This is a genomic window from Enterococcus sp. 10F3_DIV0382 (assembly GCF_002140245.1).
Classification (GTDB): domain Bacteria; phylum Bacillota; class Bacilli; order Lactobacillales; family Enterococcaceae; genus Enterococcus_B; species Enterococcus_B lactis.
This window is the reverse complement of the sequence record NZ_NGMF01000001.1, coordinates 284,223-341,677: the sequence shown is the minus strand read 5'-3', so window position 1 is coordinate 341,677 and position 57,455 is coordinate 284,223. Positions and strand designations below refer to the sequence as shown.

At 38.8% G+C, this 57,455-nt stretch carries 70 protein-coding genes (1 of these 70 only partly in view); 12 read left to right on the top strand and 58 right to left on the bottom strand.

What is annotated here, in order from left to right; translation table 11 throughout:
* Positions 1-42: 42 nt before the first annotated feature.
* From rplQ to rpsL, 33 genes are all read right to left on the bottom strand, one after another.
* Complete coding sequence (gene rplQ / locus A5849_RS01730) at positions 43-423, bottom strand: 50S ribosomal protein L17 (RefSeq protein WP_002288716.1); 381 nt, start codon at positions 421-423, stop codon at positions 43-45.
* 27 nt (positions 424-450) lie between these two features.
* A complete protein-coding gene (locus tag A5849_RS01725; RefSeq protein WP_002288715.1) occupies positions 451-1,389 on the bottom strand; it encodes a DNA-directed RNA polymerase subunit alpha in 939 nt (312 codons plus the stop codon).
* 79 nt (positions 1,390-1,468) lie between these two features.
* The gene (gene rpsK / locus A5849_RS01720) at positions 1,469-1,858 is read right to left on the bottom strand and encodes a 30S ribosomal protein S11 (RefSeq protein WP_002288714.1); all 390 of its coding nucleotides are present in this window, start codon (positions 1,856-1,858) and stop codon (positions 1,469-1,471) included.
* Positions 1,859-1,885: 27 nt separating this feature from the next.
* On the bottom strand, positions 1,886-2,251 hold the full coding sequence (gene rpsM / locus A5849_RS01715; RefSeq protein ID WP_002288713.1) for a 30S ribosomal protein S13: 366 nt from the start codon (positions 2,249-2,251) through the stop codon (positions 1,886-1,888).
* A 17-nt stretch (positions 2,252-2,268) separates the two neighbouring features.
* A complete protein-coding gene (rpmJ, locus tag A5849_RS01710; protein ID WP_002288710.1) occupies positions 2,269-2,385 on the bottom strand; it encodes a 50S ribosomal protein L36 in 117 nt (38 codons plus the stop codon).
* Between the two features lie 32 nt (positions 2,386-2,417).
* Positions 2,418-2,636: a translation initiation factor IF-1 gene (infA, locus tag A5849_RS01705; RefSeq protein ID WP_002288695.1), complete on the bottom strand. Its 219-nt coding sequence runs from the start codon at positions 2,634-2,636 to the stop codon at positions 2,418-2,420.
* A 190-nt stretch (positions 2,637-2,826) separates the two neighbouring features.
* Positions 2,827-3,474, bottom strand: coding sequence for an adenylate kinase (locus A5849_RS01700; RefSeq protein WP_002288690.1), 648 nt, complete (start codon positions 3,472-3,474; stop codon positions 2,827-2,829).
* Positions 3,475-3,535: 61 nt separating this feature from the next.
* The gene (secY, locus tag A5849_RS01695) at positions 3,536-4,831 is read right to left on the bottom strand and encodes a preprotein translocase subunit SecY (RefSeq protein ID WP_002288688.1); all 1,296 of its coding nucleotides are present in this window, start codon (positions 4,829-4,831) and stop codon (positions 3,536-3,538) included.
* Positions 4,831-5,271 carry a 50S ribosomal protein L15 gene (gene rplO, locus A5849_RS01690; RefSeq protein ID WP_002288687.1) on the bottom strand — a complete coding sequence of 147 codons (441 nt, stop codon included), beginning with the start codon at positions 5,269-5,271 and terminating at the stop codon, positions 4,831-4,833. The genes secY and rplO overlap by 1 nt, the downstream gene beginning before the upstream one ends.
* Positions 5,272-5,313: 42 nt before the next feature.
* On the bottom strand, positions 5,314-5,493 hold the full coding sequence (gene rpmD / locus A5849_RS01685; RefSeq protein ID WP_002290455.1) for a 50S ribosomal protein L30: 180 nt from the start codon (positions 5,491-5,493) through the stop codon (positions 5,314-5,316).
* 14 nt (positions 5,494-5,507) lie between these two features.
* Entirely contained in the window at positions 5,508-6,008 is a 501-nt protein-coding gene (gene rpsE / locus A5849_RS01680; protein ID WP_002288681.1) for a 30S ribosomal protein S5, read from the bottom strand.
* 20 nt (positions 6,009-6,028) lie between these two features.
* A complete protein-coding gene (gene rplR, locus A5849_RS01675) occupies positions 6,029-6,385 on the bottom strand; it encodes a 50S ribosomal protein L18 (protein WP_002288679.1) in 357 nt (118 codons plus the stop codon).
* 160 nt (positions 6,386-6,545) lie between these two features.
* The gene (rplF, locus tag A5849_RS01670; RefSeq protein WP_086309918.1) at positions 6,546-7,082 is read right to left on the bottom strand and encodes a 50S ribosomal protein L6; all 537 of its coding nucleotides are present in this window, start codon (positions 7,080-7,082) and stop codon (positions 6,546-6,548) included.
* Between the two features lie 31 nt (positions 7,083-7,113).
* Complete coding sequence (gene rpsH / locus A5849_RS01665; RefSeq protein ID WP_002288675.1) at positions 7,114-7,512, bottom strand: 30S ribosomal protein S8; 399 nt, start codon at positions 7,510-7,512, stop codon at positions 7,114-7,116.
* A 35-nt stretch (positions 7,513-7,547) separates the two neighbouring features.
* Complete coding sequence (locus A5849_RS01660; protein ID WP_002288673.1) at positions 7,548-7,733, bottom strand: type Z 30S ribosomal protein S14; 186 nt, start codon at positions 7,731-7,733, stop codon at positions 7,548-7,550.
* A gap of 18 nt (positions 7,734-7,751) precedes the next feature.
* On the bottom strand, positions 7,752-8,291 hold the full coding sequence (rplE, locus tag A5849_RS01655; RefSeq protein WP_002288671.1) for a 50S ribosomal protein L5: 540 nt from the start codon (positions 8,289-8,291) through the stop codon (positions 7,752-7,754).
* A 27-nt stretch (positions 8,292-8,318) separates the two neighbouring features.
* Complete coding sequence (rplX, locus tag A5849_RS01650; RefSeq protein ID WP_002288670.1) at positions 8,319-8,627, bottom strand: 50S ribosomal protein L24; 309 nt, start codon at positions 8,625-8,627, stop codon at positions 8,319-8,321.
* 36 nt (positions 8,628-8,663) lie between these two features.
* Positions 8,664-9,032, bottom strand: a complete 369-nt coding sequence (gene rplN / locus A5849_RS01645) for a 50S ribosomal protein L14 (RefSeq protein ID WP_002288669.1) — start codon at positions 9,030-9,032, stop codon at positions 8,664-8,666.
* A 57-nt stretch (positions 9,033-9,089) separates the two neighbouring features.
* A complete protein-coding gene (gene rpsQ, locus A5849_RS01640) occupies positions 9,090-9,356 on the bottom strand; it encodes a 30S ribosomal protein S17 (RefSeq protein WP_002288668.1) in 267 nt (88 codons plus the stop codon).
* A 24-nt stretch (positions 9,357-9,380) separates the two neighbouring features.
* Entirely contained in the window at positions 9,381-9,569 is a 189-nt protein-coding gene (rpmC, locus tag A5849_RS01635; RefSeq protein ID WP_002288664.1) for a 50S ribosomal protein L29, read from the bottom strand.
* The gene (gene rplP / locus A5849_RS01630; protein WP_002288661.1) at positions 9,559-9,993 is read right to left on the bottom strand and encodes a 50S ribosomal protein L16; all 435 of its coding nucleotides are present in this window, start codon (positions 9,991-9,993) and stop codon (positions 9,559-9,561) included. Before rplP ends, rpmC begins: the two co-directional genes overlap by 11 nt.
* A gap of 2 nt (positions 9,994-9,995) precedes the next feature.
* A complete protein-coding gene (gene rpsC, locus A5849_RS01625) occupies positions 9,996-10,652 on the bottom strand; it encodes a 30S ribosomal protein S3 (RefSeq protein ID WP_002288659.1) in 657 nt (218 codons plus the stop codon).
* A gap of 13 nt (positions 10,653-10,665) precedes the next feature.
* Positions 10,666-11,013, bottom strand: coding sequence for a 50S ribosomal protein L22 (rplV, locus tag A5849_RS01620; protein WP_002290452.1), 348 nt, complete (start codon positions 11,011-11,013; stop codon positions 10,666-10,668).
* A gap of 22 nt (positions 11,014-11,035) precedes the next feature.
* Positions 11,036-11,314 (bottom strand): 30S ribosomal protein S19, encoded by a 279-nt coding sequence (rpsS, locus tag A5849_RS01615; RefSeq protein ID WP_086309917.1) that lies wholly within the window; start codon positions 11,312-11,314, stop codon positions 11,036-11,038.
* Between the two features lie 42 nt (positions 11,315-11,356).
* Positions 11,357-12,190 (bottom strand): 50S ribosomal protein L2, encoded by an 834-nt coding sequence (rplB, locus tag A5849_RS01610; RefSeq protein ID WP_002290451.1) that lies wholly within the window; start codon positions 12,188-12,190, stop codon positions 11,357-11,359.
* 38 nt (positions 12,191-12,228) lie between these two features.
* On the bottom strand, positions 12,229-12,519 hold the full coding sequence (gene rplW, locus A5849_RS01605) for a 50S ribosomal protein L23 (protein WP_002290449.1): 291 nt from the start codon (positions 12,517-12,519) through the stop codon (positions 12,229-12,231).
* On the bottom strand, positions 12,519-13,142 hold the full coding sequence (gene rplD, locus A5849_RS01600; protein WP_002290446.1) for a 50S ribosomal protein L4: 624 nt from the start codon (positions 13,140-13,142) through the stop codon (positions 12,519-12,521). The genes rplW and rplD overlap by 1 nt, the downstream gene beginning before the upstream one ends.
* Before the next feature lie 27 nt (positions 13,143-13,169).
* On the bottom strand, positions 13,170-13,799 hold the full coding sequence (gene rplC, locus A5849_RS01595) for a 50S ribosomal protein L3 (protein ID WP_002290445.1): 630 nt from the start codon (positions 13,797-13,799) through the stop codon (positions 13,170-13,172).
* Between the two features lie 30 nt (positions 13,800-13,829).
* Positions 13,830-14,138, bottom strand: a complete 309-nt coding sequence (gene rpsJ / locus A5849_RS01590) for a 30S ribosomal protein S10 (protein ID WP_002290443.1) — start codon at positions 14,136-14,138, stop codon at positions 13,830-13,832.
* A 402-nt stretch (positions 14,139-14,540) separates the two neighbouring features.
* Positions 14,541-15,728 (bottom strand): elongation factor Tu, encoded by a 1,188-nt coding sequence (gene tuf / locus A5849_RS01585; RefSeq protein ID WP_002290442.1) that lies wholly within the window; start codon positions 15,726-15,728, stop codon positions 14,541-14,543.
* Between the two features lie 171 nt (positions 15,729-15,899).
* Positions 15,900-17,987: an elongation factor G gene (gene fusA, locus A5849_RS01580; RefSeq protein WP_002309841.1), complete on the bottom strand. Its 2,088-nt coding sequence runs from the start codon at positions 17,985-17,987 to the stop codon at positions 15,900-15,902.
* A gap of 93 nt (positions 17,988-18,080) precedes the next feature.
* Positions 18,081-18,551: a 30S ribosomal protein S7 gene (gene rpsG / locus A5849_RS01575; RefSeq protein ID WP_002290440.1), complete on the bottom strand. Its 471-nt coding sequence runs from the start codon at positions 18,549-18,551 to the stop codon at positions 18,081-18,083.
* 83 nt (positions 18,552-18,634) lie between these two features.
* Positions 18,635-19,048: a 30S ribosomal protein S12 gene (gene rpsL / locus A5849_RS01570; protein ID WP_002294318.1), complete on the bottom strand. Its 414-nt coding sequence runs from the start codon at positions 19,046-19,048 to the stop codon at positions 18,635-18,637.
* A gap of 318 nt (positions 19,049-19,366) precedes the next feature.
* Between rpsL and rpiA the strand changes: the two genes are divergently transcribed.
* The 4 genes from rpiA (at position 19,367) to A5849_RS01550 (ending at position 23,038) form a co-directional block, all read left to right on the top strand.
* Entirely contained in the window at positions 19,367-20,050 is a 684-nt protein-coding gene (gene rpiA, locus A5849_RS01565; protein WP_002309842.1) for a ribose-5-phosphate isomerase RpiA, read from the top strand.
* Positions 20,051-20,182: 132 nt separating this feature from the next.
* The gene (locus A5849_RS01560; protein WP_002290435.1) at positions 20,183-20,764 is read left to right on the top strand and encodes a recombinase family protein; all 582 of its coding nucleotides are present in this window, start codon (positions 20,183-20,185) and stop codon (positions 20,762-20,764) included.
* Between the two features lie 170 nt (positions 20,765-20,934).
* Positions 20,935-21,621, top strand: a complete 687-nt coding sequence (gene gpmA / locus A5849_RS01555; RefSeq protein WP_002294321.1) for a 2,3-diphosphoglycerate-dependent phosphoglycerate mutase — start codon at positions 20,935-20,937, stop codon at positions 21,619-21,621.
* 553 nt (positions 21,622-22,174) lie between these two features.
* Positions 22,175-23,038 carry a carbohydrate binding domain-containing protein gene (locus A5849_RS01550; RefSeq protein ID WP_002313938.1) on the top strand — a complete coding sequence of 288 codons (864 nt, stop codon included), beginning with the start codon at positions 22,175-22,177 and terminating at the stop codon, positions 23,036-23,038.
* Between the two features lie 382 nt (positions 23,039-23,420).
* Here A5849_RS01550 and deoD read toward each other — a convergent pair whose 3' ends face one another.
* From deoD to A5849_RS01490, 12 genes are all read right to left on the bottom strand, one after another.
* Positions 23,421-24,128 carry a purine-nucleoside phosphorylase gene (gene deoD / locus A5849_RS01545; RefSeq protein ID WP_002309845.1) on the bottom strand — a complete coding sequence of 236 codons (708 nt, stop codon included), beginning with the start codon at positions 24,126-24,128 and terminating at the stop codon, positions 23,421-23,423.
* A gap of 16 nt (positions 24,129-24,144) precedes the next feature.
* Positions 24,145-24,963, bottom strand: coding sequence for a purine-nucleoside phosphorylase (locus A5849_RS01540; protein ID WP_002291120.1), 819 nt, complete (start codon positions 24,961-24,963; stop codon positions 24,145-24,147).
* 24 nt (positions 24,964-24,987) lie between these two features.
* Positions 24,988-26,154, bottom strand: a complete 1,167-nt coding sequence (gene deoB / locus A5849_RS01535; protein WP_025478061.1) for a phosphopentomutase — start codon at positions 26,152-26,154, stop codon at positions 24,988-24,990.
* A gap of 98 nt (positions 26,155-26,252) precedes the next feature.
* Complete coding sequence (locus A5849_RS01530) at positions 26,253-27,209, bottom strand: ABC transporter permease (protein ID WP_002309847.1); 957 nt, start codon at positions 27,207-27,209, stop codon at positions 26,253-26,255.
* On the bottom strand, positions 27,209-28,342 hold the full coding sequence (locus A5849_RS01525; RefSeq protein WP_002291115.1) for an ABC transporter permease: 1,134 nt from the start codon (positions 28,340-28,342) through the stop codon (positions 27,209-27,211). Before A5849_RS01525 ends, A5849_RS01530 begins: the two co-directional genes overlap by 1 nt.
* Entirely contained in the window at positions 28,335-29,897 is a 1,563-nt protein-coding gene (locus tag A5849_RS01520) for an ABC transporter ATP-binding protein (RefSeq protein WP_086309916.1), read from the bottom strand. Before A5849_RS01520 ends, A5849_RS01525 begins: the two co-directional genes overlap by 8 nt.
* Before the next feature lie 211 nt (positions 29,898-30,108).
* Positions 30,109-31,191, bottom strand: coding sequence for a BMP family protein (locus tag A5849_RS01515; protein WP_086309915.1), 1,083 nt, complete (start codon positions 31,189-31,191; stop codon positions 30,109-30,111).
* A 65-nt stretch (positions 31,192-31,256) separates the two neighbouring features.
* On the bottom strand, positions 31,257-31,655 hold the full coding sequence (locus A5849_RS01510; RefSeq protein ID WP_002309848.1) for a cytidine deaminase: 399 nt from the start codon (positions 31,653-31,655) through the stop codon (positions 31,257-31,259).
* An 18-nt stretch (positions 31,656-31,673) separates the two neighbouring features.
* A complete protein-coding gene (gene deoC / locus A5849_RS01505) occupies positions 31,674-32,336 on the bottom strand; it encodes a deoxyribose-phosphate aldolase (protein WP_002291107.1) in 663 nt (220 codons plus the stop codon).
* A gap of 45 nt (positions 32,337-32,381) precedes the next feature.
* Positions 32,382-33,683, bottom strand: a complete 1,302-nt coding sequence (locus A5849_RS01500; protein ID WP_002309849.1) for a pyrimidine-nucleoside phosphorylase — start codon at positions 33,681-33,683, stop codon at positions 32,382-32,384.
* A gap of 140 nt (positions 33,684-33,823) precedes the next feature.
* On the bottom strand, positions 33,824-34,840 hold the full coding sequence (locus A5849_RS01495; RefSeq protein ID WP_002291103.1) for a LacI family DNA-binding transcriptional regulator: 1,017 nt from the start codon (positions 34,838-34,840) through the stop codon (positions 33,824-33,826).
* A 308-nt stretch (positions 34,841-35,148) separates the two neighbouring features.
* Positions 35,149-35,754 (bottom strand): class I SAM-dependent methyltransferase, encoded by a 606-nt coding sequence (locus A5849_RS01490; RefSeq protein ID WP_002309852.1) that lies wholly within the window; start codon positions 35,752-35,754, stop codon positions 35,149-35,151.
* Positions 35,755-35,949: 195 nt separating this feature from the next.
* Here A5849_RS01490 and coaA point away from each other — a divergent pair, with 195 nt between their 5' ends.
* The 5 genes from coaA to A5849_RS01465 all read left to right on the top strand — a co-directional run bounded on the left by coaA (position 35,950) and on the right by A5849_RS01465 (position 42,245).
* On the top strand, positions 35,950-36,873 hold the full coding sequence (gene coaA / locus A5849_RS01485) for a type I pantothenate kinase (protein WP_002288627.1): 924 nt from the start codon (positions 35,950-35,952) through the stop codon (positions 36,871-36,873).
* A gap of 58 nt (positions 36,874-36,931) precedes the next feature.
* Positions 36,932-38,497 (top strand): glutamine-hydrolyzing GMP synthase, encoded by a 1,566-nt coding sequence (guaA, locus tag A5849_RS01480; RefSeq protein ID WP_002298578.1) that lies wholly within the window; start codon positions 36,932-36,934, stop codon positions 38,495-38,497.
* A gap of 514 nt (positions 38,498-39,011) precedes the next feature.
* Positions 39,012-39,404 carry a bacteriocin gene (locus A5849_RS01475; protein ID WP_002309853.1) on the top strand — a complete coding sequence of 131 codons (393 nt, stop codon included), beginning with the start codon at positions 39,012-39,014 and terminating at the stop codon, positions 39,402-39,404.
* 61 nt (positions 39,405-39,465) lie between these two features.
* A complete protein-coding gene (locus tag A5849_RS01470) occupies positions 39,466-41,580 on the top strand; it encodes an ABC transporter permease (protein ID WP_086309914.1) in 2,115 nt (704 codons plus the stop codon).
* 2 nt (positions 41,581-41,582) lie between these two features.
* The gene (locus A5849_RS01465) at positions 41,583-42,245 is read left to right on the top strand and encodes an ATP-binding cassette domain-containing protein (protein WP_002309855.1); all 663 of its coding nucleotides are present in this window, start codon (positions 41,583-41,585) and stop codon (positions 42,243-42,245) included.
* Between the two features lie 338 nt (positions 42,246-42,583).
* On the opposite strand, the gene A5849_RS01455 is transcribed toward A5849_RS01465, so the two are convergent.
* The 3 genes from A5849_RS01455 to A5849_RS01445 form a co-directional block, all read right to left on the bottom strand.
* Positions 42,584-42,700, bottom strand: coding sequence for a putative metal homeostasis protein (locus A5849_RS01455; protein WP_086309913.1), 117 nt, complete (start codon positions 42,698-42,700; stop codon positions 42,584-42,586).
* A gap of 236 nt (positions 42,701-42,936) precedes the next feature.
* A complete protein-coding gene (locus A5849_RS01450; RefSeq protein WP_002335117.1) occupies positions 42,937-43,158 on the bottom strand; it encodes a helix-turn-helix domain-containing protein in 222 nt (73 codons plus the stop codon).
* 119 nt (positions 43,159-43,277) lie between these two features.
* Positions 43,278-43,499 (bottom strand): helix-turn-helix domain-containing protein, encoded by a 222-nt coding sequence (locus tag A5849_RS01445; RefSeq protein WP_002309857.1) that lies wholly within the window; start codon positions 43,497-43,499, stop codon positions 43,278-43,280.
* 230 nt (positions 43,500-43,729) lie between these two features.
* Here A5849_RS01445 and A5849_RS01440 point away from each other — a divergent pair, with 230 nt between their 5' ends.
* A complete protein-coding gene (locus tag A5849_RS01440) occupies positions 43,730-44,806 on the top strand; it encodes a hypothetical protein (protein WP_002348077.1) in 1,077 nt (358 codons plus the stop codon).
* A 73-nt stretch (positions 44,807-44,879) separates the two neighbouring features.
* On the top strand, positions 44,880-45,356 hold the full coding sequence (locus A5849_RS01435; protein WP_086309912.1) for an NUDIX domain-containing protein: 477 nt from the start codon (positions 44,880-44,882) through the stop codon (positions 45,354-45,356).
* Positions 45,357-45,458: 102 nt separating this feature from the next.
* Here the strand turns inward: A5849_RS01435 and A5849_RS01430 are convergent, their stop codons facing one another.
* The 7 genes from A5849_RS01430 to A5849_RS01400 all read right to left on the bottom strand — a co-directional run bounded on the left by A5849_RS01430 (position 45,459) and on the right by A5849_RS01400 (position 53,818).
* Positions 45,459-46,484 (bottom strand): FUSC family protein, encoded by a 1,026-nt coding sequence (locus A5849_RS01430; protein WP_002313933.1) that lies wholly within the window; start codon positions 46,482-46,484, stop codon positions 45,459-45,461.
* Between the two features lie 272 nt (positions 46,485-46,756).
* Positions 46,757-47,188, bottom strand: coding sequence for an HIT domain-containing protein (locus A5849_RS01425; protein ID WP_002335115.1), 432 nt, complete (start codon positions 47,186-47,188; stop codon positions 46,757-46,759).
* Between the two features lie 126 nt (positions 47,189-47,314).
* On the bottom strand, positions 47,315-48,244 hold the full coding sequence (locus A5849_RS01420; protein ID WP_002316542.1) for an ATP-binding cassette domain-containing protein: 930 nt from the start codon (positions 48,242-48,244) through the stop codon (positions 47,315-47,317).
* Positions 48,234-49,322, bottom strand: coding sequence for an ABC transporter ATP-binding protein (locus A5849_RS01415; RefSeq protein ID WP_002292656.1), 1,089 nt, complete (start codon positions 49,320-49,322; stop codon positions 48,234-48,236). The genes A5849_RS01420 and A5849_RS01415 overlap by 11 nt, the downstream gene beginning before the upstream one ends.
* A 10-nt stretch (positions 49,323-49,332) precedes the next feature.
* On the bottom strand, positions 49,333-50,244 hold the full coding sequence (oppC, locus tag A5849_RS01410; protein WP_050396368.1) for an oligopeptide ABC transporter permease OppC: 912 nt from the start codon (positions 50,242-50,244) through the stop codon (positions 49,333-49,335).
* Between the two features lie 25 nt (positions 50,245-50,269).
* Positions 50,270-51,751, bottom strand: a complete 1,482-nt coding sequence (locus tag A5849_RS01405; protein WP_002335113.1) for an ABC transporter permease — start codon at positions 51,749-51,751, stop codon at positions 50,270-50,272.
* 81 nt (positions 51,752-51,832) lie between these two features.
* Positions 51,833-53,818 carry a peptide ABC transporter substrate-binding protein gene (locus tag A5849_RS01400; RefSeq protein ID WP_002312321.1) on the bottom strand — a complete coding sequence of 662 codons (1,986 nt, stop codon included), beginning with the start codon at positions 53,816-53,818 and terminating at the stop codon, positions 51,833-51,835.
* Between the two features lie 623 nt (positions 53,819-54,441).
* Here A5849_RS01400 and A5849_RS01395 point away from each other — a divergent pair.
* Entirely contained in the window at positions 54,442-54,945 is a 504-nt protein-coding gene (locus A5849_RS01395; protein WP_002312319.1) for a VanZ family protein, read from the top strand.
* Between the two features lie 70 nt (positions 54,946-55,015).
* Here A5849_RS01395 and A5849_RS01390 read toward each other — a convergent pair whose 3' ends face one another.
* The 3 genes in view from A5849_RS01390 to citF are tightly spaced (each overlapping or abutting the next) and all read right to left on the bottom strand, a layout consistent with a single transcriptional unit that may run on beyond the window.
* Positions 55,016-56,419, bottom strand: coding sequence for an oxaloacetate decarboxylase subunit alpha (locus tag A5849_RS01390; RefSeq protein WP_086309911.1), 1,404 nt, complete (start codon positions 56,417-56,419; stop codon positions 55,016-55,018).
* Complete coding sequence (gene citX / locus A5849_RS01385) at positions 56,379-56,960, bottom strand: citrate lyase holo-[acyl-carrier protein] synthase (RefSeq protein WP_086309910.1); 582 nt, start codon at positions 56,958-56,960, stop codon at positions 56,379-56,381. The genes A5849_RS01390 and citX overlap by 41 nt, the downstream gene beginning before the upstream one ends.
* Positions 56,953-57,455 carry the 3' end of a citrate lyase subunit alpha gene (gene citF / locus A5849_RS01380; RefSeq protein ID WP_002346206.1) on the bottom strand. Its footprint extends 1,030 nt past the window's final position, so 503 of the gene's 1,533 nt are visible here — the last part of the coding sequence; its start codon lies beyond the right edge, outside the window; its stop codon occupies positions 56,953-56,955. The genes citX and citF overlap by 8 nt, the downstream gene beginning before the upstream one ends.

The window sequence follows — 57,455 nt, the reverse complement described above, 5'->3', positions numbered from 1 at the left end:
CTCTAAAAGAATCATCTATAAAGTGATGTTATTAGTGTGATTTTAGACAAGTTCTAAGACAACCATTGGTGCACCATCACCGCGTCTTGGTTCTGTCTTCAAAATGCGTGTGTATCCGCCTTGACGTTCTGCGTAACGAGGTGCAATATCGTTGAATAGTTTTTGTAAAGCTGATTCAATGACGATGTCCTCATTTTCTTCACGCACGCTGGCAACTTCATTACGTACGAAAGCCGCAGCTTGACGACGTGCATGCAAATCTCCGCGTTTACCTAAAGTGATCATTTTTTCTGCAGTTGAGCGAACTTCTTTCGCACGAGCTTCAGTAGTCACAATACGTTCGTTGATTAATAAATCAGTTGTTAAATCACGCAACATCGCTTTACGTTGGCTAGATGTGCGTCCTAGTTTACGATAACTCACGTTGGTTTCCCTCCTTCGTAAAAGGTTTTAATCTTCTTTACGTAAACCTAAACCTAAGTCGTGCAATTTTGCTTTAACTTCTTCTAATGACTTACGTCCTAAATTACGGACTTTGATCATTTCAGGCTCAGATTTATTTGTAAGTTCTTGTACAGTATTGATTCCTGCACGTTTCAAACAATTGTAAGAGCGAACAGACAAGTCTAACTCTTCGATCGTCATTTCCAACATTTTTTCTTTTTGTGTTTCTTCTTTTTCGACCATGATTTCAGCATTTTTTGCTTCATCAGTTAAGTTCACAAAAATATCCAAATGTTCAGTCATGATTTTCGCAGATAAACTCATTGCTTCCAACGGTTCGATTGAACCATCTGTCCAAATCTCCATCGTCAATTTATCAAAATCTTCACGGTGTCCAACACGTGTGTTCTCAACTTGATAGTTCACACGACGAACAGGTGTGTAGATTGAATCGACTGGAAGAACGCCAATTGGCATATCTTCTTTTTTATTTTCATCTGCTTGAACATAACCACGTCCAGGTTTCACTGTTAAGCGAGCATGGAACGTAGCTCCTTCAGAGACACTACAGATGTACATATCTTTGTTAAGAATTTCTACATCACTATCAACGATAATATCGCCAGCAGTTACTGTAGCAGGTCCGGTAATATCGATTTCAAGGGTTTTTTCTTCTTGGCCATACATTTTCAGCGCTAAGCCTTTAATGTTCAAGATGATTTGAGTGACGTCTTCTCTAACACCTTTGATGGTAGAGAATTCATGCAGTACACCATCGATTTGAATATTAGTGATGGCAGCACCTGGCAAAGAAGATAATAAAATACGACGTAGGGAATTCCCTAAAGTAGTCCCATACCCTCTTTCAAGAGGTTCAACGATGAACTTGCCATAATCTTTTTCTTCATCAATTTTTGCGATTCTTGGTTTTTCGAACTCAATCATTCTTATCTTTACCCCTTTCAAAACGAAAAGTGTCTTGTTCAATGACGTTACTGATAAAACTCAAAATGAGCGGCACTCATTAAACACGACGGCGTTTTGGAGGGCGGGCACCATTATGAGGAACTGGAGTCACGTCACGAATTGCAGTCACTTCTAAACCTGTAGCTTGTAATGAACGAATTGCTGCTTCACGTCCAGAACCAGGTCCTTTAACTGTTACTTCAACAGTCTTTAATCCGTGTTCCATTGCTGCTTTTGTAGCAGTTTCTGCTGCCATTTGAGCGGCAAAAGGAGTTGATTTTTTGCTTCCTTTGAAACCTAATGAACCAGCTGATGACCACGCTAATGCATTTCCGTGAGTATCAGTGATCATGATGATAGTGTTATTGAATGTAGAATGGATATGTGCAATACCTGCTTCTATATTCTTCTTCACACGGCGTTTACGATTCACTTTTTTTGCTGCCATGAAGTTTTAACCTCCTTCACTTAAGAATTATTTTTTCTTGCCAGCGATAGCGCGAGCTGGGCCTTTACGAGTACGTGCATTGTTTTTCGTGTTTTGTCCACGAACAGGCAATCCACGGCGATGACGGATTCCACGGTAAGAACCGATTTCCATCAAACGTTTGATGTTCAAGTTCACTTCACGACGAAGATCCCCTTCAACTTTTAATTTATCTACTTCCGCACGGATAGCATCTGTTTGTTCATTCGTTAATTCACGAACGCGAACATCTTCAGATACACCAGCATCAGCTAAGATCTTTTTAGCAGTAGTGTTACCAATACCATAGATATAAGTAAGTGAAACTACCACACGTTTATCACGAGGAATATCTACTCCTGCAATACGAGCCATATTTATAGCACCTCCAATTATCCTTGACGTTGTTTATGTTTTGGATTTGCTGGGCAAATCACCATAACGCGTCCTTTACGACGAATTACTTTACAATGTTCGCACATTGGTTTTACTGATGGTCTTACTTTCATGATAATACCTCCTGTAGTTTTACGGAGTACAATTATTTAAAGCGATAAGTAATACGGCCACGGTTAAGATCGTATGGAGACAATTCAACCGTTACTTTGTCACCAGGTAAGATACGGATGTAATGCATACGAATTTTACCTGAAACAGTAGCAAGAACTTGGTGTCCGTTTTCTAGTTCAACTTTAAACATTGCATTCGGCAAAGTTTCGACGACTGTACCTTCGACTTCAATCATATCTTCTTTTGCCACGCACAGTACCTCCTTGTACTTGTTTCGCATTTTCACACGATAAAATGGCGGAAACTGCAGTTCCCACCTCAAAATTCTCAAAATGGATCATCTAGAGGATTCTCTAGAAGTCGGACTGACATATTCTATCATAATTTATTGAACTTGACAAGAGTAACTGCATAATGCAAGTCGGCTACGGGCAATCGTGCTATTTTTCAATGATTTTTTGTACATCTGCAAATACAGCATCGATTTCACGAGCACCATCAATAGTGTTTAGCAAACCTTGTTCTTTATAATAAGCCAAGATTGGTTCACTATTTTTGATGTTGATAGCCAGACGATTTTTAACCGTCTCAGGTTTATCATCTTCTCTTTGATAGAATTCATGCCCACCGCAACGATCACATGTGTCTTCAACTTTTGTAGGGTTGAAAATTTTATGGTAAGTTGCTCCACAATTGCTGCAGATAAATCGGCCGGCTAGACGTTCGACCAAGATTTCTTCACCAACATGGATATCGATGACAGCATCAATTTTTTTATTCAAATCTTTTAGCATTGCGTCCAGAGCTTTTGCTTGATCTAGTGTACGTGGAAAGCCGTCTAATAAGAAGCCTTTCTCTGTATCTGGTTCAGCTAGTCGCTCTTTCACGATTCCATTTGTTACTTCATCAGGAACTAATGCACCTTTATCCATATAAGACTTTGCTTCCAGGCCAAGAGCTGTTTCGTTTTGCATCGCTGCGCGGAACATATCTCCTGTTGAGATGTGCGGAATACCATAAGCGTCAATGATTTTTTCAGCTTGTGTTCCTTTACCTGCGCCTGGCAGCCCCATTAAAATGAGGTTCATTGTTTTCCCTCCTAATAAATGTGTGAGAACGTGTGTTGAGGAAGAACCTCAACACGCTTTCTTACTCAATGAATCCAACATATTTACGTTTCAGCATTAAGCCTTCTAACTGTTTCGCAGTTTCTAAAGCTACACCGATAACGATCAGTAAGCTTGTACCGCCTAATCCGATTGATTGTGGAAGATCCCAAACCATTTGAGCAATGATTGGAAGCAATGCCACTAAACCAAGGAAGACTGCACCAACTGTACTTAAGCGCATCAGTAATCTTGAGACATACTCTTCAGTCCCCTTACCAGGGCGTACGCTTGGTATATAACTTCCTTGCTTTTGCAAGTTTTCCGCTAATTTCTCAGGGTTTACTTGTACAAAGGCGTAGAAGAAAGTGAAGGCAACGATCAGAATCGTATAAATCGTAGCACCAGGTGCTGTATTATAGTTAAAGATCTCCATCATCACTTTATACCAGTTTTCAGAACCGAATCTACCACTCAATGCTTGTAAAACAGCATTTGGCGTAGCAATAAACGAACTAGCAAAGATAACTGGAATAACTCCAGCTGCATTTACTTTCAACGGCAGATAGCTGCTTGTAGGCGCGCCAGCGACGCGTTTCGTATATTGAATCGGGATCTTGCGTTCAGCTTGTTGGAAAAATGTTACGAATGTCACGATCAATAAGACCGCTACTAATAAAATGGCCACAAAAATAGCAGATTTCCATATGTCTGAAGGATCGATATTTATAAAGTAATCTTCATAAATTTCTCTGATACTTTCAGGCAATCTAGAAATGATACCTGCAAAAATGATCATTGATACGCCATTTCCGATACCTTTTTCTGTGATCTGTTCTCCTAGCCAAGTAACAAACATCGTACCGGCTGTTAGAATCAAACCGATCGTTACGTAAGTTGCTACATTAGGATTATTCACGAAACCTAATTGAGCGTATTGATTGAATCCAGCAGTGATACCGACAGATTGGATAAATGCCAATACTAATGTCAGATATCGAGTGGCTTGATTCAATTTTTTACGACCAACTTCCCCTTGTTTCGACCATTCAACAAATCGAGGCACGATGTCCATTTGAAGAAGCTGAATGACGATAGAAGCAGTAATGTATGGTGAAACCCCCATTGAGAAAATGGAGAAGTTTTGCATCGCACTACCACTTACCAAGTTCAACATGTTGAAAAATGGCAAAGAAGAAAGGTTTTGCAATGAAGCAGCATTTACGCCTGGTACAGTGATATGTGCACCTAGGCGAAATACAAACAACACAAATACAGTAAATAGGATTTTCGATCTAATGTCTTTTACTTTAAAAGCATCTTTTAATAGTCTAAACATTAGATCACCTCGATTGATCCACCAGCCGCTTCAATTGCTTCTTGAGCTGCTTTAGAGAATTTTGCTGCTTTCACAGTTAATTTCTTGTTTAGTTCCCCATTAGCTAATACTTTGATTCCAGCTTTTTCGTTTTTCACGATTCCAGCTTCAACTAAAGCAACAGGAGTTACTTCAGCTCCGTCTTCAAAGCGGTTCAATACATCAAGATTGATGACTGCATAGTCTTTACGGTTCACGTTTGTGAATCCTCGTTTTGGTAAACGACGGAACAATGGTGTTTGTCCCCCTTCAAATCCTAAACGCACACCACCGCCTGAACGGGCTTTTTGTCCTTTTTGTCCGCGTCCGGCAGTTTTTCCGTTACCAGATGAAGTACCACGACCAACACGGTTACGTACTTGGCGTGAACCTTCAGCAGGTTTTAATTCATGAAGTTTCATAGGTTTAGCACCTCCTTAATATTCTAGTTCTGATTTTTTTAATTAAACTTCTTCAACGTCCACTAGGTGAGAAACAGTATTGATCATGCCTTTAATTGCTTCATTAGAAGGCTTAACCACTGAACTGTTAATCTTTGTAAGACCTAACGCTTTAACTGTATCGCGTTGGTTTTGAGGACGTCCGATAATACTGCGTTTTAAAGTAACTTTTAATTCAGCCATTATTGTTGTCCTCCTTATCCGATTAATTCTTCAACTGATTTGCCGCGAAGTTCTGCAACTTCTTCTGCACGTTTCAATTGTTTCAAACCTTCAACTGTTGCGCGAACAACGTTGATTGGTGTATTTGAGCCTAAAGATTTAGAAGTGATATCTGCTACCCCAGCTAATTCTAATACGGCACGAACTGGTCCGCCAGCAGCAACCCCAGAACCTTCTACAGCAGGTTTCATTAGGATTCTACCACCACTAAAAGCACCGATTACTTCGTGTGGGATTGTTGAACCAACCATAGGTACTTCAACTAAGTTTTTCTTCGCATCTTCAATTGCTTTACGGATTGCTTCAGGAACTTCTTGAGCTTTACCTGTACCAAATCCTACGTGTCCGTTTTTGTCACCGACAACAACTAAAGCAGCAAAACGTAGACGACGTCCACCTTTAACAACTTTTGTTACACGGTTAATTGCAACAACGCGGTCTTCTAATTCCAAATGTTTTGGATCGATATAAACCATGAATGGTATTCCTCCTTCTTCTAAAATTCTAGTCCATTTTCGCGAGCAGCTTCAGCTAAAGCTTGCACACGGCCATGGTAAAGGTATCCACCACGGTCAAAGACTACTACTTTAATGCCTTTTTCAGCTGCACGTTCAGCAACTAGTTTACCGACAGCTTGTGCTGCTTCTGTTTTTGTTCCACCTGAAATTTCTTTATCCAAGGTAGAGGCACTTGCTAGCGTTACACCCGCTACGTCATCAATAATTTGAGCGTAGATGTTTTTGTTAGAACGAAAAACGTTCAAGCGTGGGCGCTCAGCAGTACCAGAGATATTGTTACGTACACGACGATGTCTCTTTTGACGTGTTTTGTTCTTATCTGGTTTTGTAATCACAATTGTCACCTCTTTATTTTTATTGTACTACTATTTCAAGCAGTAAATACGTTTCGAAAAATAGAAGCTGCGGCACAAGTAAAAATTTATTTTTTTGAAGGTAAACTTCAGCCAAATGCCTTTTTCCTGCTGCTGGCTTCTATGCAATTTTTCTAAACGATTATTTACCAGTTTTACCTTCTTTACGGCGTACATATTCGCCAACATAACGAATACCTTTACCTTTATAAGGTTCTGGAGGACGAGTTCCACGAATATTTGCAGCTAATTCGCCAACTTCTTCTTTGTTCGCACCTTTAACAATTACTTGTGTGTTAGCTGGTACTTCAACAGTTACTCCAGCTGGTGGTGTGATTTCTACTGGATGTGAGTAACCAACGTTCAATACAAGTTTTGATCCTTGTAATTGTGCACGGTACCCAACCCCGATTAGTTCTAACGCTTTATGGAAACCTTCGCTGACACCTACAACCATGTTGTTGAAGTTCGCACGAGTTGTTCCATGAATTGTTTTCATTTCTTTACTGTCGTTTGGACGAGTGAAAGTCACTTCGTTTCCTTCGATATTCATTTTGATATCTGCTGAGAAAGTACGAGTCAATTCACCTTTTGGTCCTTTAACTGTAACGTTGTTTCCTTCTTGAGTAACTGTTACTCCTTCAGGGATAACAACGACTTTATTTCCGATACGGCTCACTTAAAGACACCTCCTTGTAGATTCTACTTGATTACCATACGTAAGCGATAACTTCGCCGCCGATATTTTTTTCACGAGCTTCTTTATCAGTGACAACACCTTCAGAAGTCGAAATGATTGCGATACCTAAACCGTTCAATACTTTTGGTACTTCGTCAGCTTTGACATAAGCACGCAAACCTGGTTTAGAGATACGTTTTAAGTTTGTGATAACACGTTCGCCGTTTTTACCAAATTTTAGGAAAACACGGATCACGCCTTGTTTGTCATCTTCGATGTATTCAACATCACGAACGAAACCTTCACGTTTCAAGATTTCAGCGATGTCACGTTTAATTTTTGATGCAGGTACTTCTAAAGACTCATGTTTAACCATGTTTGCGTTACGGATACGAGTTAGAAAATCTGCAATTGGATCTGTCATGACCATTGATCTTTTACCTCCTTCTTATGCGAATTTACTTTTTACCAGCTAGCTTTCTTCACGCCGGGAATTTGACCTTTATAGGCAAGTTCGCGGAAGCAAATACGGCAAAGATGGAACTTACGATAAACTGAATGTGGACGTCCGCAACGTTCGCAACGAGTATAAGCTTGTGTTGAAAATTTTGCAGGACGTTTGTTTTTAGCAATCATTGATTTTTTAGCCACGTAGTTCGCCTCCTTTAATTATTTTTGGAATGGCATGCCTAATTGTGTCAACAACTCACGAGATTCTTCATCAGAGTTTGCTGTTGTTACAATAACGATGTCCATACCACGTACTTTATCTACTAAATCATAATCTACTTCTGGGAAGATCAATTGTTCTTTAATACCTAAAGTATAGTTTCCACGACCGTCAAAGGCTTTTTTACTTACACCATGGAAGTCACGTACACGTGGTAGTGAAACTGAAACCAATTTGTCTAAGAATTCGTACATTCTTTCTCCGCGCAATGTAACTTTTGCACCAATTGGCATTCCTTCACGTAAACGGAATCCAGCGATTGATTTTTTAGCTTTTGTAATCATTGGTTTTTGACCAGTGATCAAAGTTAATTCTTCAACTGCTTTATCTAAGTTTTTAGCGTTTGATACCGCATCACCAACACCCATGTTGATGACGATTTTTTCAACTTTAGGTGTTTGCATAACAGAGCTATAGTTAAATTTTTCCATCAATGATGGAGTTACTTCTTTAAGATATTTTTCTTTTAGGCGGTTCATTCAGTAAGACCCTCCTTCCTTAAACTTTTATTTATCTAAAACTTCACCGGTTTTTTTAGAAACACGGACTTTTTTGCCGTCTACTTCTTTGTAGCCAACTCGGCCAGCTACACCAGTAGAGTCAACCACCATCACGTTAGAAACATGAATTGGCGCTTCCATCTCAACAATTCCACCTTGAGGAGCAGCTTGAGAAGGTTTTTGGTGTTTTTTAACGACATTTACACCTTCGACAATAACTTTATCTTTTTTCGGGAACGCTGCTAGTACAACGCCTTCTTTGTTTTTGTCTTTTCCAGTGATAACTTTAACTTTATCGCCTTTTTTAACAAACATAACTGTTTCGCACCTCCTTTGATAAGTGTCTCAAGATTATAAAACTTCTGGTGCTAGTGAAACGATCTTCATGAAGTTGTTTTCACGTAGTTCACGTGCAACTGGCCCAAAGATACGTGTTCCACGAGGGCTTTTATCATCACGAATAATCACTGCAGCATTTTCATCAAATTTAATATATGAACCGTCTGTACGACGAGCTCCTGATTTTGTTCGAACGATAACGGCTTTAACGACGTCACCTTTTTTGACAACCCCACCTGGCGTTGCTTGTTTAACCGTAGCAACGATCACATCACCGATGTTAGCAGTTTTACGACCAGATCCACCAAGGACTTTGATCGTCAAAATTTCACGTGCGCCTGAGTTATCAGCGACTTTTAAACGACTTTCTGCTTGGATCACGTTGTGTATCCTCCTTTCAGATTTTGCATTCAATCTATATAGGAAAATCTCGTGTTATTAGATAATAACTGCTTCTTCGACTACTTCCAACAAACGGAAACGTTTTGTAGCTGATAATGGACGAGTTTCCATAATTCTCACGATGTCGCCAACTTTTGCTGTGTTGTTTTCATCATGCACTTTGTATTTCTTAGAATAGTTCATGCGTTTGCCATAGATAGGGTGGTTTTTCTTTGTTTCGACAGCAACGGTAATTGTTTTATCCATTTTGTCTGAAACCACGCGACCTTGATAAACTTTGCGTTGATTTCTTCCTTCAGTCATACGCTTAATGGCCTCCTTCCATAATTACTTAGCTTGTTCACGCAACACAGTTTTGATGCGTGCAATCGATTTACGTACTTCTTTAATACGTGCAGTGTTTTCTAATTGACCTGTTGCTAATTGGAATCTAAGATTAAACAATTCTTCTTTTAATTGTTTTTCTTGATCAAGCATTTCGGCAGTGGTTAATTCTCTGATTTCTTTAACCTTCATTCGATTCACCACCCATTTCCTCACGTTTTACGATCTTAGTTTTCATTGGTAATTTGTGAGAAGCTAGACGTAACGCTTCACGAGCTACTTCTTCAGGAACGCCTGCGATTTCAAACATGATTTTACCACGTTTTACTGGTGCAACCCATCCTTCAGGTGCCCCTTTACCAGAACCCATACGTACCCCAATTGCTTTGGCAGTATAAGATTTGTGAGGGAAAATTTTAATCCATACTTTCCCACCACGTTTCATGTAACGAGTCATTGCGATACGAGCAGCTTCGATTTGGCGGTTTGTGATCCAATGTGAATCAACAGCTTGCAAACCGTATTCACCGAATGCTACTTCTTTTCCGCCTTTAGCTTCCCCGCGCATTTTTCCGCGGAATTCACGACGGTGTTTTACACGTTTAGGTACTAACATGATTATTTCCCTCCTTTCTCAGTGTTTTTTTTAGTTGGAAGAATTTCTCCACGATAGATCCACACTTTAACTCCTAGTTTTCCGTATGTTGTATCTGCTTCTTCCCATGCGTAATCAATGTCCGCACGTAAAGTATGAAGAGGAACAGTTCCCTCTGAGTATCCTTCTGAACGAGCGATATCTGCTCCGTTTAGACGACCAGATACTTGAGTTTTGATACCTTGAGCGCCAGCACGCATTGAGCGTTGGATCGCTTGTTTTTGAGCGCGACGGAAAGCAACACGGTTTTCTAATTGACGTGCGATTCCTTCACCTACTAATTTTGCATCTAGATCTGGTTTTTTGATTTCCACGATGTTGATGTGGATTCTTTTACCAGTTAATTTGTTTAATTCTTTTCTTAGGCTTTCGACTTCAGAACCGCCTTTACCAATAACCATACCTGGTTTAGCTGTGTGAATTGAAATGTTTACGCGACCTGTTGCACGTTCGATTTCAACTGTTGATACAGCAGCATCAGCAAGTTTAGTTGAAATAAATTTACGGATTCTTAAATCTTCGTGTAAGAACTCAGCATACTCTTTTTCAGCATACCATTTAGCATCCCAGTCGCGGATGATGCCTACACGCATTCCAATTGGATGTACTTTTTGACCCACTGATTATCCCTCCTTATTTTTCTGATACGACTACCGTGATATGACTTGTACGTTTGTTGATTGGAGAAGCTGATCCTTTTGCACGAGGACGGAAACGTTTCATTGTAGGTCCTTCGTTAACAAAAGCTTCGGTTACTACCAAGTTTTCAACATCTAAGTCAAAGTTATTTTCTGCATTCGCAACTGCTGACATCAATACTTTTTCAATGATTCCAGCAGATTTGTTTGGTGTGAATTTCAAGATTGAAATTGCATCTGCGACACTTTTACCTCTGATAAGGTCAATTACTAAACGGGCTTTTCGAGGTGAAGTGCGAACTGTTTTTGCAGTTGCTTTAGCTGATGTGATTTGTTCTGCCATTTGGATTTATCCTCCCCTCAAATTAGCGTTTCGTTTTCTTATCGTCAGCAGCATGTCCACGATAAGTTCTTGTAGGTGCAAATTCACCTAATTTGTGTCCTACCATGTCTTCTTGGATGTAAACTGGTACATGTTTACGTCCATCATAAACTGCGATGGTATATCCAACAAAACTTGGGAAAACTGTTGAACGGCGTGACCAAGTTTTGATAACTTTTTTCTTTTCAACCCCTGCTTGAGCTTCAACTTTTTTCATTAAATGCTCATCGACAAAAGGTCCTTTCTTTAAACTACGACTCATGGTGAACCTCCTCTCAAAATGTGCGACACATGGTCAAAGTAATTATTTATTTTTGCGACGACGAACAATAAGTTTGTCTGATTTAGCTTTTTTGTTACGAGTTTTGTAACCAAGAGCTGGTTGACCCCAAGGAGAAACTGGTGCTTTACGTCCAATAGGAGCTTTACCTTCACCACCACCGTGTGGGTGATCATTAGGGTTCATTACGCTACCACGTACAGTTGGGCGTTTACGCATCCAACGAGAGCGTCCAGCTTTACCGATGTTGATTAATTCGTGTTGTTCGTTACCTACAGAACCGATTGTTGCGCGGCATGCAGCTAAGATCATACGAACTTCACCAGAGTTCAAGCGGATCAATACGTATTTGCCTTCTTTACCAAGTACTTGAGCACTTGTACCAGCAGAACGGATCAATTGTCCACCTTTACCAGGTTTCATTTCAATGTTGTGGATAACAGTACCAACTGGAATGTTTTCTAATGGAAGAGCATTTCCGACTTTGATATCTGCTTCTGGACCTGAAACAAGTTTCATACCCACTTCTAGTCCTTTAGGTGCTAAGATGTAAGCTTTCACTCCATCTTCATAGTGTACTAACGCGATGTTAGCTGAACGGTTTGGATCATATTCGATCGTTTGAACAGTTGCAACAACGTTGTCTTTGTTACGTTTGAAGTCGATCACGCGATATTGGCGTTTGTGTCCGCCACCTTGATGACGTACAGTGATGCGGCCGTTGTTGTTACGTCCAGCATGGTTTTTCAATGGTTGTAACAATGATTTTTCAGGTGTTGATGTTGTGATTTCAGCAAAATCAGAACCTGTCATGTTACGACGACCATTTGAGGTAGGTTTGTACTTTTTAATCGCCACGTTTTTCCCTCCTAATTTAATGAGTTATCTATTAGCGCTTATTCAGCAGCTTCGAATAATTGGATTTCTTTTGAATCTTCAGTCAATGTAACGATCGCTTTGCGACGTTTTTTTGTATATCCTGCATATTTGCCCATACGTTTGAATTTCGCACGTACGTTCACGATGTTCACGTTTTTGACTTTAACGTCAAAAGCAGCTTCTACCGCTTGTTTTACTAAAGTTTTGTTTGCGCGAGTGTCCACTTCAAAAGTGTATTTCTTGTCGTCCATGGCAAGCATTGATTTTTCAGTGATCACTGGGCGTTTGATTACGTCTAGTAAGTTCATTATGCAAGCACCTCCTCAATTTGAGTAAGAGCAGTTTGTGTTGCTAACACTTTTGTATTTGATACAACGTCTAGCACACTCACATTATCAGAAGTTACTACAGAAACGTTTGGTAAGTTACGTGCTGATAAAGCAGCAAAGTCGTTACCTTTTTCTAGAACAACCAATACTTTAGAGTCGATAGATAAGTTAGCAAGAACTTGTTTGAATTCTTTTGTTTTTGGTGCGTCGAAGTTCAAGCCTTCGATTGCTACCAAGTTGTTTTCAGCAACTTTTTCTGACAATACAGATTTCATTGCTAAACGACGAACTTTTTTAGGAAGTTTGTAGCTGTAAGAACGTGGTGTTGGTCCAAAGACTACGCCACCTCCACGCCATTGTGGTGAGCGGATAGATCCTTGACGTGCACGACCTGTTCCTTTTTGACGCCATGGTTTACGTCCACCGCCACGAACAGCGCTACGGTTTTTAACCGCGTGTGTTCCTTGTCTTAATGACGCACGTTGCATTACGATTGCATCGTAAACAACACTTTCATTAGGTTCAATTCCGAAGATTTCTTCGTTAAGTGTGATTTCACCGTTTTGGCTTCCATCTTGTTTGAATAATGCTACATTCGGCATTCCTTAGTTCCTCCTTTCTTCCTACAATTATTTAGCTTTCACAGCTGATTTGATAGTGATTAAAGATTTTTTCGCTCCAGGAACATTACCTTTGATCAAGATAACATTTCTTTCTGCATCTACACGTACAACTTCCAAGTTTTGGATAGTTACGCGGTTGCCACCCATACGGCCAGCAAGACGTTTGTTTTTGAATACACGGTTAGGTGCAACTGGACCCATTGACCCAGGACGACGATGGTAACGAGAACCGTGAGCCATTGGTCCGCGGCTTTGTCCATGGCGTTTGATAACCCCTTGGAATCCTTTACCTTTCGTAGTACCTGTTACATCAATAATGTCTCCTGCTTGGAAAACATCTACTGTAATTTCTTTTCCTACTTCATATTCTCCTAGCTCAACATTTTTGAATTCACGAATGAAGCGCTTAGGAGCCGTGTTTGCTTTTGCAACATGACCTTTCGCAGGTTTGTTTGATAAAACTTCACGCATATCTTGGTAACCAACTTGAATAGCTTCGTAGCCATCCGTTTCCATTGTTTTCACTTGTAGTACTACGTTTGGCGTAGCTTCTACAACAGTAACTGGAATTAATTCACCAGATTCAGTGAAGATTTGTGTCATTCCCACTTTTTTCCCTAAGATTCCTTTGGTCATGAGTACACCTCCATTATTTTTGTTTTAGTTTTATAATTTGATTTCGATGTTTACACCAGATGGTAAGTCTAGCTTCATCAAAGCATCAACAGTTTTTGGTGTTGGGTTCACAATGTCGATAAGACGTTTGTGTGTACGCATTTCGAATTGTTCGCGTGAATCTTTGTATTTATGAGTCGCACGAATGATTGTGTAAAGACTGCGTTCAGTTGGTAATGGAATTGGACCAGACACGCTAGCTCCAGTTCTTTTTGCAGTTTCCACGATTTTATCCGCTGATTGATCTAAAATACGGTGTTCATACGCTTTTAAACGGATACGAATTTTTTGTTTTGCCATCTTGTTCCCTCCTTCGCCTATTTTGAAAAGTAGACATAGCTCCACGAAAATTTCCGTCACGCTCGTTCGTGGCAAAGCGTCCGGGCGTGTCGCAACCTCTCGTTTCTTAGCCGACGAAATCAATCTGATTACGTCTGTGCAATTCACTAAAGTAAACGCACCTTTGTCATTATAATATATATAAACTCACAACGCAAGGCTTTTTCTTGTAAAAAACATTTTGTTTTCATAAAGTTTCATTTAGAAAATACTGACTCTTTTATTTCGTGTTTCTTCTATTATAATGCTCCTGTCTTTTTCCCTGATCCTACAATAAATAAAAAAGCTCGGAACAAAGATCCTGAGATCTTCATTCCAAGCGATTACGTCCGAATAAATGTTGCTTAGTTTTGCTTAAATCAATTAAGCTTTGATTTCTGTAACGACACCGGCACCAACTGTACGTCCGCCTTCACGGATTGAGAATTTAGTACCGTTTTCGATAGCGATTGGGTGGATTAATTCAACTTCCATTGTTACGTTGTCGCCAGGCATAACCATTTCAGTTCCTTCTGGTAATTCAACAACACCTGTTACGTCAGTTGTACGGAAGTAGAATTGTGGACGGTAGTTAGTGAAGAATGGAGTGTGACGTCCACCTTCTTCTTTTGTCAACACGTATACTTCTGCAGAGAATTTTGTATGAGGTGTGATTGTACCTGGTTTAGCTAAAACTTGTCCACGTTGGATGTCTTCACGTGCAACACCACGTAGTAAAGCACCAATGTTGTCTCCAGCTTCAGCGTAGTCTAACAATTTACGGAACATTTCAACACCAGTAACTGTTGTTTTTGAAGTTTCTTCAGCAATACCGACAACTTCAACTTCGTCACCAACGCGAACTTGTCCACGTTCCACACGACCTGTAGCAACAGTACCACGTCCAGTGATTGAGAACACGTCTTCAACTGGCATCATGAATGGTTTGTCGTTGTCACGTTCTGGAGTTGGGATGTATTCGTCAACTGCAGCCATCAATTCAAGAATTTTTTCTTCGTATGAAGCGTCGCCTTCTAGAGCTTTCAAAGCTGAACCAGCAACTACAGGAACATCGTCACCAGGGAATTCGTATTCTGTTAATAGGTCACGAACTTCCATTTCAACTAATTCTAGTAATTCTTCGTCATCAACCATGTCTACTTTGTTCAAGAATACAACGATGTAAGGAACACCAACTTGACGAGACAATAGGATGTGTTCACGAGTTTGAGGCATTGGGCCGTCAGCAGCAGAAACTACCAAGATAGCTCCGTCCATTTGAGCAGCACCAGTGATCATGTTTTTAACGTAGTCCGCGTGTCCTGGGCAGTCAACGTGAGCGTAGTGGCGTGTATCTGTTTCATACTCAACGTGAGCTGTTGAGATTGTGATTCCGCGTTCGCGTTCTTCTGGAGCACCATCGATTTGATCGTAAGCCATAGCTTGGCCGCCGTTTTTCTTAGATAGTACAGTTGTGATTGCAGCTGTTAATGTAGTTTTACCATGGTCAACGTGTCCGATAGTACCAATGTTAACGTGTGGTTTAGAACGGTCAAATTTTTCTTTTGCCATTTTAAAATGTCCTCCTAAAAATACAATATATTTTTTATTTGTCTGATAGGTATATGATGTACACTAGGTACATCACATGCCCATATCATCGATAATTATTTTACACGAAACTATATTAAAAATATAGTCTCTTTGGATAATCTCTTTGCAGGACTATCCGGTTTTAAGAAATTATTCAGCTTTTCCGCCGTTTTTCTTAATGATTTCTTCTTGTACTGATTTTGGTACATCTTCGTAGTGGTCAAATGTCATTGTAAATGTACCACGACCTTGAGTAGCAGAACGAAGAGTTGTAGCATAACCAAACATTTCAGCAAGTGGAACCATCGCACGAACAACTTGTTGGCCGCCAGCGCGAGCTTCCATACCTTCAACACGTCCACGACGAGCAGTTACGTGACCCATAACATCACCTAAGTAATCTTCAGGGATAACAACTTCTACAGCCATGATTGGTTCAAGGATTACTGGATTAGCTTTCTTAGCTGCTGCACGTAATGCCATAGAAGCAGCAACACGGAAGGCAGTTTCATTTGAATCGACATCATGGTATGAACCATCGTAAAGTTTAGCTTTGATATCTACTAATGGATAGCCAGCTAAGACACCATTTTCCATAGCATCTTTCAAACCAGTTTCAACAGCTGGAATGTATTCACGAGGAACAACCCCACCGACGATCGCATTTTCAAATTCGAAACCAGCACCTTCTTCGTTTGGTGTAAATTCGATCCATACGTGACCGTATTGACCTTTACCACCAGACTGACGTACAAACTTACCTTCGGCTTGAGTGCCGGCACGGAAAGTTTCACGGTAAGATACTTGAGGCGCACCTACGTTAGCTTCAACTTTGAATTCACGACGCATACGGTCAACGATGATATCTAAGTGAAGTTCACCCATACCAGCGATGATTGTTTCGCCTGTTTCCACGTTTGTTTCAGCACGGAAAGTAGGATCTTCTTCAGATAGTTTTTGTAAAGCCACACCCATTTTATCTTGGTCAGCTTTTGATTTAGGTTCAATAGCGACTTGGATAACTGGTTCTGGGAATTCCATTGATTCAAGAATAACTAGATTCTTTTCATCACACAGTGTGTCCCCAGTAGTTGTGTCTTTCAAACCAACAGCAGCAGCGATATCTCCAGCGTAAACTTCAGAGATTTCTGAACGAGAGTTGGCATGCATCTGTAGGATACGACCAACACGTTCGCGTTTGCCTTTTGTTGCGTTTTGTACGTATGAACCTGATTTTAAAACACCAGAGTACACACGGAAGAAAGTTAAACGACCTACGAATGGGTCAGTCATAACTTTAAATGCTAAAGCTGAGAAAGGAGCGCTGTCGTCTGCAGGACGTTCTACTTCTTCATCAGTTTTAGGGTCAATCCCTTTGATTGCTGGGATATCTAACGGTGATGGCAAGTAATCAAGAACAGCGTCCAATAGTAATTGAACCCCTTTGTTCTTAAATGCTGAGCCACATAGTACTGGGTAGAATTCTACGTTAACTGTTGCGCGGCGGATACCTTCTTTTAACTCAGCTTCAGTGATTTCTTCACCTTCTAAGTATTTCAAAGTAAGTTCTTCATCAGTTTCAGCTACAGCTTCAACCAATTTTTCGCGCCATTCTTCAGCTAATTCGCGGTATTCTTCAGGAATTTCTGTTTCTTCAATCTCTGTTCCAAGATCGTTTGTATACATTTCAGCCTTCATTGTTACAAGGTCGATAATTCCTGTGAAGTCGTCTTCCGCACCAATTGGTAATTGGATTGGGTGAGCGTTTGCTTGCAAACGGTCATGTAAAGTTGATACTGAATATAAGAAGTCAGCACCAATCTTGTCCATTTTGTTTGCAAATACGATACGAGGTACACCGTAAGTTGTTGCTTGACGCCAAACTGTTTCAGTTTGAGGTTCAACACCTGATTGTGCATCAAGAACAGTTACAGCACCATCAAGTACACGCAAGGAACGTTCAACTTCAACTGTGAAGTCTACGTGTCCTGGTGTGTCGATGATGTTGATTCGATGACCCTTCCATTGTGCTGTAGTAGCAGCAGAAGTGATCGTAATACCACGTTCTTGTTCTTGTTCCATCCAGTCCATTTGTGAAGCTCCTTCATGAGTTTCACCAATTTTATGGATTTTACCAGTATAGTACAAGATACGTTCAGTAGCAGTCGTTTTACCAGCATCAATGTGGGCCATGATACCGATATTACGAGTGTTTTGTAAAGAAAATTCTCTGGTCATTCTCCTTGTTTCTCCTCTCTTTACTATCTAGTTGCTAAAAATAAGGACACTATCTGAGGTCGACTTATAAAAGCCGACCAAACAGAGAGAATCTTACCAGCGATAGTGAGCAAACGCGCGGTTGGCATCAGCCATTTTATGAGTGTCTTCACGTTTTTTAACAGAAGCACCTGTGTTGTTTGCAGCATCCATGATTTCTTTTGCTAAGCGTTCTTCCATTGTGTGTTCACCGCGCAAGCGAGCGTAGTTTACTACCCAACGAAGACCTAGAGTAACGCGGCGTTCAGGGCGAACTTCAACTGGTACTTGGTAGTTTGAACCCCCAACACGACGTGCTTTAACTTCAAGAACAGGTTGAACGTTTTTCATTGCTTGTTCAAACACTTCTAATGGATCGTTACCTGTAGATTCTTTGATCAAATCAAAGGCATTATAGATAATGTTAGCTGCAATCCCGCGTTTTCCGTCAACCATTACACGGTTGATCAAGCGAGTTACTAATTTTGAGTTATAAATAGGATCTGGTAAAACATCACGTTTTGCAACAGGACCTTTACGTGGCATCCGTAACTCCTCCTTCCGAAATATTGTTCATAGTAATTACTTCTATATAATAGAAGCAAGTTTCATTTGTTTAATAATTAAAATTAAGCTTTAGGTTTTTTAGTTCCGTATTTAGAACGGCTTTGTTTACGGTCGTTAACACCAGCAGTATCTAAAGCACCGCGAACGATATGGTAACGTACCCCTGGTAAGTCTTTTACACGACCACCGCGTAATAATACAACACTGTGTTCTTGTAAGTTATGACCAATCCCTGGGATATAAGCAGTAACTTCAATTAAGTTTGACAAACGAACACGTGCATATTTACGTAAAGCTGAGTTCGGTTTTTTAGGTGTCATTGTACCCACACGAGTTGCTACCCCACGTTTTTGAGGTGAGTTTACGTTAGTTTGAGTTTTCTTAAAGCTGTTATATCCTTTGTTCAAAGCAGGTGAATTAGATTTTTCCACCTTTGATTTACGAGGTTTACGTACTAATTGGTTAATTGTAGGCATTCCTTGTTTCCTCCTTCCCACGATTTGCGTCTAGTTCCACACATCCAGGTGGTTCTTTTTTTGCGATAAAAAATAAATGCAATGTCTGCATCCTTATCAAATATGCTTTGATAAACAGTCAGCACGTTTCTTCACAGAAACCTGTAGATAAAGCACCTTTGTTAGAATATCATGAATGAAAAAGCATGTCAACAAGAGACGGAAATTTTTTTGAAAAAGCTTTATTGGAATAAAAAAGAATGGTATCTTTTTGCCGTAAATCACGCTAAAATAGTGAGGAAAGCACGAAGCTCAAACTAAAAAAAGGTGGATGCAAAGATGAATTTAAAACAATTAGCTGGCATTGAAGCCGCGAAATTCGTAAAGGACGGGATGATCGTTGGTCTCGGGACCGGTTCAACCGCCTATTATATGGTAGAAGAGATTGGTCGCCGCATGCGTGAAGAAGGATTACGTATCACAGGAGTCACTACTTCAAATGCGACAAAAGAACAAGCGGAAAAATTAGGAATACCGCTAAAGAGTATCGACGAAGTCCCAGTAGTCGATCTGACGATAGATGGTGCTGATGAAATCAGTGCTGATTTTCAAGGAATAAAAGGCGGCGGTGCTGCTTTGCTTTTCGAGAAAATAGTTGCTACGTACTCAAAAGAAACGATTTGGATCGTTGATTCTTCTAAATTAGTCCATAAACTCGGGAAGTTCCCACTCCCAGTTGAAGTCATCCCTTATGGCTCCCAACAGCTACTTCATATTTTTGACGAAAAAGGATTCCAACCTGTTTTGCGTACAGACGAAAACGGCGAAGTCCTAACCACAGATGGTGGTCATTATATCATTGATCTGCATCTAGAAGTTATTGAACAACCAGAAAGTTTAGCTACCTATTTAGATGAACTTGTTGGGGTAGTCGAACATGGACTTTTCCTAAATATGGTTTCAAAAGTTGTTGTTGGCTCAGAAAAAGGTGTTGAGATTCTTGATGCCATCCGCCATAAATAAAGAAAAACTGCTTGATCATCCAATAAAAAAAGACAGCGGAAAATTTGCGAAAAAACTATCTTTTTGACGTACTTTATGCTACATTTTTACTGTTATATCCAGTTAGAAAATCACTGCTAGAAAGGAATCACCATGAAAATTATTGGTTATGCACGCACAACCATAAATGATGTTGATTTAACAACTCAGGTTGAACAATTATCTGACTTTGGTTGTCAAGAAATTTTCCATGAGACATATGAAGTGGAACAAAACGATGCTACTGCTGTTCATTTGGAATCAGTGATTGCTGACATGCAGCAAGGCGATGCACTAGTCGTCTGCCAACTTCATCGATTGGGCAAATCTACACGGCAATTAACAGAACTTACGCAATTATTCAAAGACCGCGGGCTGCACTTGATTAGCATTGATGAAGGAATCGATACGCGCGAAATGGGAAAAATCTATTTCCAATTGATGGAAAACCTAGCAAACATGGAGTGCGCATTGATCAAAGAACGTACATTAGTTGGATTAGATGAAGCTCGTAAAAAAGGAAAAATCGGCGGAAGACCAAAAATTGATGCAAAAACGATCAAAAAAATCCGGCGTCTCTATTATGAAAAAAAAGAAACAATCCAATTTATTTCTTCAAAATGCGGTGTTTCAGTTGGAACATGTTATAAATATATCAATTTGCCTGAAAAAGAAATCGAGCAATTATGCATCTAATGCCTAAAAACGAACAGTGCTTTCGCAGCTGTTCGTTTTTTTATCTTCTCTACTCGTTTTCTCATAGAATCTTATCCAATTTTTCGATGGAAATCTCTTCCAAAAAATTGTACAATAAAACAGAACTGAAATTTTCAGAAATATAAACCTATCTTAAAGGAGAGCTAAACATGCCAAAATTAGTTTTTTCTCGTCACGGTCTTAGTGAATGGAATGCATTGAACCAATTTACTGGTTGGGCTGATGTAAACCTAGCACCAGAAGGAATCGAAGAAGCAAAAGAAGGCGGACGCAAAATCAAAGAAGCTGGAATCGAATTTGATGTTGCCTATACTTCTGTTTTAACTCGTGCAATCAAAACATGTAACTTGATTTTAGAATATTCAGATCAACTTTGGGTACCACAAATCAAATCATGGCGCTTGAACGAACGTCACTATGGTAAATTACAAGGTTTGAACAAAAAAGAAACAGCTGAAAAATACGGCGACGAACAAGTACACATCTGGCGTCGTTCTTACGATACTCTTCCTCCATTAATGGAAGAAACTGACGAAGGTTCTGCAGCAAACGACCGTCGTTACGCAATGTTAGACAAACGCGATATTCCTGGTGGCGAAAACTTGAAAGTAACATTAGAACGTGCTTTGCCATTCTGGCAAGATGAAATTGCTCCAGCATTACTAGACAACAAAACTGTTTTAGTAGCTGCACACGGTAACTCATTACGCGCTCTAGCTAAACATATCGAAGGTATCTCTGACGAAGACATCATGGATCTTGAAATCCCAACAGGTCAACCACTTGTTTATGAATTAAATGATGACTTAACAGTAGCTAAAAAATACTACCTATAATAGATACTCTATTGTAAGTAAGACAGCCCTCTCACCTCCTATTATTGTAAGAGATGAAGGGGCTGTTTTTTTAGATATTGGAAGACGGTAGTCTTGGCTATCTAATACGAATGACATCAATTTACATAATAACTATATGATTATAATAGTAAGTACTGTTTGAATAAATAAAAAATTAAGAGAGAAGGCGTAGCATTGAGAGAAAAAAGAATGTCTGACAAACATTCAGATGTGGAGCGAACATTTTTTGTAGAAACTTATTTAAATTTCATTCTTTTATCCTGTTTCTAAGAGGAAGTTTCATTTGTATGAGCTATCACCACAACTCTCCATCTTTTTTTATGTTGCTAATAAATGAAATTTAGATAGAAGTCAACCTCATAAAACTATTTATTTTATCATTTTTTTCTAATAATAAATGTTACATAGAAAAAAGCGTTTACACGACCGTTATTTTCTCGGTTATGATTAATTTGTGAGATACAGACAGATTACACGGCTGCATCTTACAAACAAAATCAAAAAATAAAAATAGAGAGCGAGGAGATACAAGATGATCAAAAATAATTTAAAAACAGTGATGGCAGCAGGTATGGTATTTTTAAGTTTAGGAGGATCCGTTTCGACATTCGCAACAAGTCTATCAACAACTGACTTCGTTAGTACAAGTAAGCAGGCCATTGAGCAACAATTGTATATCCATAATGGTGACTTTAATGACGGGTTTGATCATTGGATCGCTAGTGGCCAAGAGCCAAATAATCCCACACTGCAAACCGTTAATGGAAATAACTTTGCTTTAGCAAGAGATGGTGAAAATGTTCATCAATACGTGACATTAAAACCAAGTACCACGTATACATTTAGTTATGATGTTGCAGCAAGCGAATCAGCACCAGGACGTGTTGAATTAGGGATCATGAATCATGATGTCGGTTTTGATGTATTAGAGCGCAGTGAACATAATAATGAGAACTGGGAACGTGGTAAACTTACTTTTACGACTCCAGACGATGAAAATACATACCTTATACGATTTGCTTCTACATGGAATGGTTGGGCGAAATATGACAATATCCAAGTGGAAACAGGCGTAACAGAAACAAACTTGTTGTCTGCAGGGCGAGAAGGCTCTCGAGCATTTGCTTATTTAACATTGACACCTGAACGTTTTTACAGTCAAGAAAGATTGGTCGTTTACATTGATGGAAGATATCATTTTGAAACATTTGACGGCAGAACATTCTATAGCTTTACAAGAATAGTTGATGGTAACATTCAAATACGTCGAGCATTTCCTGGAAAAGCAGGACAGCGAGTAGAAGTATATCGCCTACCAGGACGTCCTGGATCAAGCACCTCACTTGAGCACGCTGTATTATTCGAAACACTTATTATTGATGCAGACTTGATTTAAGTTGAATTTTTCATTCTTCAAGCATCATCACATGAGCAATTGAATGATTAAGGTATTCATTTAGACGAAGCCACCAACAGGAGATGACCCATTTGTCATCTCCTGTTGGTGGCCTAGTTCGGAACAGAAAGAGCGTAACTCGCTTCTTTCTGTTCTTTTTTATTTGATTAAGATTGTGCCATTCGTCTGCAATTTAAAAGGAATGTCGATTCACATTTTAGACATTCAAATGGTTGACTTTAGGAGGACTCTCGAAGTAACTAAAGCAACGGTTGTCATTGTTTTCAGGTTATGTAAGACAGTTTCTGCAAAAAATGTGACTGCCTAATTTCTATTAATAGAAGTTTAGGCAGTCACACTTTCTTGCTATTTAGCTATTACTTTACCCTTGAATCGCCGTTTCCAATCCTACTTCGATCATTTCATTGAACGTCGATTGACGTTCTGCAGCTGTTGTTTCTTCCCCAGTAATCAAATGGTCGCTAACGGTCATCAAACTTAATGTCTGCACATGGTATTTCGCGCCTAAGTAATAAAGAGCCGCTGCTTCCATTTCCACTCCTAAGACGCCAAGTTCAGCTAATTGGAATGTCTCTGTCAGATCATCTTTGTAGAAAGAATCTTCCGAAAGGACATTTCCTACATGAACCGTATAGCCCTTTTCTTTCGCTATCTCATATGCTTTCAGTAATAGATTGAAATCACTGATTGGTGGAAAGTGAAAGGCTTGGAAATTTTTTTCGATCATCGAAGAGCTGGTTGCTGCGCCTTGCGCTAGTACCAAATCACGAACATGGACATCTTTTGACAATGCCCCGCATGTACCTACTCGGATCAATTTCTTTACGCCATATGACTGGATCAATTCATGGGCATAGATGGTGGCTGATGGCATCCCCATCCCTGTTCCTTGAACAGAAATACGTTCTCCTTTATATTTGCCGGTAAAGCCTAGCATACCACGGACCTGATTGTAGCAAACTGGTTCTTCAAAAAAAGTCTCCGCAATATATTTAGCTCGTAAAGGATCGCCTGGAAGTAAAATCTTATCGGCAATCTCGCCTTCTTTCGCTTCGATATGCACACTCATTTTGTTGCTCCTCCTATTACAATAATGTCAATGTTTCTTTAACCAATGCTTTAAAAGATTGTTTGACTCTCTGAGTTGTTTCTACAACTTCTTCATGGCTCAGATTCGCTTGCATACCTGCTGCTAAGTTGGTAATGCAAGAAATTCCTAACACTTTTAATCCGCTGTGAGCTGCTACGATGACTTCTGGAACAGTCGACATCCCTACTGCATCGGCCCCTATTGTTCGAGACATCCGAATCTCAGCAGGCGTTTCATAAGTTGGTCCAGAGTAGCCCATATATACGCCTTCTTTAAGATCCAAACCTAGTTTTTCTGCTGCTGCTTTTGCTGTTGCTTGATAGTCAGGCGTATATGCTTGACTCATATCTGGAAATCTAGGGCCCATTTCATCTTCATTCGGACCGATCAAAGGATTTTCACCAGTAAAATTGATGTGATCGGTAATCAGCATCAAATCTCCTGGTACAAAGGATTCGTTGACACCGCCACATGCGTTGGTCACAATGACTGAATGGGCACCTAGTCCGGCCATCACACGTACTGGATAGGTCACTGTTTGCATGGAATGACCTTCATAGTAGTGGAATCTTCCTTGCATGGCTAACACTTTCTTACCTGCTAGAGATCCGTAAACCAGCTGTCCTGCATGTCCAACTACTGTCGAAACAGGAAAGAACGGGATCTCATCATAAGAAATCATTACAGCATCTTCGATTTCATCTGCTAATTCACCTAATCCTGAACCTAGGATCAAACCAAAATCAATTTCTTTTACTCCTTTATCAAGGATAAACTGGGTCGTTTCTTGTAACATCTCACTTAACTTGGTCATTTGCTTTCTCCTATTTTAAAAAGATTATTTTAATAATTTTAAGAAGCTTTCGCCATTTTCAGTCGAAGAAACACTAAAGTTCTCAGCAATCGTTGCGGAGATATCGGAATAATATCCTTGAGGCAACGCCCCTTGTTCTTTCATTTTTTTACTGTAAGCCAATAACGGTACATATTCTCGTGTATGATCGGTACCAGTAAATGTCGGATCGTTTCCGTGATCGGCTGTAATCATTAGCAAGTCGTCTTCTTCCATCGCTTCAAGCAATTCTGGGATCCGCAAGTCAAATTCTTCAATCGCATGCGCATAACCGACTACATCCCGGCGATGACCGTATAATGCATCAAAATCTACTAAATTGGTAAAGCTGATACCTGTAAACTCTTTTTTCATAACGTTCAGCAACTGGTCGACGCCATCCATATTACTTTTCGTGCGGACAGATTCAGTGATTCCTTGTCCATTGAAAATATCGTTGATCTTTCCTACAGCAATCACATCTTTTCCTGCTTCTTTCAAAGAATCAAGGACGGTGTGTCCGAATGGATTCAACGCATAATCATGACGATTGCTTGTTCGTGTGAAGTCTCCTGGTTCTCCCACATATGGACGTGCAATGATTCGACCAATCATGTACGGGTCATCTTTTGTTATATCACGAACGAATTGGCAAATCCGGTATAGTTCTTCTAAAGGAATGATTTCTTCATGTGCCGCGATCTGAAGGACAGGATCGGCAGAAGTATATACGATTAAATCACCTGTCTTCATTTGGTATTCACCGTAATCGTCAATAACAGCCGTTCCGCTATATGGTTTGTTGCATACGACTTTACGGCCAGAAAACTCTTCGATTTGTTTGATCAGATCATCAGGGAATCCGTTCGGAAACACACGAAACGGCGTCTTGATATTCAATCCCATGATTTCCCAATGGCCTGTCATCGTATCTTTCCCTACAGAAACTTCTTCTAATTTCGTCGCATAGCCTTGATGATCTTTCACTGATTCCACACCTTCAAGAGGCCGAATCGTTCCCAAACCAAGCTGCTCTAAATGCGGAATATTCAATCCTGCTTCTTTTGCAATGTGTCCTAATGTATCAGAACCAACGTCACCGAACTTCTCGGCATCTGGTGCTTCTCCAATTCCTACTGAATCCATGACGATTAGATGTACGCGTTTAAACATGATTATTCCTTCTTTCTTTTTATTTTTATTACCTTTAAAACAAAAAGGGCGAGACGAAAAACACTTCCCGTAACCCACCCTTTTTATTCGCTAAAAGATTATTTTGATTTGATATAGTTCTTCCCGTTTGCTTTTGGTCCAGAAGCTTTCCCTAAGAAAACAACCAACACAATGATTGTCAGCAGATATGGAGCAATTTGCAGCAATACTGGTGGAATCGAAGAAATAACTGGTAATTGTGCACCGATGATACTCAAGCTTTGTGCAAAACCAAAGAACAGTGAGGCACCCATTGCGCCTAAAGGATTCCATTTACCAAAGATCATAGCAGCCATGGAGATGAACCCTTGTCCAACGATCGTACCAGCTGAAAAGTTACCGGAAATCGACTGAGCAAAAACAGCACCGCCCATACCGCCTAACAAGCCTGAAATCAGCACGCCTGAATAACGCATAGCATATACATTGATACCTAATGTATCGGCAGCTTGAGGGTTTTCACCAACTGAACGGAGGCGTAAGCCGAATTTCGTCTTAAAGATGATCACCCAAGCAATGACAGCAATCAAAATTGCACAATAAGCAGGCAAGAATGTATTTTTGAAGAAAATTGGTCCAATGACCGGAATATCTGCTAAACCTGGGAAAGAGAAATATCCCAGATTCTGCGTGATGTTATCTGTTTGACCTTTCCCATACCATGCTTTGATCAAGAAAACACCTAAAGCTGGTGCCATCAGATTGATCACTGTACCGCTGATAATATGGTCAGCACGCAAGCTGACTGTTGCTACTGCGTGGATCAAAGAAAATAGGATACCTACGACGCCACCCACTAAAATAGCGATCCATGGCGTCATGGAACCAAGTGAGGGGCTCATCGTCAAGTTGAAAACGATGGAACTAAAAGCACCCATGACCATGATTCCTTCTAACCCTACATTTACAATCCCGCTGCGTTCAGAAAACGTTCCGCCTAGTGATGTTAGAATTAACGGTGTTGAATAAACCAGTGTTGAAGTAAGAATCAAGGCAATTAATTCGATAGTCGACATTATAGTTCGCCTCCTTCATGGTTTTGATTCGTTGGCTTCGCTTCGATTGTCGCAACGATTTCTTCTTGTTTTTTTCCTTGGAAGAACTTAGCCATGACGAAACGAATCAAGAAATTGATCCCAACAAAGAAGATAATCAGAGCAATCGATACATTGACGATCTCAAACGGAACACCAGCTCCTGTCTGCATGCCAAGTCCGCCGATCTTCAAAATACTGAACAAAATCGCTGATAAAAGAATACCGATTGCTGATCCAGATCCAAGTAAGGAAACAGCCATCCCATCAAATCCAATAGATAGTGAAGTCGTTTGAACGAAGAAGTTTTGATACGTTCCTAATCCTTCAACCACACCGCCAAGCCCTGCCAAAGCGCCAGAAATGACCATCGACAAAACGATCGTACGTTTACTACTCATCCCTGCATACTCAGAAGCAAAAGGATTCAAACCAACGGAACGGATCTCAAATCCTAAAGTCGTTTTCTTCATCAATAGCCAAACAAAAATAAGCGCGATGATGGCTAAAAACAAACCTGAGTTTACGCGAGAGCCGCCAAAAGCTTGTGTTAACCAAGGTAACCGCAACGATGCATTTTGACTGATCATATTGGAAGAGTCCAAACTTGATCGGTAGCTTTCAGGCATCACTTCATGTAAAGCAAATGTGCTTACGTATAATAAGATATAGTTCATCATGATCGTTACGATCACTTCACTTGTTCCAAAAAATGCTCGTAGCAACCCAGGAACAGCCGCTGCCATCGCACCTGCTAAGGCACCTAGGATCACACACAATGGAAGCAAAACGACTTTTGGAAGATCTGGAAAAGCAAGTGCCACCCAGACACTGACGATCCATCCGCAAAGTGCTTGTCCAGAAAGCCCGATATTGAAGAACCCAGCTGAGTTAGCTACAGAAAACCCTAATGCTGTAAAAATCAACGGCGTTGCTTGCCTTAATGTTTCACCGATTCCTCTTTGCGAACCAAGAGCTGCATCTAACATAGAAGAATAACCTTGGATGGGCTGAAAACCAAAAGCAGCCATCAATATCGCGCCTAAGATTAATCCTAAAACAACTGAAAGTACAGGCACTAATAAATTACGGAATTTCTCGCTGCGATCATTCATGTGCGCCAGCCCCCTTTTCTAACTCTTTTCGTGCTTCTTCTAAGGTATAGCCCGCCATCAATAGACCTAATTCATTTTCAGATGTTTCTTTCGGATCAACGATCCCGACGATTTCTCCTTCATGGATAACAGCAATACGATCCGAAACATTTAAAATTTCTTCTAATTCGAAACTAATCAATAACACTGCTTTGTATTTGTCCCTTTGTTCGATCAGACGTTTATGAATAAATTCGATCGCACCTACATCCAGTCCACGAGTTGGATTTGCAACGATCAACAGATCAGGATCTCGGTCGACTTCCCGAGCGATGATTGCTTTTTGCTGATTTCCGCCTGATAAAGCTTTTGCAGGAACAAGTTCATTCGTTGTTCGAACATCATATTCTTCGATCAATTCTCTGGCATGTTCATTTATCACTGAATAATTCAGCATACCGTTTTTACTGTAAGGTTTTTGATGGTACGTTTGTAGGGCAATGTTTTCAGACAATGTCATATCTAGGACTAACCCATATTTATGACGGTCTTCTGGCACATGTCCTACACCATGTTCAGTGATCTTTCGAGGTTTTTTATTGGTGATGTCTTCCCCTTTTAGCTTGATATGTCCGCTTTCTGCCTTTCGCAAACCAGTTAAAGCTTGGATCAACTCCGACTGCCCATTTCCATCGATTCCAGCGATACCAAGTACTTCGCCAGCACGAACTTCTAAGTTCAAGTTTTTCACGGCTTCTAATCCACGATTTTCTTTCACCACTAGATTTTCAATAGACAAAACGACTTCTTGAGGCTTCGCTTCTTTTTTCAACGTTTTGAATGAAACCGTTCTTCCGACCATCATATCAGCTAATTGCTGTGAGGTAACGTCTTTAACGTTGACTGTACCGATTCCTTTTCCACGGCGGATAACTGTACAACGGTCAGCTACTGCTTTGATTTCATCTAACTTATGCGTAATCAAAATGATTGACTTGCCTTCTTTGACTAATTCCTTCATGATCACGATTAATTCATCAATTTCCTGAGGGGTCAATACAGCTGTCGGCTCATCAAAAATCAGTACATCTGCTCCTCGGTAAAGTGTTTTTAAAATTTCTACCCGTTGTTCCATCCCAACTGAAATATCACGAACATAAGCATCTGGGTTGACTGATAATCCATATTGTTCAGAAACTTTTTGAATCTCTTTTCGCGCTTTTTTATGGTCAAGCATCCCTGCACGACTAGGTTCGCTTCCCAACACGATGTTTTCTGTTACAGTAAAGGCATCAACAAGCATAAAGTGCTGATGGACCATCCCAATCCCTAATTGATTGGCTTTTGTCGGGCTTGTGATTTGTACTTCTTTCCCATGCATCAAAATTTTTCCTGATGTCGGCTCTAATAATCCGGAAAGCACGTTCATCAATGTAGATTTGCCAGCACCGTTTTCTCCAAGCAACGCATGAATCTCTCCTGCCTTTACTTGTAAATTGATGTTGTCATTTGCCTTGAATGTTCCAAATTCTTTGGTAATATTCTGCATTTCTATGACAATATTTTCTTGAACCACCTTTTTTTCACATCCTAACGATTTCTATCTAGGGCAACGATTGACTAAGATTCACGCTTAGCGAGCGTTCTTCTTTTGAAACAAACATTACTTCAGGGAATTGTTCCCTTATCCAAACTGTCTCAAGGCAGCTTGGATAAATGAACAATTCTTGTTCTAATCAAACCATAGCCTTGTCAAACATGTGTCTAACAAGGCTATAGAAATGGTTTTAATTTTCTTCAGGAGTTTCTGGAACTTTTACGTCACCTGAAATGATTTTTTCTTTTGCTTCATCCACTGCTTTTTTCGCTTCGTCAGAAAGTTGTCCTTCTGTTAGACCAACACCGTCTTCTTTCAATCCATAAACAGTGTGTTCACCACCAGGGAATTTACCGTCAGCTGATTTTTGTGCCAAATCTTCTACTACTGTTCCTACTGCTTTCAGTGTAGATGTCAATGTGAAGTTTTTCTTTTCGCCGTTCAATGTGTATTCGCCTTCGTCTGATTGGTCGCGGTCAACACCGATAACCCAAACTTTTTTGTCGCCTGATTCGTTCAATGATTTTGCTTCTTGGAATACACCATTACCTGTACCACCTGAAGCATGGAAGATGATATCTGCATTTTGTGCATACATACCTTGAGCAATTGAACGTCCTTTATCTGGAGCAGAGAAGTCACCAGCATATTGGTTCAATACTTTGATTTCTTTTCCTAGTTCTTTCGCACCTGCATCAACACCGGCTTTGAATCCAGCATCAAAACGATCGATTACTTCACCTTTTACGCCGCCGATAAAGCCGACTACGTTCGTTTCAGTCGTGTAAGCTGCTGCAATCCCTGCAAGATAAGAAGCTTCGTTGTCTTTGAATGTAGCAGATACAACGTTATCTAATCCGTCAATCACATCATCGATGATAACGAAGTTCGTACCTGTATTGTTCATTGCTTGTTCTTGGATCGCTGGTTTTAGTTTATAACCAATACCAAAAATCGTTTTGAATCCAGCATTCAATGCTTGGTCGATATTTGGGATATAATCTGATTCGTTTGAAGATTGGAAGTATTGGAAGCCATCATTGCCTCGTGAAAGACCTTGATCTTTCCCCCATTTTTGTAATCCTTCCCAAGCTGACTGGTTGAATGAACGGTCGTCTACACCACCTGTATCTGTGATCAATGCTGCAGTTGTTGTGTCTGATGAGCTTTTGCCACCGGATGAATCAGTAGAGCCGTTGTTGCCGCATGCACCTAAAAATAACCCTGCTGCTAGTGCGACAGCACCTAAACCAAATAATTTTGCTTTTTTCATTTCTGTAAAGCCTCCTAAAATAATTGTTTTATTTTTCAACAGTCAGCTGACTGAATGAACATGAGTTATAGATCTTTTTCAGTAAATGCATAAGGCAGTAGTTCTCGAACGGTCGTTGCCTTCGTCACACCATTGTCTCCCACTAGCGTAACCGGCATATCAGGAGCACAGAACTCTGCCATTACTTGCCGACATGCACCACATGGAGAAATAGGATCCGGGGTGTGCCCTGCTACGACTAAATGGGTAAACGATCTTTCTCCTTCTGATACGGCTTTGAAGAAAGCTGTGCGCTCGGCACAATTCGTTAATCCAAATGATGCATTCTCGATGTTGATACCTTGATAAATCTTGCCTGATTCTGTTACGAGACAAGCACCTACCGGAAAATGGGAATAAGGAACGTATGCTTTATCTAACGCTTCAATAGCTATGTTGATCCATTCTTGTTTGAGTTCTGCCATGAGTTTCTCCTTTGAAAATTAATAGCCTTCGCCAGTTGAACCAGATACGATTGCTACTCCTGCGCTTGTTCCGATTCTTGTAGCACCCGCTTCGATCATTGCCATTGCTTCTTCTTCGTTATGGATACCGCCAGAAGCTTTAACGCCCATTTCAGGTCCTACCGTTTCACGCATCAAGCGGACATCCTCTACCTTTGCACCACCCGTTGAGAAACCAGTTGATGTTTTGACAAAATCAGCGCCTGCAGCTTTTGCTAATTCGCATGCTCGGATGATTTCTTCTCTATCTAATAAAGATGTTTCGATGATCACTTTGACAAGTGCACGATCTTTTGCTGCTTCAACAACTGCTTCGATATCTTTTTGAACTTTTTGATCATCTTTTGATTTCAACGCACCGATATTGATGACCATATCGACTTCATCAGCACCGTTATTGATGGCATCTGTCGTTTCAAATGCTTTTGTCTCGGATGTGTTTGCTCCTAAAGGAAACCCGATCACTGTACATACGGCTACTGGTTCGCCTTGTAATTGTTCTTTTGCTAGCGCAACCCATGCTGGATTGATGCAGACAGAGTAAAAATGATATTTTTTCGCTTCTTCGATAATTTGCATCACAGCTTCTTTAGATGCGTCTGCTTTCAAAATAGTATGGTCGATCATTCGGTTTAGTTCCATTTCTTTTCCCCTTTTCTTTCAAACGGTAAATCCGCTTTTTTCCTTTTATTCTGTGATAATGTCATGAATCAATGTTGGCTTCATTGCTGATTCGCCAATTTCAATATTTTTATATAATAATTCAATAACCGAAGAGATTTCTTCATCATTACTATAGATTGTCAATAATGACTCGCCCTTTGTCACAGTGTCCCCGATTTTTTTATGCAGTTTCAATCCAACGGCGTGATCAATATCGTCTTCTTTGGTTTTACGCCCAGCACCTAGCATCATTGCAGCAATTCCTAATTCGTTTGCCACGATTTTTGACACGACTCCGCTTTGTTTAGCAGGAAGTTCCATTGTGTAACGTGCAGTCAAAATTCGTTCTGGTTTTTCCACGATGGTTGGGTCTCCCCCTTGATTTTGGATCATTTCTTTGAATTTTGCTAACGCTTTACCTGATTCCAGAGCTTCTTGAAGCAACGTTCTTGCTTCATCGATTGTTTTAGCTTTGCCAGCAAGGACAACCATTTGGCTTCCTAAGGCGTAGCACATTTCTACTAGATCTTCTGGACCATTTCCTTGTAATGTTTCGATTGCCTCGACAACTTCTAGACTATTTCCGATTGCTTCGCCAAGAGGTTCTGACATATCCGAGATTACCGCCACTGTTTCTCGGTTCGCTAGTTTGCCAATGTTTGTCATGGTCTTTGCCAGACGTCTTGCATCTTCGATATTCTTCATGAAAGCACCGTCTCCAGTGGTCACATCCAAAACGATTGCATCTGCTCCTGCCGCGATCTTTTTACTCATGATCGAACTGGCAATCAGCGGAAGAGAATCAACGGTCGCTGTGACGTCACGCAAAGCGTACAATTTTTTGTCCGCCGGTGCCAAGTTTCCTGATTGACCGATTACTGCTACTTTGCTTTCATTGACAATGCGCACGAATGCTTCATCCGAAAGCTCGATCTGAAATCCGGGAATTGCTTCTAGCTTATCTAATGTGCCACCTGTGTAACCTAGACCGCGTCCAGACATTTTAGCCACTGTCACTCCGACACTAGCTACTAGGGGGGCTAAAATCAATGTGGTCGTGTCACCAACGCCACCTGTCGAATGCTTATCTACCTTTATTCCTTCAAGAGAACTCAAATCGATGACATCACCAGAATTAGCAATCGCCAATGTTAAGTTCGTGATTTCTTCATTTGTCATGTCTTGATAAAAAATTGCCATCAATAATGCACTGACTTGATAATCTGGAATCTTTCCATTCGTATAGTTCGTGACGATGTACTCGATTTCCTCTTTCGACAGCTCGTTTCCATCCCTCTTTTTTTCAATCAGATCCACCATTCGCATTGCCTGATCCTCCTTGTCTTCATTCGGTATTATACATTATTTTTAGAAAAGGTAAACCACTTTAGTAAACTGGTTTACTAAAAATAAAAAAAGCACTAACTCGCCTTTGTAAATGCTTACATAAGCAATATACCGCTGAGTTAGCCCTTTGTCAATACTTTTACGCTCTCACGAATAATTAATTTTGTTTCGAACACTTTGTTCGGAACTTTTCTTTGAGGAAATTCGATCGTATCAATCAGGAAACGCGCAGCATAAAATCCAATATCAAAACTTGGTTGCTGCACTGTCGTCAATTGCGGAATCATGTATTCTGACAGCTTTAATCCATCGAATCCTATGACTGAGATATCTTCTGGGATTTTTTTGCCCAATTCATCTATCGCCTGATAACAGCCAATCGCCATGGCATCATTTCCGCAAAAAATAGCCGTGATATCTTTATGTTTGAGTAATTTTTTTGATGCAGTATATCCACCTTGGACAGTCAACTCTCCATGTTCAACAAATTTCCCATTAAAAGGCAGGCCATGATCTTTCAGCGCATGACGATATCCGTTGAAACGTTCTTCTAATTGATAGTATCCAGTGGTTTCCTTCAGCATGCCGATCTTCGTATGGCCACTTTCAATAAATAGTGAAACAGCTTGATAGGCTCCCTCATATTCCTTTACGATAAGCCGTCCGTTATCCCGACGATTCAATCCGCGATCGATTAAAATAATCGGCATTTTTTGATAAAATCCGCTGTCTAATGCGTATTTCTCAGGTAAAATATTTGGTGTTGCCAGCAAGATCCCGTCCACTGAGCGGTGGGAAAGCTCTTGTAAATACTTGATCTCATTTTCTTGGCTATGACGAGAATTGCATAACATGATCACATAGCCCAAAGGATTCAAATAGCTCTCTACACCTTCGATCAGTTTGGAGAAGAAGAAATCGGTGACATCAGGAACGATCATTCCGATGGTCTTTGAATGTCGATTGATCACATTTGAAGCGAAATAATCGGGTTTATAATGATGTTCATTCACGATCGACAACACTTTTTTTCTTGTCTTATCACTAAATCGGCTTCCTTTGTTATTCAAAATCTGTGAGACAGTTGTTACTGATACCCCTGCCATTTCTGCAATATCTCTGATGGTCAGCTTCACCCTAGTGGCTCCCTTCTATCTAAATTCCCTATCAGTGTACCAAAACCCCCAAGAAAAGAATAGAGAAAAAAAGAAAGTATGTTTTTTGATAAAAATCTCCTTTATCTACCAACTTGGCAGCCTTCTATACAAGTTCTGTATCTTATTTATTTTATCGCAAAAAACAACGACTCTGTTCCTACTATTTATTTTTGAAGAAAAAATAGTTCTTTGTTTTTTAAAAACTTCTCAGCAAAAAAAGAACTGATACGTACCCTTACATGCACGCCCAGTTCCACTTTTTCGTCGCTCTATTATTTTTCAGCTAGTTATTCTTTCACACTTTTGATGATATAATATCCTTTATCTTTTGTAACGATTTCTGCATTGCCAAATGTTTCTTCCATCTTCTTTTGCGCACTCGGCGCTCCTTGTTTCTTCTGGATCACAATTGTCAGTGTACCGCCCTGCTTCAATCGAGGATATGCGCCTGTCAAGATTTCATGTACGACTTTTTTTCCAGCACGGATTGGCGGATTGCTGACGATAGCTGCATAGGTTTCTTCATGAAGTACTTCATAGATATTTGATTGGTGGATGTCCACTTGTTCGATTTGGTTACGCTTTGCGTTTCCTTGCGCTAGACTCACTGCTCGCTCATTAATGTCGACCATTTCAACAAACCGTTGTGTCGCAAATGCCAAAGCTAGCCCAATCGGTCCATACCCGCATCCCACATCTAAGATCTTTCCTTCGTCAGGCAACTCTTCCCAATCAAAAGCATCAATCAGGACACGTGAACCATAATCCACTGTTTCACGTGAAAATACACCAGAATCAGTTACAAATTGAAAGGTTCTGCCTTTTAACTCAAAAGCCCATTGTTCAAAATCGTGCGCCGTATCTGGGCGTTCAGAATAGTAATGATTTGTCATGTCTTCCATCCTTCTCATTTCTTTCATGTCAACAGTCTATCCTTTTATGTATCCGTGCGCAAGTCAAGAATAAAACTCCTTTTCTTTCTATTATAAAGATTGTACAAAAAGATTGGCAATCTCTCTTAAGTGGTGGGGTTTGTGTTTATTTTGTGTTAAAATAGTTCCATTGATGGGAGAACGCAGGAGGCTAATATGAATGATCCAATGAACTACTACCGTGTGGCAAGAGAAGAATGGCGAGAATTTTATCGTAATGGGCAAGCACCTTTGACACAAGATGAACTAGATAATATCAAAAGTTTGAATGACCGCATTTCCATGCAGGATGTTCGAGATATCTACGTACCTCTTGCTCATCTGATATATCTATATATGAAAGAATTCGAATCTTTGTTCTTGAGTAAAGGTTTATTTCTTCATAAATACGTAGAAGTACCGCCTTTTATTATCGGGATCGCCGGAAGCGTAGCCGTTGGAAAAAGTACCACAGCCAGACTGCTGCAGACGATTTTGTCTCGTACCTTCAAACGAAGAAATGTTCAGCTGATCACGACTGATGGATTTCTTTATCCAAATCGTATATTAAAAGAGCGTGGAATTATGGATCGCAAAGGATTTCCTGAAAGTTATGATATGGAGATGCTGATCGACTTCTTGAATCGTGTAAAATCTGGTCAGGAAGAGATAAAAGTACCTGTTTACTCACATGATGTGTATGATATCATTCCAGATAAGTACGAGCTGATCCAGCAACCTGATATCTTGATCGTTGAGGGGATCAATACGCTTCAATTACCTGCGAATCAGCAAATCTACGTCAGCGACTTTTTTGATTTTTCTGTCTATGTCGATGCCGATCCCGTGCTGATCGAAAAATGGTATTTGGATCGTTTTGGCGCGTTACTGGATACGGCTTTCCAAAATCCAGAGAATTATTATTATCGTTTTGCTATCGGAGATCGTGAAGAAGCCTTTAAAATGGCAAAAGATGTATGGAAAAATGTGAATTTGAAAAATTTACAGGAATATATCTTGCCTACACGAGGAAGAGCCGATATAATTCTCCATAAAACTGAAAATCATATCATCGATTCGATTTTCATGCGAAAATATTAGCATTTTAAAATAGTTTGACTATTTTGAGATAAAATTTAAAGGGATAGGGGTAATAAATTTGACAAACGTTGCCGATATGACGAACGTTGAAAAGATTATCGTATTAGACTACGGTAGTCAGTATAACCAATTGATCACAAGACGTATTCGTGATCTTGGAGTCTTTTCCGAATTATTGAGCCACCGCATTACTGCAGAAGAAGTAAAAGCGATGAATCCAAAGGGAATCATTCTTTCTGGCGGACCAAACAGTGTATATGATGAGAATGCATTTGGGATCGATCCTGAGATCTTCAATTTAGGTATTCCTGTATTAGGGATTTGCTATGGTATGCAATTGATCACATACAAACTTGGTGGTTCCGTAGAGCCTGCTAAAAACCGCGAATATGGGAAAGCCTTGTTAGAAGTAACAAGCGATCAAGCTGTCTTGTTTAAAGAAACACCAAAACAACAAACAGTATGGATGAGCCATGGCGACTTGGTAACCAAAGTTCCTGAAGGCTTTGAAACAGTCGGAACAAGCAAAGATTGTCCGATTGCTTCTATCCAAGACACCACACGTAATTTTTACGGTATCCAATTCCATGCAGAAGTACGTCATTCCGAATACGGAATCGAATTGCTGCGCCACTTTGCCTTTGATGTTTGTCACTGTGAAGGTAACTGGACAATGGATAACTTTATCGATATGCAAGTAGAAAAAATCCGTGAACAAGTTGGTGACAAAAAAGTCTTGCTTGGGCTTTCAGGCGGCGTTGATTCTAGTGTCGTTGGGGTTCTTTTACAAAAAGCGATTGGTGACCAATTGACATCTATCTTCGTTGACCATGGTCTGCTACGCAAAGGCGAAGCGGAACAAGTAATGGAAAGTCTAGGCGGAAAATTCGGCTTGAACATCATCAAAGTCGATGCAAGAGATCGCTTCTTAGACAAGTTGAAAGGTGTATCTGACCCAGAACAAAAACGTAAAATCATTGGGAATGAATTCGTATATGTTTTTGATGACGAAGCAACAAAACTTGCTGGTGAAGAAGGCGTCTCTTTCTTAGCACAAGGAACGTTGTATACTGACGTTATCGAATCTGGTACAGAAACAGCACAAACGATCAAATCTCACCATAATGTAGGTGGACTGCCAGAAGATATGCAATTTGAATTGATCGAACCATTAAACACACTATTCAAAGACGAAGTCCGTGAATTAGGTACTCAATTAGGCATGCCTGATTCAATCGTTTGGCGTCAGCCATTCCCTGGCCCTGGTCTTGGTATTCGTGTTCTTGGCGAAATCACTGAAGACAAGCTAGAAATCGTACGCGAATCTGATGCTATCTTGCGTGAAGAAATCGCAGCTGCTGGACTTGACCGTGATATCTGGCAATATTTCACTGTTCTTCCAGGAATCCGCTCTGTCGGTGTTATGGGTGACGGACGTACTTACGACTACACAGTCGGTATCCGTGCGGTGACTTCAATCGACGGAATGACAGCTGACTTTGCCCGTATCCCATGGGAAGTCTTGCAAAAAATCTCTGTACGTATCGTAAACGAAGTAGCCCATGTCAACCGTATCGTGTATGACATCACTTCTAAACCACCAGCAACAGTGGAGTGGGAATAATCAAAAATAGCCAACAAATTTTGATATGTCAATGTTTGTTGGCTGTTTGTTTTTTCATTATCACACTTTTATCACAGTTACAAAGTTTTTAAAAGATTTCATCAATTACTTTATACGTAATTTTAATTGATTTACTTTTGACAAAACATGAAAATTCCTTCAATAGTACTTCATAAGCGTTTTTTATATGTCCGCTCCTTTAGTCTTCTTTGTTCCTTACCAAATATTTCTTGCTAATTATTTAACAGTTCTGGACATGATTCAATATGTGTTCTCAAATAATAAAAAATGAAACTTTTATAGTTAATACTAAATAACAATAATAATTTTAAATAAGGTAAACCATAATAAAATTATATTCGATAACTCTAGTATTACCTTAATCAATACAAACATTTTCCGATAGAAAAAATATTCTGAGCTAATTGCTTGACATTTTATTTTCAACTATTGACAACCATCGTTGTAAGCGCTATCTTTAATTGAGATAGCTTTATACTAAAAGGAAATATAAATGAAAAAAATAATTATTAGTACTTTGTTAATTTCCGGAACAGCCATTGGAATAGTAGTACCTATTGCTAATGCTACACAGGACTCTTTATACTCTGGTGGGCAAGAAAATGTAGATGCATATACTACTGTAATTGAAACAAAAGATAATAAAAACGATAGTTCATCAAGATATGCTTCAAGTGCCGTTGGTGGTGGCTGGTGGCGTAGAGGCCAGAATGGCAACCGTAATATTTCTGAATACCAACACTATACAAAAGAGGGCCATGCCTCATGCGAGAACGGAAACGGAACGTTTAATAGTGGTGGTTGGAAAGCGCCATATCAATGGAGTAACGCAAGTGTTGGCTGGACTCTTTTTGGTGGAAATAAAGCATATTATAACTTTCGTTAATTAAAACACAAAAAATCACAGTATGAAGCTATCTGTTTAAGTAATTATTAAAGGAGATATTATGAAAAAATATGTTTACATAGGAATAATTGCCCAATTAATATTAACTGGTTTTATTTTCCTTTCAGTTATTGACCAATTAGAGTTAAATAAATTACTTTATAAAGATAAAGAAAAGATTACTATTCTAGTCGAATCTAATTCAATGTTAAGAGAACCTCAGCAACAAGCTGATTTTATTATTGAAACAGCAAACAACAATCAAATTGAAATCTTTAAATATATATTTTCTAGTGACTCCGATTTAAAAATATATACAAATCAAACAATGAAGAATGAATTTACTACTCTAGGGAATCCAAACGAAAGCAATACAGATACTTTAAAATCTAGAAAAGATTTCGTTTGGACAAATTCAAAAATTGACCTAGAGCTAAAAAAGTTCGCCGACATTCCTGAAACAGGGATTTCAGGCGTCTATTATATTCAGGGAAACACTCAAAAACAGATCCACGCGTTTCTCAGAGATATCAATAAACTAGGAACTATACAAACCGATAACAATGATAGTTACAACCTAAATGTCCGCAAAGAGTTTTTCGACAAATATTTATTGATTTTAGTATGGTTTCTATTATTGGTAGTTAATTTAGCAATATTGATCCAACTTCTTATTAAACAAACTAAAAAAATCACTCTATTTAAACTATTTGGCTGGAGTATCCAAGATACTTTAAGTTCTTTTACAATTCCTATCATACGTGTACTTTTATTGAGTTTATCTACCGTCAGCCTTATTATTGTCCCATACTTTTTTATCCGTTATAAAGGAATGCCATTTATAATTTCCTTTTTCTCTTTGTCATTATTGACCACTCTTTTACTCATTACGCTGTATTCTATCTGTATTTATCTATCTATTAAACTCATTTATCGCTCGAATCATCCCAATAATTTAAAAGGCAACAATTACAGCAGCTTTGGGATAGCCTTTAATCTATTCTGTAAATTAGCAGTTGCAACAACCATTATTATTTTAGGTACTTCATTATTAAAAGATCAACAGGTATTGGTTCAGCACCAAAATCAAAATGTCTATTGGGAGAAAACAAAGAATATCTATGCCACACAATTAAGATTTATCACGAATGATCCAGATGAATATCGTCCTTACGAGAAAAATTTGAAAAATTTTTTTAACGAGGCAACAAATAAAAAAGGATTATTCCTAATAAACTCATCCAATTATGAAAAACTATCAAATGGAAAACCGCTCTATGAAATGAATACTCATAGTGATATTGAACAATTGACTTCTCCTGCTGGAAAATCGATCATTATCAATAAAAACTATTTCGCGCACAACCCGATCATAGATACTCAAGGAAAATCTCCTATAGATAAAATAATCTATTCACCTAACCATTTGAATCTATTAGTGCCTGACTTCTTGAATAAATTTGAAAAAGAAATTGAATCGCAATATCTGGAATATTTTTCTTTTTTGAGGCGAGCTACGAGCGCGTCTTCAGAACCGATAAATGCAAAAATAAACATCATATATGTGAAAAGTCATCAAAAATATTTTACGTATAATCCTCACATTGATAAAAAAGACTTTACTATAGTTGATCCAATCTCTATAGTAGATACAGGAAATCTAGATGCTAGTTTTTATGCAGCCTGGTTGACGACATCTTCTTTTGTTCAAACAGAAAAAAAGGATGGATTTAATTATTTATTACCGACCATTATCAAAACAAATACTTTACCAAGCATCCAGAATACTATTTCAATTTACAATTTCCGAGCTGAAGAATTGAATACAAAGAAAACATTGATTTACATTATAAGAATTCTATTGATTTGTTTAACTGTAATCCAAATTTTTAATGTTTTTTCATCCTACCAATTAATCGTAGAAAAATATAGATATAGCTTGCATATTAAGAGACTTTTTGGATACTCTTTTATAAAACTCTTTACTCCAATAGTCATGCCAATTATCTTATTAGATATCATTCTTGTATCAGTATTATTCATCCTTTATAGAAACCAATATATTATTTTTATAATTACTTGCTGGAGCATTTTAGAATTACTTATCACTTTATTAACCATGTATTACTTAAGCACTTCTATTAACAAGCCAAGCATAGAAAAAAAAGGAGTTTAGAGATGATAGAGATAAAAAACGTTGGTATTTCATATGGAAAAAATAAAATTTTTGAACAATTCTCCTTAACGATTAAAGATGGTGACTTTTTATGTATTTATGGAAAAAGCGGGAGTGGCAAAACAACTTTATTAAACTTGTTAGGCTTGCTGGAAAAACCTGATAGTGGAAAAATCATATTTGAAGGTATAGAAAATCCTAGTGCTAAAGAAGTTCATTTACTACAAAAAGATAAGATTGGCTATATCTTTCAAAATTTCGGTTTAATAAACGATGAAAGTGTCGAAAGTAATCTACTTATAGCATTAAAAAACCAAAAAATGAATAAAAAAGTGAAAAAAGAAATGATGTTACACAGTTTATTCGAAGTAGGTCTATCCAATGTTTTAGAGAAAAAGATTTATGAATTAAGCGGCGGAGAACAGCAGCGTATTGCGTTAGCTAGATTAATTTTAAAAAAACCTTCTTATATTTTTGCAGATGAACCTACAGGTAATCTTGATGAAAAAAATGCTGAATTAGTCTTTCGCATCATAAAAAAATTTAATGTCGAACATCATGCTACCGTTGTTTTTGTGACTCATGACAAAAAGTTTATAAACTTTACTAAAAATACGTTAGATTTAACTGTCCTAGATAAGCAAGAAAAAATTTTAACACATTAATACGTAGAAATAAGTAAATAAAATGATAATACTCTATAAAATCCATCTTATTCTAAACATATTATAATATGTTGCAAACCTTTAGATTAGCGAAATAATTCTATACGCTATCTTTTTATTTTCGAGTGGGAATAAACAAAAATAATTGAAAATAGAACTGTGACAAAAATCGTGTCGCAGTTCCTTTTTTCGAATAACCGGTGTTCCAGAAGTAGCTTCTTCGGAAATAAGCCGAAATTATACAAAAATGTGAGAAGTAAATTTCGTCAATTCCTTCTTATTTCTTGAAGCTGACCACTTCTGTCACAACCTCATTTTTTTATTAAGTTTCCTTCTTCTTACCTTTTTCCACTATTTCGTTTCACATCTTTGATGATTTTCAACGCACGTTTTCGTGTTTTGATATTTGGGCTTTTCAAACGGTGATACGCACTTGAGATATCTGTTTTTTCCATATAGACGACCCACTTTCTTCTTTGATTGTAGTCATGTTAAAGAATGCAAATCGAAATAATTACGATTTGCATTTTGAATGGTATCAAATGTCAAAAAGAAAGTCAACCTGCTAAAACGAGGCTATGGCAAAAGTCGTGTCACAATCCCTTTTTCCGAATGAATAGTGTTCCAAAAGGTGCTTCTTCGGAAATAAGTTTTATTATTACATATGATCTACCAATTATTCTTCCCACATTCACATCTTACCGTTTCCGATTGTCTTAAACAATTCAGCTACTTCTTTTTGCGAACAGTCGTAAAAACGAAAAATTTTTTGTAACATCTCGTAACTGGGACGCGATAGACCTGTTTCCCATTTGGAAAGTGTTTGTCTTGTGATACCTAATTGTCGTGCAACGAAATCTTGTGTATAACTTCGGTCTTTTCTTTTTTTTGTCAGCCATCGAGCAAATACCATCCAAGCATCCTCCTCGTTGTTAAACCGCATCCATTTCCTTCAATATCAACTATATTAGAAACATTTGTAATTGAAAAGAGTCTATAACGATTGGGATCTTAAAAAAGAAATGGTGTATCCTAGTTCTTTGTTTCTCTTTCTCTTGTAAACAGTTCTGAAATCTCTTTAGCTGAGCATCCATACAAACAAATCAATTTATAGAGCATCTCATAACTTGGATATGACCGGCCATTTTCCCAATTGGACAAACCTTGTCTTGTAATATGTAACTGAAGTGACACCCATTTTTGAGTATACCCTTTTTCCCTTCTCTTCTCACGCAACCACTGATGGATCTCCATCCCTCGCTCCTTTCATTTAAGTATTCTCTCCCATATTAACTATAACGGAAAATTTAGGAATTGAATATATGGCGCAATGATTTGTGTCTTACATTTGATTGCTAGTTAGAATACACTGTAATTGTTGAAATATAAAAAAATAAAAGGAGTGTTAGAGAATGAAAAAATCGGTAATAGGTGGAATAATATGGGAATGTTTTTTAGAATATGACCGTTAACAAGGAGATGTCATGAAATATAAATACCTATTTCTTAGCTTGGGTTTCCTTTTATTGTTAGGGATATCGGGATGTACTGGTGTAGGAAAAGAACTGACAGGTGATTATGATTATTATCTCTATTTTTCGAATACAATGGACAAGTTTGTAACATCTGGCAGATTCGTTGGTATCGGAAAGAAGGATCAAGTGATTTTAAAAACAGAAGGACTGGAACTAGGCACTTTCGTACAACATGATCAAAAAGTCTTTTTATCTGATCGAACGCATGACTTCGTTTATACACCTCATTCAGGAAAAATCGAAAAGGAAAAGCGCCAAACAAAAGAACATACAGGAATAGACAGCGTGATATTGGACGGGAAGCTGGTTACTTTGTTCAATCATGGCTATCCAGATACCAATGACATCCTTTATCAAAACAATCTTTATTTTAATAATGACTATACGATTATCAACGGGCATATTTTTTCGACTGGAAACGATGAGCAGTCTCTCTATATTTTACGTGACGAAGAAATAGGAAAATTATTTGTTGATAGACTCTATCTTTCTGAAGATACGCTTATCAGTGAGAACCTTGGTTCGTTCCCCAATATAGAAGGGAGTGAATATCTGATAGGTTATCGGCTAAATGTTCATGAAAACCACTTATACGGAGTGGCTTTTGATTTTGCTAATAATCGGCGAGCTGGATTATTTAGCTATTCGCTGAAAGATTCATCGTATACATTTAAAGAAACAGACCGAGAAATAATACTGGAAGATATAGGATTCAGTTTTTCAAAAGGAAGTTTTATTTATAAAGATCAGCTTGTTTACTTTTCAAGTAACGGCACGATCTACTTTATTGATCTTGAGACTGCAGAAACTACTAAAAAACTCCCGACAAACATGGATCTTAGTGGGGTATTTATTGTCTCCGTGATTGATGATGAACACGTAGCGATTGCTACCCATGATCATGATAATAATCTAATCATTTGGGAACTCGACCTAATTAGCTTGTCTCTTACGGAAAAGCGACGTGTAGAACCTTCACTATGGAGAAAGCAAGAATATCTGTACGACTTTCAAGTAAAACGTTGATTATCTCAAAAAAGTTTATCCATCCGCCAACATAAATAAAAATTTTTTGCGAAAAAGATTGGTGGGCGTTGGAATGGAAACAAATGATTTGCATATGGTAGAAGAAAATTTTCAATTTGATATACGGGCATCTGGAATTTTATGGAATGAGGAAACAGATGATATTCTTTTGAACAGGGAAAACGATAAACAGGTCATCCAAGTGTTGCTTGGCGGAGCGGTCAAACGTCTGGAGACAAGTCGACAAGCCGTTGTTCGCGAAATGCTGGAGGAAACTGGTTATGAAACAGAAATCGTCCGTTTGCTTGCCCTTATTGAAACTACCTTTTCAATTGAAGGAAACACAGATAAAGCCTATCAGCAAATCAATTTCGTCTATCTTTTGAAACATGTAGCTCACTCGGATAGACATAAAATCGTTGCATCAGAAGAAAAAGTGCGACCAGTTTGGAAACACAGAAAAGAGGTAAAAAACGTGAAACCAACTATGTTAAACGAAATCATTGCGGAATTCCCCTCTTCTGTCCGCTTTGAGGTATCATTCGATTAGATGAGGTTGTGAAAAAGCCGCTCAGTTTTGAGTATTAAGAAAAAGGTTGTGAAAATGACTTTTTCACAACCTTTTTTAGCACATATACTTCTATTTGTCCTTCTATTCTAATTTCTTTCGAACGACATTTAAATAATGTTGCAGTCCGACATTCATTACCCACGCAACACCTAAACCGATGAAACTTCCTATGATGATTCCTAAAAAACGATATTCGATCAAAGACATCAGATAGGCCCCGCGAATAAGTGTAGATAGCATCAACGCCATGGGATTAAGAAAAATATTAGCAACCGCGTAATTTCTAGCAACTAGAAATTGTGCGATTCCATAAAGAAACGTAATCAGAAAAATCGTCTGCAGTTGCGTGAACGGCACAAATGACAAGACTGCTGACACACATAACCCACCCATCGATCCAATCAGATATTGGACTTGTCGATGCTTCATCGCATCCAAATTTTCCGCCAGCAAAATCGATGCACATGACAAGGTCAACCAATAAGGATTATGCAGATTCAAGCCATGACTGACATAAACGGACAGAAACAAGGCGGCACTGTAGAAAACAGAATCAATGATCACCAAAGGCTCTTCATGAAACCTTTCTTTTAGAGTCGCTTTTTCAATTGTCTGCTCAGGCCGTGAATCCAGTAATTTTGTAATCACTGCCGCAATCAGGGCAAAAACGACACCCATAAAAAAATAAAGCGAGACGATCGGTAATTGAGCGATTGGCAGCTGCATGCTCGTTCCCATGGCAGAAAGCATCGCAAAAAACAAGCCACCTGGTTTAGAGATATGGAATAATCGCAACACGAATCTGCTAGAAAAAGCAACCAAAGCTACAGCAAATGGTTCAAGCCATAAAACATAAGTTGACAAAATCCCTAGAACGAAAGCAAACAAAAGACCACAACCAATCAAAAACATACGTTTCAACAAAGATTTCATCGGTATGTTTTGATAATAGAAAAAAGTAAAGATTCCTAATGATGAAAAACTTGAAATCAAAAAGTCATGATTTATGTAACCTAACCACAATACGATAAAGATAAGTAGCATCAGGTTCATGATACGAAAAGGATTATCTTGTATTTTATTGAAACGAAAATAAGTCTTGAACAATCTATCCCTCCTTCCTAGTGATTTGAAAAGAAGCTGAATCAAAATGAAATGCCAATCCCGTTTGTCAGCATTACCTAGTATAACAATTGTTTCTTGATTTTTCATAAAATTAGTATCAAGAAGAAAAAGGCTTGAAAAAGTCAGAACAAAGAACAAACATTCCGAGTCGTTTTAACAAAAAAAAGATAGCAAGTTTTCTAAGCAACTCGCTACCTTATCTTTTTTTATTAAAAACCGAATGAATCGTATCTAAGAGCGTACATTCTTCTCTTTTATGCACTGGATTTTTCTCCTGTCCTTTGTCTCATATCAAGAAGCTGGTGCATAGTCTCTAAATCATTCATCGCGCCAGTAAATAAGGGCCAAGCATCCACCCCATCTTGTTTTTTTCTAGGAATAATATGGAAATGAAGATGAGAGACATGTTCTTCTACTGTCTCATCTTCTGCTTTGATCAAATTGACGCCATCAAAACCGCAATTTTCGACACAATGAAGAGAAACCGCTCGAATGACGTTCATCAATTCGATAAATAGTTCTTGCTCGCAATCAATTAAATTGACCCGATGTTTTTTGACTAGAGCGATCATATGACCATCGACATCTCTTGCGTTATCTAAAAATACAAGAATATTTTCACTCTCAACTATTTTTCTTCGGTGCAATCTTCCATTCACTATTTTACAAAATAAACAATCCTCCAATTCATCCACCCCTTTGTGGACTAAGAAGGGGTAAGACTCCTCTGTCTTCCCCTTGCTTTTACCAAAATATCGATTAACTATTATGTTTGATCACCTGATTTTCGGTGCTCAGTCAAACTGCAGATCTCACAATTTTCGATACGCTTCTAATTCCTTTTGATTCCCGTATACAAAATGTCCGGGGCGTACTTCCTCGAAAACCGGACCGTGTTTTGTATAATCGTGTATGCTAGGATCATACACATGTAATTTTCTTTTCCTTGCTAAAATAGGATCTGGTATAGGCACAGCAGAAAGCAATGCCTTTGTATATGGATGAATCGGATGGTTGAATAACTCTTCCGTTTCAGCTAGTTCTAAAATATGTCCTTGTCTGATCACAGCGATTCTATCTGAAATAAAACGTACGACTGATAGATCATGAGCGACAAAAAGATATGTCACTTCTCGTTTTTTTTGTGCATCTTTCAGTAAGTTCAACACTTGCGCACGGATCGAAACATCTAAAGCAGAGATTGGTTCGTCTGCTACGACTAATTCAGGTTCCATCACTAATGCACGAGCGATTCCGATCCGTTGTCTTTGACCGCCGGAAAATTCGTGAGGATAGCGGTACATATGCTCTGGAAGTAGTCCGACTTCTTTGATGATTTTTGCCACCTTTTCCAAACGTTCTTCTTCCGAGTGGAACAGGTTAAAATTATAGAGGCCTTCTGAGATAATATATTCTACTGTTGCCCGTTCGTTCAACGATGCGGATGGGTCTTGGAATATCATTTGGATCTTACGGATTTTTTCTGCTTGTTCTTTTTTCGACAAGGGACCATTGATCTTTTTCCCTTCAAAGAGAATATCCCCTTTGCTTGTCGGATTTAACCCAATGATTGCTCTGCCAATCGTCGTTTTGCCTGAACCAGATTCTCCTACGAGAGAGAATGTTTCTCCTTTATAAATATCAAAGTTGGCGTCTTGGACAGCTACGAACTTGCTTTTTCCTTCTCCAAAAGTGATTTCTAAATCTTTTACAGTTAACAAAGTTTTTTTATCAGCTGACAACTTGCTTCCCCCCGTCTTGTTCTTCACTATCCAATTCTGCAGCCAAAGCAATCATTTTTTCATGAAGATTTTCGATTTGTTTTGGTTTAAGTACTTTCGGTGCACGAGGATCCAACAGCCAAGTCTTCGCAAAATGGGTTTCGGATACTTGGAACATAGGCGGTTCACTAGTAAAATCGACCTTCATCGCATAGGCGCTGCGAGGCGCAAAAGCATCTCCTTGGATATCTTTATATAAAGAAGGTGGTGTTCCTGGTACAGAGTAAAGCACATCTCCTTTTTGTGCTAATTGTGGTAAAGAAGAAAGCAAGCTCCATGTATAGGGATGTTTTGGATCATAAAAAATTTCTTCAACTGTTCCGCTTTCGATGATCTGTCCAGCATACATAACAGCTACTTTGTCTGCTATAGCCGCGACAACGCCCAAATCATGGGTGATAAAAATCGTTGTGAATTGATATTCTTCCTGAAGCTCTTTGATTAGTTCCAAGATTTGTGCCTGGATCGTTACATCCAAAGCGGTTGTCGGTTCATCACAAATCAAGATTTTAGGTCGGCAAGCCAATGCAATAGCAATGACGATCCGTTGTCTCATCCCACCAGAGTATTGGAAAGGATATTCATCATATCTTTTTGCCGCATTAGGAATTCCTGTTTTTTCCATCAATTCGACAGCTAAGCGTTTCGCTTCTTTCGCTGATTTCTTCTGGTGTTTGATGATGACTTCTGAGATTTGTGAGCCAATTGTTTTGATAGGATTCAGTGAAGTCATAGGATCTTGGAAGATCGTCGCGATTTCTTTTCCCCGAATATCTTCCCATTCTTCATCCTTTTTCAATTCGCTTAATATCTTGTCTTTATAGCGGATCGTTCCTGAAGTGATATTGCCGTTTTGTTCCAGCATCCCGGTGAATGTTTTTGTCAGAACTGATTTTCCTGATCCTGATTCACCAACGATGGCTAATGTTTCTTTTTCTTTTAGCTCTAATGAGACATTTCTGATCGCTTTTAATTCACGGTGACGAACATGGAAGCTGACCGAGATGTTTTCTACTGATAAAATTGTTTGATTCTCCATTGTTTGCCTCCTAAATATGTGTTCTTGGATCTGCCGCATCTGCAAGAGTTTGTCCTACGATGTATAAAGAAACAGAAACTAACGCCAGTACAGTCACAGGAATCCAGAAAAGATAAGGGTAATTGCTCATGTTATTCGTATATTTTGCGATCAATCGTCCGAGGGAAGGAACATCACTGCTTAACCCAACGCCTAAGAATGAAAGAAATGTTTCATATGAAATAAACGAAGGTAGCGCTCTAGATATATCTGTCACGATGATAGAAATCAGATAAGGCAGGATATTACGAAAAATCATCCGCAAGGTCGGTGTTCCTAGTGTTTTTGAGGCTAGATTATACTCGCGGTCGCGGATGATCATGACTTGTACCCGAATAAAGTAAGCTACGCTCAGCCAGCTCGTCACACACATCGCAAAAATCAAATTCCAAAATCCGGAACCAAACGTATAAGAGAGAACGATAACGATCAGTAAAGTTGGCACATTCGAGATGATGTTGTAAATTTCCAACATGAAACGGTCAATTGCTTTAGATGTTCCCCAAATCGCCCCTACTACTACACCAATAACTGTAGTGATCAATGTAGCAATGACACTGATGGAAATTGATGTTTTTGCCCCTGCCCAAACTGCATCGAATAAGGACATGCCGTTAGCATCTGTACCAAACCAAAATTTTGCACTTGGTGGATTATAGCGTTTCGTAAAGTCATTGATATCTTTTACATCCATAAATTTATATCCGCTGAATAATGGCTGGATAAAGCTCATCAATAAGACAGCCAGCATCAGTATCAGCATAAAAATCGCAACTTTATTTGAAAAGAATTTACGCATGACCGAACGCCAATACGAATACTTCGGCGTATCAATCTTTTCTGAAGCTAACGAATTCGTTTCTACAAAAATGAATTCATTCATTTGTTCTGTTTTCACATTTTCCAAGCTATTTTCCTCCTGACGATAGTTTGATTCGCGGATCGACTAATGCCATTGCAATATCCCCGGCTAAGATTGAAAATACGGATACTGTGGTAAAGACAAAAACTATTGCGATAACTAATGGATTGTTATGGGTAATGATCGCATCAGGTAGCATTTTCCCCATACCTGGTGCAGCAAACACTGTTTCTGTGATCGTCGCCCCAGCAATCGCTCCGATGATACTTCCTGGAATCCCATTGACGATTGGGATAGCTGCATTTTTGAAAATGTGTTTTCTAGCAATTTCTTTCGCATTCAAACCTTTTGCTTTCGCAAATTTAACATAATCGGAAGACTGTTGGTCGATCATGTAACGTCTCAGCCAAATAACGATTCCAGAAACAGACAATAGTCCTAGAATCACTGTCGGTAATATATAGGAGCGAATATCTTGTGCGCCCAATGCTGGGAAGGAATCTGGCAAAGAAAACCAGCTGCTTCCAATAAATCGGAAGAAATAGATAAAGGCTAGACTTGGCACGGAAATCAGCACCGTTACGATAGCGATCCCTGCTTTATCTGGTATCTTTCCTTTGTAACGAGCCATCAACATCGCAGCAGGTATGCCGATCGCATAAGCAATAACAACAGCGATGGCTCCCATACGAAATGATGTGCCGATCATCGATGGGTCTTGGTAATTCGTATCTGTGATGACATAATTATCAGAAAAATATTTTTTGTCTCGTGAAGAGATGTTTTTTGTTTTCTGATATTGACGGAGATAGATGTTAGCAGAAGAGCGCGCTGTAAAATCATCATTAAATGTTGTCTCTGTACTTTCTGTTTTCCCTTGTCCTCCTGAAAGGATGCTTGTTACCGCTTGTCCAGCAAATGTCGGATATGAAGTGCCTAGATTCAAATGAACGATATTTTGATGGATATAAGGAAATTGTCCATTGAAATAGATCTGGTATTTATATTGTGTTCCTGAACCGACAAGTGCCCAACCGACCAACTCATCGTTTTCGATACGCAGAGAATGTTTTAAGTTAGGATTGCTGGCATCTTTTACTTTCCAAGGGTGATCGATTTGGATCATATTCGCATAGAAATTCACTACGCGTTTTACTAATGGGATATCTTTTGTCGCATAATATTCTTTGCTGATTGGAAATTGTTTGAGCGTCCAACCATTTTTCTTCGCCCAATCTTGGTATTTTTCTTCTAACTGCTCAGAAGAGGCTTTTTCTGATGAACTACTTCCTACTTCTTTTTTCAGTTCTTTCGTCGTGTGGTATTCGATATAACCCATCTTGCTGAAAGCTGTGTTTTCATAATCTGCCAGTTCATCTGGTTTTGCCTTTAATTTTCCGTAATTCACATCATTTTGAAATATCGTTTTTCTCGGAACAAGTGAATAGATCACCGCATAGGTTAAGGTAGTTACAAGAAAAATACTAAGTATAGAGCGCAGGGCCCTAAATAAAAGGTATCTTTTCACAATTTTCCCTCTCTTTCATCATATAAGTAAAAAAGGCTACAATAGAAATTGAAAGCCTTTTTTACTATTCATTCAGCTAAATTACTTAGAACTTGTTGTTTCTGCTTCTTTCGCAGTTTCTTCTTTTTTCGTTTCCCAAGCTTTCTTCGCTTTGTCGTATTGATCTGTTGTGACGATATCGCTTTGTACTTCTACATATTTCAGTTTGTTTGCAGCAATTCCTGCCCAACCATATGGTCCACTAAATGGCACTACATTTGTGACACGCGGCGTCCCACCATCCGCATAAATTGGTACTTGCAAAGCATTATCTAACAACCAAGCTTCTGCATCTGCATAAGCAGTGTAACGAGCATCTAAATCATCAGTGATAGCAGCGGCTTTATCCAATAATGCGTCGTATTCAGGTAAGTTGATTGCTTTTTTCGCAGCAGTTGATGGATCCGTTCCTTGTACTACGGCAGAAGCTTCCAGTCCAAGTGTATGGATCATATCCCCTTTGCGTGAATCATAGATATTCAAGTAAGAAGATGGATCAGTGTAGTCTGGACCCCAACCAGAGGCATTTGTAATGTCAAAGTCGCCAGCTTGTCCGGTCGTTGCTTGATAAGTAGCAGCTAAATATTTATCTTCATTCAATAGTTGAACATCAACCACTACGTTATCTGATCCTAAAGAAGTTTCCACTGATTTTTTCAAAGATTTGACCATGTTGACACTAATCTCAGAAGTTTCCTCAACTGGCATATCTAAATGAATAGGGAATTGCACACCTTTTGCTTCTAGTTCTGTTTTTGCTTTTTCCATATATTCTTTGGCTTTGTCTGCGTTATAATACCCATCTTGTCCATCAGATAAATTTACATCGCCAAAAGCATCGGAATCCAGTGCTTTTAATTTACTTGCCACTGTATCACCGTAAGGTTTTCCGCCAATTTCTACAAAATCGGTAGGAACAAGTGTATTACGTAATGCTTTATTGGCTCCTTCTTCTCCTACACTTTGTGCATTATAGCTTTTCTTATCAAATCCGAATAGAATAGCTAAACGGAAATTGCGATCTAAAATAGCTTTCTGTGTATCTTCTTTTTCTTTATCTGTTGTTTTTGAAGTTGCATCAAATGTACCTCGGTTAAAGTTAAATGTTAAATTGTATGTGGATCCACCTGTTTGAGACCAAGTCACACCATCTGGATAAGCTTTTGTTACGTCTTTATATCCTGGTGAATTTGGATAAACACGAGCAAGAGATAATTCTCCATTTTCGTAAGATTTAAATAACCCATCGGGATCACTTCCATCATTGTAGGTCCATTTTACTGTGTCTAAATGGACATTTTTAGGATCCCAATAAGATTCATTCTTCGTATATTCGATAACTGATTTAGCTGTATTGTTTGCAAGGATGAAGGGTCCATTATAAAGGATGGAGTCTGGTGTTGGTTTACCGAAATCTTTCCCTTTTGATTTTAGGAACTCTTCATTGATTGGATATAAGATACCGTAAGTCGTTTTTGAGTTCCAGAATGGTTCAGGTTTATTCAATGTGTATTGCAACGTATAGTCATCTACTGCTTTTACCCCAACAGTAGAAAAATCATTCGTTTTACCATCTATATAATCAGATAAGCCTTTGATACTATCTGCCACGATATATAACGTTTCTGATTGTACATCTACCGCGTGTTTCAACCCAGTAACAAAGTCATTTGCTGTCACATCAGCCCCATACTCATTTCCTTCACTATCCACCCAAGGAACACCTTTGCGAAGATGATACGTATAAGTCAACCCGTCATCACTAACTTCCCATGACTTAGCCATATCGCCTTTCAGGTTCCCGTATTGGTCATTTTCCAAAAGACCTTCTACAAAGTTAGTATAGTGGTCACTATTCGTTTTACGGGATGAGAATGTGTAATCTAGCGTTTCAAGATCTGTTACATATACAGAACTATATTCTGATACAAGGTCACTTTTCTTTGAAGAGCTAGACCCTTTTGCATTACTCCCGCATGCTCCCAGCATAACGGCACTTACTAGAAGCAAAGCTAAAACTTTTTTCATATAATGTATATCCCCCTCTTATTTATACTGCTTTCACCCTTTTCAACCCCTATTAACCAGATAATTGCGCAACATGTTTAATTAATAAATCACCTGAAATAATTAAAAGATAATGAAAGTTATTGAAATAATACATTTGGCATTAGGCAATGTCAAGGTGATTCAGCAAAATAATTCGAATTATCTGAAATTTATATATATAACTATATATGCAATTATCTAACTTTTTCTTTTTATCATCAAGAAAATAAAAAAGTAAATATCATTAATGAAATAAGCGTAAAACGAATGAATACGAAGAAAAAAGTGTTGAAAGACTTATCTTTCCATAATTTTTTCATGTATAGCATATTCCATTTTTATACGAAAAATAATATATATATGCATTTAGTTTATATAATTATTAAAAATAATCTTTGAGAGGAAAAAGTGGATGAATAAAAATTACTTAAGTTATATATTTGAATATTTTCTCATTTTAAACTCATTTAAAAGAAACCGGATTCCCAACAAAAAAAGCTTCTAATTTTCGTACGATAACTACATTGGCCCTTAAACTTCATACTTTTTTATGATTTTTCAGCGGTTTTCGATGGTATACTTTTTAAATGGAGGAGATGTCTATGCGGTATGTATCAAAATTTTTATTAGGGATTTATTTATTCTTTCTATTATGGTTGATTTTATTCAAGCTGTCATTTAATCTTCCACAATTTCTCACTTATTCTTATAGCAATGTCAATCTCGTCCCTTTTTCTACTTTTTCTTTTGAAAATACGACGGTTTTGCGCGAGACCACTTATAACTTGATTGTCTTTTTTCCTTTTGGGGTGCTTTTGGATGTCAATTTCAAAGGGCTTTCCTTTTCTAAAAAATTAGGGATCATTTTCCTTGTAAGCTTCTTCGCAGAGTTTATTCAATTCCTATTCGGTATTGGCGTAGCGGATATCACTGATGTAATTACTAATACAACAGGAGGTCTGATTGGATTATGGTTCTATCAGCTTTTAAACAAACACATATCGACAAATAAGTTGGATCGCCTAGCCGTTATTTTGGGGTACATTTTATTGTTATTTCTAATCGTAGCTTTTTTATTTTTGACACGTACTATCCGTCTTCGATAAAATCGTTCATAAAAGAGGACCGTCACAGATACATTCCAGTGTGTACCTATGACAGTCCTTTTTTATTCAATTATTGATTTTCAAAAAAATCGATTTTCACCTCTACCATTTGGAGTGGGGCATCGTAAAATCGATCTTCTCTTCTTCCTAGAAAATCTTTTGCCTGTATTGGAAACAAAGCATACATCAAGACATCTTCCTCAGATTTTGCATAATTTGAAATTTCTTGACGAAAAGCTGGAAGTTGGGGCTCAATGAAATCTGCTGGACGAACGGTGATTACATTCTCCTCACCAATGATCAATTTTTTTATTTCTTTCTGTATAGGAACTGGTGGATGCCCATATAAGCCTCGTACATAATCTTTGATTTCACTTGGGACAAGCTTGTAGCGTTCGCCGGTAATCACATTCATTAATGCTTGAGTTCCTACCATCTGGGAAAGAGGCGTAACAAGCGGCGGGAATCCTAGATCTGCCCGTACTCTCGGTACCTCTTTCAATACATCTTCATATTTGTCCTGCAGTCCTTGTTCAGTCAATTGACTTAACAGATTGGAAAGCATTCCTCCAGGAACTTGGTAAATTAATGCTTTAGGTTCTGTATCTTTTACTTTTGGATTCAATTGTCCTTCTTCTCTAAATCGATCTCGGATAGGATTGAAATATTCTGCGATTTCTTCTGTTTTTTGTAGATCCAATCCTGTATCGAAGCCCATATCCTCCAAAGCCATCGCTATAGACTCCGTTGCCGGTTGGCTCGTTCCGCCAGCAAATGAAGAAATTGCTGTATCGATAATATCTGCTCCTGCTTCAGCTGTTTTCAAATAAGTCATCTCTGAAATTCCACTAGTTGCATGCGTGTGGATCTCCAAAGGAACATCTACAGCATCTTTGATACGCCTAACTAATTCGTATCCGGTATTGGGGGTCAATACGCCCGCCATGTCTTTGATACAAATAGAATCTGCACCGATTTGAACCATTTCTTTTGCTAATTCAGTAAAATATTCCACCGTATGAACATCACTTGTGGTATATGAGATTGCTGTTTGGCAATGACCACCAGCTTCTTTTGTAGCACTAATCGCCGTTTGCAGGTTTCTCGTATCATTTAATGCATCAAACACTCTTATGATATCAATCCCGTTTTGGATTGACTTTTCGACAAAAGATCGTACCACGTCATCTGCATAATTTTTATATCCTAATAAATTTTGTCCGCGCAAAAGCATCTGCAATTTTGTGTTTTTTACTTCTTTTCGGATACTTCTCAATCTTTCCCAAGGATCTTCATTCAAAAACCGTATACAAGAATCAAATGTTGCTCCTCCCCATACTTCCAAGGCAGAATAACCGGCTTGATCCATTGTATGCAAGATTGGTAGCATATCTTTTGTTGGCATACGTGTAGCAATCAAACTTTGCTGTCCATCACGTAAGACTGTTTCCATCAATCGGTTTTTTTTTGCCATTATTTTTTCCCCTCCCCTTTGCTGTAATTAGCAGAATCGCTTCCTGCATTTCTTTCATACTATGTTTTCGTGAACGTCCACATACTTTTGCTTGCTCCTGACAGAGATAACAAGTTCTTGGGGGATGACCTAAACTGCTTCTGCTGGTTGGGTGCGGCTGCCCGTCAACTAAACACAAAATATCTAGATCAACCAGACGCCCAAACGGATGTCTTTCTTCGATTTCTAACATGGTCTCCTTCGCTTCCTTTTCAGGCATTGAAAGTAGCAAATAATATTCTGGTCCAGTGACTTCTTTTCGATATAAACGAAGGATGGCATGTAAAGCTATCGCATCTTCTACAACTTCAATGATCTGTTCAAATAGTTCTGCTAATCCTACAGAGTATTTGACAGGCCCAGGTATATTCAACGTTGCACAAAGCAAAACAGTATTTTCTTTCATCGATAACATTTCTTTTTGGATTTCTGCTCGTTTCGTACGTGCTGTAAGCATTTGCTCCAAACCAACAGTTGTTCCTTGGAATAATTGATTACACATTTTTTACCACATCGATAATCGTCCCATCTCTATATTCGACCAAAGCAACAATCTTTTCGCCATAATTGATCGGTTCTGGTGTCCCTACGATCCCATATGCTTTTTCTTTCAGTTCAGTAATCGTAAATTGTGGGATATCTATTTGTTTAAAGTGTTGGATCAGATCTTTCCGCTTAGGATTGATAGCAATCCCAAATTCCGTAACAACCACATCAATACTCGAACCAGGTGTTACTACAGTATTGACTTTATCTACAATTGTCGGAATCCGTCCTCGTACAAGTGGCGCAATTACTAAACTCATTTGGCAAGCCATACTAGTATCAGGGTGTCCTCCTGCTGCGCCTCGAATCACCCCATCTGATCCAGTAATGACATTGACATGATAATCCGTATCAATTTCTAAAGCAGAAAGGATAGCTGTGTCTAGCTGATTGATAAATGATCCTTTGCTCAAAGGAGACGCGTACATATTGGCATCAATCTCATAATGAT

Coding starts and splice junctions, on each gene's coding strand:
- rpsL (WP_002294318.1), bottom strand. CDS start 19,048: ATGCCTACAATTAACCAATTAGTACGTAAACCTCGTAAATCAAAGGTG.
- A5849_RS01725 (WP_002288715.1), bottom strand. CDS start 1,389: ATGATTGAGTTCGAAAAACCAAGAATCGCAAAAATTGATGAAGAAAAA.
- deoB (WP_025478061.1), bottom strand. CDS start 26,154: ATGTTTAAACGCGTACATCTAATCGTCATGGATTCAGTAGGAATTGGA.
- fusA (WP_002309841.1), bottom strand. CDS start 17,987: ATGACCAGAGAATTTTCTTTACAAAACACTCGTAATATCGGTATCATG.
- A5849_RS01455 (WP_086309913.1), bottom strand. CDS start 42,700: ATGGAAAAAACAGATATCTCAAGTGCGTATCACCGTTTGAAAAGCCCA.
- rpmC (WP_002288664.1), bottom strand. CDS start 9,569: ATGAAGGTTAAAGAAATCAGAGAATTAACCACTGCCGAAATGCTTGAT.
- coaA (WP_002288627.1), top strand. CDS start 35,950: ATGAATGATCCAATGAACTACTACCGTGTGGCAAGAGAAGAATGGCGA.
- rpsM (WP_002288713.1), bottom strand. CDS start 2,251: ATGGCTCGTATTGCAGGAGTAGATATTCCTCGTGATAAACGTGTGGTA.
- A5849_RS01500 (WP_002309849.1), bottom strand. CDS start 33,683: ATGCGAATGGTGGATCTGATTGAAAAAAAGAGGGATGGAAACGAGCTG.
- A5849_RS01510 (WP_002309848.1), bottom strand. CDS start 31,655: ATGGCAGAACTCAAACAAGAATGGATCAACATAGCTATTGAAGCGTTA.
- A5849_RS01465 (WP_002309855.1), top strand. CDS start 41,583: ATGATAGAGATAAAAAACGTTGGTATTTCATATGGAAAAAATAAAATT.
- rpsS (WP_086309917.1), bottom strand. CDS start 11,314: ATGAGTCGTAGTTTAAAGAAAGGACCTTTTGTCGATGAGCATTTAATG.
- tuf (WP_002290442.1), bottom strand. CDS start 15,728: ATGGCAAAAGAAAAATTTGACCGTTCTAAACCACACGTTAACATTGGT.
- rplX (WP_002288670.1), bottom strand. CDS start 8,627: ATGTTTGTTAAAAAAGGCGATAAAGTTAAAGTTATCACTGGAAAAGAC.
- A5849_RS01560 (WP_002290435.1), top strand. CDS start 20,183: ATGAAAATTATTGGTTATGCACGCACAACCATAAATGATGTTGATTTA.
- A5849_RS01445 (WP_002309857.1), bottom strand. CDS start 43,499: ATGGAGATCCATCAGTGGTTGCGTGAGAAGAGAAGGGAAAAAGGGTAT.
- A5849_RS01550 (WP_002313938.1), top strand. CDS start 22,175: ATGATCAAAAATAATTTAAAAACAGTGATGGCAGCAGGTATGGTATTT.
- A5849_RS01450 (WP_002335117.1), bottom strand. CDS start 43,158: ATGGTATTTGCTCGATGGCTGACAAAAAAAAGAAAAGACCGAAGTTAT.
- A5849_RS01530 (WP_002309847.1), bottom strand. CDS start 27,209: ATGTCGACTATCGAATTAATTGCCTTGATTCTTACTTCAACACTGGTT.
- A5849_RS01490 (WP_002309852.1), bottom strand. CDS start 35,754: ATGACAAATCATTACTATTCTGAACGCCCAGATACGGCGCACGATTTT.
- oppC (WP_050396368.1), bottom strand. CDS start 50,244: ATGAATGAATTCATTTTTGTAGAAACGAATTCGTTAGCTTCAGAAAAG.
- A5849_RS01440 (WP_002348077.1), top strand. CDS start 43,730: ATGAAATATAAATACCTATTTCTTAGCTTGGGTTTCCTTTTATTGTTA.
- A5849_RS01435 (WP_086309912.1), top strand. CDS start 44,880: ATGGAAACAAATGATTTGCATATGGTAGAAGAAAATTTTCAATTTGAT.
- rpsH (WP_002288675.1), bottom strand. CDS start 7,512: ATGGTCATGACAGATCCAATTGCAGATTTTCTAACTCGTATCCGTAAC.
- rpsQ (WP_002288668.1), bottom strand. CDS start 9,356: ATGACTGAAGGAAGAAATCAACGCAAAGTTTATCAAGGTCGCGTGGTT.
- gpmA (WP_002294321.1), top strand. CDS start 20,935: ATGCCAAAATTAGTTTTTTCTCGTCACGGTCTTAGTGAATGGAATGCA.
- rplC (WP_002290445.1), bottom strand. CDS start 13,799: ATGACCAAAGGAATCTTAGGGAAAAAAGTGGGAATGACACAAATCTTC.
- secY (WP_002288688.1), bottom strand. CDS start 4,831: ATGTTTAGACTATTAAAAGATGCTTTTAAAGTAAAAGACATTAGATCG.
- A5849_RS01515 (WP_086309915.1), bottom strand. CDS start 31,191: ATGAAAAAAGCAAAATTATTTGGTTTAGGTGCTGTCGCACTAGCAGCA.
- deoC (WP_002291107.1), bottom strand. CDS start 32,336: ATGGAACTAAACCGAATGATCGACCATACTATTTTGAAAGCAGACGCA.
- rpmD (WP_002290455.1), bottom strand. CDS start 5,493: ATGGCTGAATTAAAAGTTACTTTAAAACGCAGTATTATCGGACGTCCT.
- A5849_RS01415 (WP_002292656.1), bottom strand. CDS start 49,322: ATGGAGAATCAAACAATTTTATCAGTAGAAAACATCTCGGTCAGCTTC.
- A5849_RS01700 (WP_002288690.1), bottom strand. CDS start 3,474: ATGAACCTCATTTTAATGGGGCTGCCAGGCGCAGGTAAAGGAACACAA.
- rplP (WP_002288661.1), bottom strand. CDS start 9,993: ATGTTAGTACCTAAACGTGTAAAACACCGTCGTGAATTCCGCGGAAAA.
- A5849_RS01525 (WP_002291115.1), bottom strand. CDS start 28,342: ATGAATGATCGCAGCGAGAAATTCCGTAATTTATTAGTGCCTGTACTT.
- A5849_RS01395 (WP_002312319.1), top strand. CDS start 54,442: ATGCGGTATGTATCAAAATTTTTATTAGGGATTTATTTATTCTTTCTA.
- rpsE (WP_002288681.1), bottom strand. CDS start 6,008: ATGGTTTATATCGATCCAAAACATTTGGAATTAGAAGACCGCGTTGTT.
- rpsG (WP_002290440.1), bottom strand. CDS start 18,551: ATGCCACGTAAAGGTCCTGTTGCAAAACGTGATGTTTTACCAGATCCT.
- A5849_RS01470 (WP_086309914.1), top strand. CDS start 39,466: ATGAAAAAATATGTTTACATAGGAATAATTGCCCAATTAATATTAACT.
- rplD (WP_002290446.1), bottom strand. CDS start 13,142: ATGCCGAATGTAGCATTATTCAAACAAGATGGAAGCCAAAACGGTGAA.
- rpsJ (WP_002290443.1), bottom strand. CDS start 14,138: ATGGCAAAACAAAAAATTCGTATCCGTTTAAAAGCGTATGAACACCGT.
- rpmJ (WP_002288710.1), bottom strand. CDS start 2,385: ATGAAAGTAAGACCATCAGTAAAACCAATGTGCGAACATTGTAAAGTA.
- rplO (WP_002288687.1), bottom strand. CDS start 5,271: ATGAAACTTCATGAATTAAAACCTGCTGAAGGTTCACGCCAAGTACGT.
- A5849_RS01400 (WP_002312321.1), bottom strand. CDS start 53,818: ATGAAAAAAGTTTTAGCTTTGCTTCTAGTAAGTGCCGTTATGCTGGGA.
- A5849_RS01475 (WP_002309853.1), top strand. CDS start 39,012: ATGAAAAAAATAATTATTAGTACTTTGTTAATTTCCGGAACAGCCATT.
- rplW (WP_002290449.1), bottom strand. CDS start 12,519: ATGAACTTACTAGACGTAATCAAACGCCCAGTGATCACTGAAAAATCA.
- rpsK (WP_002288714.1), bottom strand. CDS start 1,858: ATGGCAGCAAAAAAAGTGAATCGTAAACGCCGTGTGAAGAAGAATATA.
- rplV (WP_002290452.1), bottom strand. CDS start 11,013: ATGGCAGAACAAATCACATCAGCTAAAGCAACTGCAAAAACAGTTCGC.
- rpiA (WP_002309842.1), top strand. CDS start 19,367: ATGAATTTAAAACAATTAGCTGGCATTGAAGCCGCGAAATTCGTAAAG.
- citX (WP_086309910.1), bottom strand. CDS start 56,960: ATGTGTAATCAATTATTCCAAGGAACAACTGTTGGTTTGGAGCAAATG.
- A5849_RS01390 (WP_086309911.1), bottom strand. CDS start 56,419: ATGGCAAAAAAAAACCGATTGATGGAAACAGTCTTACGTGATGGACAG.
- deoD (WP_002309845.1), bottom strand. CDS start 24,128: ATGAGTGTGCATATCGAAGCGAAAGAAGGCGAGATTGCCGATAAGATT.
- rplE (WP_002288671.1), bottom strand. CDS start 8,291: ATGAACCGCCTAAAAGAAAAATATCTTAAAGAAGTAACTCCATCATTG.
- A5849_RS01540 (WP_002291120.1), bottom strand. CDS start 24,963: ATGACCAAGTTAAGTGAGATGTTACAAGAAACGACCCAGTTTATCCTT.